Source organism: Streptomyces sp. SID11385 (assembly GCF_010548245.1).
Lineage (GTDB): Bacteria > Actinomycetota > Actinomycetes > Streptomycetales > Streptomycetaceae > Streptomyces.
The window spans coordinates 1-57671 of the sequence record NZ_JAAGLR010001122.1; the positions used below are offsets into that span (position 1 = coordinate 1).

Sequence of the window (57671 nt, forward strand, 5' to 3'; positions counted from 1 at the left end):
CCGGGGCGCCCCGCACCCGTCCTGCGCACCGCCGCCGACCTCGCGCCGTGGGCCGCGACCGTGGACGAGGTCGCCGCCGCGTTCCCGCCCGCGCGCCCGCTGGAGGGCACGGCGCCGACACGGACGCGGCTCCTGGTCGAGGTCCCGGAGAGCGGTGGCCCTGTCCCCGGGAGCGGCGCTCCCGTCCCGTACTTCGTCGATTTCACCTGGGGTTTGCTCCAGACCGCGACCCGCCGGGCCCCGGACCCGAAGGATTCGAACACCGGGCCGGACACTCGCTCGTAAAGGTGATCAATCCCGTTCAAGTTGCCTCGGGCTACCGGTACGACCGATGCTTACGGGGCGCGAGCGACGGGATGCATACCGTGAGCGAGCGCCGGATTTCCCGGAGGACATGTCCCTTTGCGCACCGGGGAGTTCGTGTCCCACGGGCCCTTGATCCACAGGGGCCCGAGAGTCCCGAAGCAGTACCGAAAGAGAAGGCAGCAACACGATGAACTTCCTCACCGACATCCTCGCCGGCCTCGTCCACGTCGTGGGCTGGCTCGTCTGACGTCGGCCACCAGGCACAGCGCGGCGCCGTCTCCCCCGGTCCCACGGGGAGGCGGCGCCGCCGCGTGGTGCGGGTCAGGGCCTCACGTCACGCTCAGCGCGTCGGTCACTTCACGTTCAGCGCGTCCGTGAGCACCTGCGTGGCCGCGCCGCCCCGGTCGTCACGGACCGAGGCCCGCAGCGAGACGGTCCGCGCGTCGCGCGGCACGCTCACCGCGCCCGTCCAGGTGTCACCCTTCTTCGCGAGGTCGACCTGCTGCCACGTCTTCCCGGCGTCGTACGAGACGGAGAGCGCGCCGGTCGTGAGTCTGCCCGTACCGCTCGCGCCCGCCACGTACGCGGCCGACAGCGCGATCGGCAGCCGCTTCCCGGCGCGTACCGTGCCGTCGAGCGCCGTGTCGACGTCGTAGTTCAGGTTGATCATCGGCAGCGTCGTCTCGGTGTCCGCCGGCGTCTGCGCGGAGCGGACCTCCCAGGCGGAGTGGCCCTTGACGCCCGTGCCCCACACCTTCGGGTCGAGTGTCGTGTCGGTGATGATCTTGTAGGTGTGCTCGGCGGGATCGGCGTCCCAGACGTAGGCGCCGGAGCTCGTCGCCTTCGTGACGGTCTCGCCGTCGACCTGGACCTGTGTCGTCTGGGTCAGCGAGTCGTCGTTCCACACGTCGCCGAAGCCCGTGTGGTCGGGGCCCGAGTCGCCCCAGCCCGGGGTGTTGAAGGCGAGGTCGTCGCCCCTGCGGGTCTGGCCCCAGCCGAGCCCCGTGCCGAGGTAGGGGTGCAGGACGGGCTTGAACCAGTCCAGCTTCGTCTTCTTGCCCGCCGGGTAGTCGGCGAGCCCGCCGCGCTCCTCCAGCGAGAGGTTCGCCCCCGCCTGGACCGTCTCGTGCCAGCGCAAATCCTTGCCCGTCGAGACGTAGTCGGTACGGGTGCCGGGGAAGGCGGCCCGCTCCAGGAAGCCCACGCCGATCGGGAAGGCGTCGGCGATCGAGTAGCGGAACTCGCCACCCGACTGGGCCTTCGCCCCGTAGTACGTCGTGTCGACCGTCGCGAGATCCTTGGCGCGCGGGGCGATCGTGAGGTCCTTGTCGGGGATCGCGCCGGGGTGGCCGACCGAGAGGTCGTAGACGTACGGCGTCCGCGGCGTTCCCGTGAGCTTCAGCTTCTCGCCGCTCTTCGCGGCCCGCGCGAGCACCTTCCCGTCGGCGGCGTTCACGGTCGCGACCGGGAAGGAACGGTCGGTGCCCTCGGCGGTGCCGAAGGCGGCCATGAGCCGCCCGGGCGCGTCGTCGGTGACGAGCAGCGCCGCGGCGCCCGCGTCCTCGGCGTACTGCGCGAGATCGGCCGGGGCGACGGTCTTGTCCGCGTGGACGAGGACCGCCCTGCCCTTGACGTCCTTGCCCTCGTACGCGGGGGCCGCGCCGTTGCCCGCGTCGAAGAGCTTCGCGTTCCGCGTGCCGTCGAGGCTGCCGGACCCGGACTGGAGCGTCAGCTCCGAGACCGTCCGGCCCCCCGCCTTGCCGCTGAGCAGCGGCTTCCCGAGCCGCCACACGGTGCGGTACTCGAAGGTGCCGTTCTTCGGCTTCGTGGTGGGCGCGGCGAAGACGCTGTCGTACGTGAGCGGGACCTGCGCCTGCGCGGTGTAGGCCGAGCCGTTCGCGGAGCGCGTCGCCTCCATGGTGAGCTGCCGGGTCTCCGTCGCGCGCGGGAGCTTCGTGCTGATCTCCCGCAGCGTGCGGCCGTCGAGGGTGACCTCGCGGTCGCGGTCGAGGGTGATCTCGGGCGCGGTGAGGTAGCCGAGGCCGAGCGAGTCCGCGCCGTGCGAGCCGCGCACGTCGAGGAAGGTGCTCAGCGCGTAACTCCCGGGCTTGAGACGGAGCTTGACGGTGCCGGACTCGCCGACCGTCTCCGGCAGGGTGTCGGCGCCCTTGCTGAGCGTCTGGAGGGCGAGGTTCGCGGGGGCCGGGGCGCCGTCGCGGTCCTTGACGTGGACCGTGAGCGTGTAGCGCTCCTCCTCCTTGACGAGGCCGAAGGCGGTGTGGGCGAGGAGCTTCCCGTCGGCGTCCTTCGCGAGGACCTGCCCGGAGAGCTGCCCGACCGGGGCGCCCGTGCCGTCGCCCGTGACGGTCGTGTGCGCGCTGCCGTGCGCGGGCACGGTCAGCTCGGTGTCCGCGAGCGTGACGGTCCCCTCGGGCACGTCGCTCGTGGAGAGGCGCACGGTGAGCGGGCTGCCGGAGTCGTTCGTGTAGGTGAGGGTCTTCGTGACCGGCTTGTTGTCCTCGTACGGCCAGGAGTAGAAGCCGAGGTCGGCGCTCCCGGTCGCGGTGAGCGGGCTCGTCGTCGCGTCGGGGACGCTGACGCGCCCGGCGCCGAGGTCGTAGACGGAGGCGTCGAGGGTCTTCGACGTGGACATGAGCGCGTCCTTGAGCCGCGCGGCGTCCCAGTCGGGGTGCTCCTGCGCGAGCAGGGCGGCCACGCCCGCGACGTGCGGCGTCGCCATCGACGTACCGCTCATCGTCGTGTACGCGCCCTCCCCGGCGACGAGCGAGGAGCGCGCCGCGAGGATGTCGACGCCCGGCGCGGAGACGTCGGGCTTGAGCGCGTTGTCGAGGTAGCGCGGGCCCTTGCTCGTGAAGTAGGCGGCCTCGTCGGAGGAGTCGACGGCGCCGATGGTGAGCGCGTCGTCGGCGGCGCCCGGCGAGCCGATCGAGCCCGGCGAGCCGTAGTTCCCGGCGGCGACGACGAAGAGCGCGCCGGTCTCCTCGGTGAGGGTGTTGACGGCCTGGGCCATCGGGTCGGTGCCGTCGCTCGGCTCGCTGGAGCCGAGGCTCATCGAGACGACCTTGGCGTCGAGGTCCTTCGCGGCCCACTCCATGCCCGCGATGATCTGCGACTCGCTGCCCTCGCCCGCGTCGCTGAGGACCTTGCCGATGGCGAGGTCCGCGTCCGGGGCGACGCCCTTCTCGCGGCCGTCCGAGGCCGCGCCGCTGCCGCCCACGGTCGAGGCGGTGTGCGTGCCGTGGCCGTTGCGGTCGGCGACCTCCTGGCCCTCGATGAAGCTCTTGCTCGCGACGACGCGGCCCTTGAGGTCGGGGTGGTCCGCGTCGATGCCCGTGTCGAGCACGGCGACCTTGACGCCCTTGCCCGTGAGCCCGGCCTCCCACGCCTGCGGGGTGCCGATCTGCGCGTTGGACTCGGCCATGTCGGCCTCGACCTTCGCGTCGAGCCACACCTTGCCGACGCCGGTGCCCGCCGCGAAGGAACGCGTGGTCCCCGTCTTCCGCGCGTTCTCGGTGAGGCTCTCCCAGAAGGCCGCGGGCTTCTTCGCCGTCACGGCGGTCGCGCCGATGCTCGGCAGCGCGCGGACGCGGGTGGTTCCGGCCAACGCCGTGGGCGCGGTACGGGACTTCGCCTGCGCGGCCGTCCCGGTGACGATGAGCGGCAGCGGCGCCGGGGCCTTGCCGCCCTTGCCCGCGAGCCCCTGGGCGACCAGCTCGGTGACGTCGAAGAGGCGGGGATCGAGAGTCCCCTGCGCGAGGTACGGCTCCGCCTCGGCCGGGACGACCCTGACGTGCCCGTCGACCTCCTCGGTGCGGACGACGCCGGTCGCCCCGGGGGCGCGGTCCACGGTCACGGTCTGCTTGCCGCCGGGGAGCGGGGCGAGGGTCACCCGGTCGCCGGTCACGAGGGTGACGGTCGCGGTGGCGTGGGCGGTACGGGCCTGGGCGGCGGTACGAGGGGTGGTGTCCGCCGTCGCGGGGCCGGTGGCGTGGGCGAGCGCGGTGCCGGGGAGCAGGGCGAGCGCGAGCCCGGCCGGCAGCAGCCCGGCTCTGCGCCACACAGGCGCGGATCTGGTCATGAAAGCCCTCTCTTCGTCAGCGCGGCCAGGGGGTGGGACGCGCTGCCGAAGAGTGTGAAGTGCGGCCTGTTGCGGATGAGTTGCGGAACGCTGGCGGAAAGCGGCCATGGCACATTGCCGCCAACGGGCAGGTGGGCGACGGCACATGGGTTTCGGCCAATATCGTGCGCGGGTGGCCGTGGGGTGGCGCGGGGGTGACAGCGAGGCCGTACGGGCAGGGGCGTGGGGGGGTACGGGCGGGGGAGCGAGGCCGTAGGTACGTGGCTCCTCCGTGCCTGCGGGCACGCGGCGGCCCGGAGGGCGCGGGAGCCGGACCCGGGCGGCGACGGAAAGATCAGGCCACGTCCGCCGCGTACCGCCGACGCGATCTTGACAGCGGGCCCGCACCCGCCGAGTAAGGGCCCGTCACGCAGTTTGGGCCTTACCCACCCCCTCGTCCGGCGCAAGCCGAGACGCTTCACCCGTTCCGCCGCGACCCGATCGGCGCAGTCCGGCGGGCAGGCGGGGCGGGGGGCGACCACCCTCGTGGGCAGGGGCGCCGACCGGTGGCTCCTTCCGGTCCGTACCTCGGGAGGCAAGGCCGTGACCGTCAGCCTGGAGCAATTGCGCCGCTGCCACATCGCCGTCGATCTGGGCGCCGCCCGGACGCGGGTGTACGTGAAGGGCCAGGGCATCGTGGTCGACGAGCCGAGCGTCGCGGCCGTCAACACGCGGACCGGGGGGCTCATCGCGGTCGGCGCCTTCGCCCAGCAGATGACGGGCCGCACCCCCGGCTACATCCGCGTCGTACGGCCGGTCTCGGGCGGCACGGTGGTCGACGTGGACATGGCGCAGCGGATGCTGCGGCACCTGCTCGGCGACAAGCTGCGCCGGGCGCTGCGCCGCAAGCCCCGGCTGCGCGCCGCCGCGTGCACCCCGCACGAGTCCGACCCGCTCGCGCGCCGCGCGACCGTCGAGACGCTGGTCGGGCTCGGCGCCCGGCGCGTGGAACTGGTGGACACGCTCATCGCGGCGGCGGTCGGCTGCGGGCTGCCGGTGGAGCGGCCCGAGGCGACGATGATCATGGCGTGCGGCGCCGCGACGACGCAGATCGCGGTGCTCTCGCTCGGCGCGATCGTCACCGCGCAGCGGCTCCCGGTCGGCGGCGACGCGATCGACCACGCGATCGTCGCCCACCTGCGCCACCGCCACGACCTGCTGCTGCCCGCGCAGTCGGTACGGCCCCTGCAACTCGCCATCGACGCGGCCGACCCGCACACCGGCACCACCGAGATCCACGGCCGCGACGCGGCCACGGGCCTGGCCCGCTCGGTCACCGTCGACACGGCGGCGCTGCGCGAGGCGATCAGCGCCCCGTTCACGACGATCCTCGACGGCCTCAGCCGCGTCCTGCGCTCCTGTCCGCCCGACCTCGTCGCCGACCTCGCCGAGGGCGGCCTCACCACGGTCGGCGGCAGCGCCCTCCTCCCCGGCCTCGACCGCATGCTCAAGGAGGCCACGGGCATGCCGATCCGCATCGCGGAGAACCCCGGCATGTGCGCGGTCCAGGGCCTGGGCGCGATGCTGGAGGGCAACGTGAGCCCGATGACCCTGAGCCCGCTCGCGGCGCGGTAGACGCGGGGAGCGCCGCGCGCCGGAAGCGCCTCGCCCAGGAAAACGCGGCGGACGCCCGGGCCACGCGCCGACCGTCCCCCTCCGCCGCCCCGCTCGCCACCGTACGGCCCGTCATGGGCCCCGATCCGCCGACGGCCGGGCCCGCGCGGGCGGCCGGCGGAGTCAGCGGACCGGCTGACAGTCCGTTCCCCGGCTCAGTCCTTCGCCCACTTCTTCAGGGCGGCCTTGTCCTCCCAGTTGCCGATGTTCGTGTCGATGGGGTCGGCGGTGTACTGGTGGATGCGCCAGGGGGCCTTGATGCCCGGCTTGCCGGGTTTGCCGTTGTAGTCGGCGATCCACAGGCCGTCCGCCGCGAAGGACGTCGTGTCCCTGTTGAGCCAGAAGTCGCGGTTGCAGTAGAGCAGTACGCGGTGGTTGGAACCGCGCAGCTTCTGCACCGCCTTGAGGAACTGGTCCTTCTCCTTGTTGCTCGCCGCGGTCCCGTCGCCCGTGTACTCCCAGTCGCAGGCGAGCAGGTCGTACGGGACGCTCGCGCACTGCTCGACGAAGTACTCCGCCTGCGCCTGGATGTTGCCCGGCCACAGGAAGTGGTAGAAGCCGACGACGCAGCCGGCGTCCCTCGCCCGCTTCGCCTGCGCCCGCTGACGCGAGTTGGTATAGGTGCGCCCCTCGGTGGCCTTCACGAAGACGAAGGCCATGCCGTCCGCGTCGAACGACTCCTGGTGGCTGCTGACATCGATCCCTTTGACGGCCATGCGTACTCTCCCTGTCGCGGGCCCGCTCTCCTCTGGGCCCGGCGGGCGGCCCTCGGAGACGCCCGCCGGACTGGTTAGCCTGCCCCCGTCCCGGAGGGGCACTCCGGGCAGCCCCCCGGGTTCAGCGATCCGGGCGATCGCTCGCACGCACGGCCGAGATCCCGGCTTCGCACACACCCGAGCCCGCGTACGCCCGCCCCCCGTACGCCCGCCGGCTCCCGTATCCGAGACGAAGGCCACACGCTCGCCCATTGACTAAGGAATACTGAGCGACTTTCCTTTACTGAGTAACTTACGCCCGCCGGATCACCGATCCCCCGCACCAGAAGGCCCCCTTCATGCCGAAGCTCAGCATCGTCATCGCCAGCACCCGCCCCGGCCGCGTCGGCCTGCCCGTCGGCCAGTGGATCGACGCCGTCGCCCGGGAGCACCGCGGCTTCGACGAGGTGGACCTCGTGGACCTGGCCGAGCTGGACCTGCCGTTCATGGACGAGCCGCACCACCCGCGCCTGCGCCAGTACACCCACGACCACACCAAGCGCTGGAGCGCCCGGGTCGAGAGCTCCGACGCCTTCGTCTTCGTCATGCCGGAGTACAACTACGGCTACAACGCCGAGATCAAGAACGCCATCGACTACCTGTGCCTGGAATGGGCGTACAAGCCGGTCGGCCTGGTCAGCTACGGTGGCGTCTCGGCGGGCACCCGTGCCGCCCAGATGATCAAGCAGGTGGTGACGACGCTCAAGATGACCCCCGTCTTCGAAGCGGTCTCGATCCCGTTCGTGCAGCAGTTCCTCAAGGACGGCCGCATCGAGGCGAACGACGTCATGGAGACGAGCGCCAAGGCGATGCTCGACGAGCTGACGCAGGTCAGCGCCGCACTGCTCCCGCTGCGCCGGGGCTGAGTGATGGCCGACGACGAGGTCCACCACGTCTGCACCCGTTTCCACCACGCGATCGAGCTGATCGGCGCGCGCTGGACGGGCGCCATCCTGCGCGCGCTGTTCACCGGGCACCACCAGTACTCGCTCATCAAGCAGGCCGTCCCCGGCCTCAGCGACACGATGCTGGCCCAGCGACTGCGCACCCTGGAGGCCGAGGACCTCGTCGTCCGCCGCGTCCTGCCCGAAACCCCCGTACGGGTCGAGTACGAACTGACCCCCAAGGGCCGCGAACTCGCCCCGGTCCTCGACGCGGTGGTGGCCTGGTCCCACCGCTGGGTCCCGCTGCCGGATACGGATACGGACCCCGATCCGGCGGGCCGGGCGGCCGCCGAGCGCTGAGCAGGAAGGGGACGGCCGGCGGAGCCGGGTGCGGCGTCAGTCTCGGAGCCGGGCCGAGGCCCCGCCTCAAGCGGTAGCGCCACCGTGCGCGTGACGTACCTGCGGCGGGGGCCGGGAGTCACTTCGCCAGGTTCTCCAGGACGGGGACCAGTTCCGCCGGGCTCGGTTCGGCCGTCATCTCGGTGCGGAGGCGCTCCGCCGCCTCCCGGTGACCCGTTTCCTCCAGCAGCGCGCCGACCGCTTCGCCGACAGTCCCGTCCTTGAGGTCGTCCTGGCGCACCTGGAGCCCGGCGCCGGTCGCGGCCAGACGTACGGCGTTGAACTCGCCCTCGGGGATCTTCGTCACGCCGAGTTGGGGCAAGCCGGCCGCGGCGGCGGTGAGGAGCACGCCCGTGCCTCCGGTGTGCACGATGGCCTGGCACCGGGACAGCAGCAAGTTGAGCGGCACCCAGTCCACCAGGCGCACGTTGTCCGGCATCGGGCCGAGGTGGCCTACCTGCTCCGGCACCATCCCACCGACGGTCAGCACCACTTCGGCGCCCTGCCCGGCGATCTCGCGGGTCAGCCGACCGAACATTTCCATGACGCCCTCGCCCAGCTTCTTGTGCTGCGAGGTGCCCCATGTCACACAGATCCGCGGGCGGCCGGACGGCCGGAGGAGCCAGTCGGGTGCTCTGCCGGGACCGTTGTACGGCACGTACCGCATGGCGTGCCGTGGTGAGATCTCCCGCTGGCCGGGCCAGCGCAGGCTGGGAGGGCAGGGGTCGATCCACGCCGTGGGGTCCACCCGGGGCGTCCGGTTCCAGCGCTCGAACAGTTCCAGGTACCCCGGCCGTACGCGGTCCCCCACCCAGTCCTCGATCTCCAGCCTGAGCAGCCGCGCCAGCCCGTAGAGGTGACTGACGGAGGGCACGCCCAGCACTTCGGCCGCGACCGGTCCGGCGAAGGTGACCGGGTCGTGCACGATGACGTCCGGATGCCAGGCGCGGCCGAACGCCACCAGGTCGTCGACCATCGCCTCGCAGACGCTGTACTGCTTGCGCGCCAGGTTGTCGGTCACCCGCCGCCAGGCGTCGAGCTCGGAGGTGTCGGTGCTCTCCTGGCGCGGCCTGAAGTTGCCCTTGGCGAACCAGCTCTCGGCGTCGATGTCGCTCCCGACCGACACCGAGGGCAGACCGGTCCCGTCGATGGCGGCGAGCAGCGACGGGGTGCTGGCGATCCGCACCTCGTGGCCGGCGGCCAGAGCGGACCAGGCCAGCGGCACCATCGGGTACAGGTGTGGTCTGGCCGCGAACGTGGTGAACAGAAAGCGCATCAGGGCAAACCTCCGGTCGGGCACGGGTGTGAGGCATCGCACCACTGTCTCCCGGAGCCGAGCTTGAGCCGCCCTGGAAAGCGGTCCTCCCGTCGGCCCGGCCGCCCGGTCAAGCCCCCGGCAGCAGGTCCGGCAGCGTGCGCGCCACGTCGGCCGGCGACGGAGTGGCCGCGGCGGAGGCCGCGACTCTCCCGGCCGCCTCGCGGAACCGGGGTTCGTCGGCCAGCTCCCGGACCGCGGCGCACAGCACGGCGAGGGCGGCGGGTCCCGGGCCCAGTTCCGAGCGGACGTGGTGGAGTCCGCAGCCGGTGTCCGCGACGGCTGCCCCCACCAGTTGCTGCTCCGGGCGGGTGGACAGCACGAGTTGCGGAGTCCCGGTCGCCGCCGCTTCGAGGAGCGGGGCAGCAGAACCGGGGTGTACGACGACGGCGCGACGGGTGGCCGGTGCGATGGCCGTGCCCGGCTCCGCGGACGTCACCTCGAATCCCTCGGTGGTCAGCGCTCCCGCCAGCTCCCGCAGGGTACCGGCGCCGGGATGACGCCCCTCGGGGACGAGGAGCACCCGGGGGCGGGTACCCGCCCGGAGCGCGGCGGGCGGGAGAAGTCCCGATGCGACGGGCACGGGACGGATGTCCCGCTGTCCGCCCTTTTGCCGCAGGCGGAGGGCGGGTGGACAGGGTTCCAGCTCGATCCCGGGTACGGCGGCCCGGCCTGCCGCGAATCGCTCGAAGAGCGCTGCCACGGACGGGAGTTGTTGTCCCGTCGAACGGTCCACGTCCATCCGTACCGGAAGAACCCTGCCCCAGGAGTGGCCTACCGCCGGTAGACCGAGCCGGGCCGCCAGCACCGGGCCCGCCAGGCTGGAGGCGTCGTGCAGCACCAGGTGCGGTCTCCAGCGTTCACCGAACTCCACCAGGTCGGGCAGCATCGCGGCGGCCGCCGCCACCTGCTTGCCGGCCAGCATGTGCAGGAATTGCCGTTCCCCCTCGTCGAGTACCGAAGGGTCGGACGGCCAGCCGTCCGGCCAGCGTCTGAAGGTGGCGCCGCGCGCGGGAGGCGCGGCGAGGTCCGGGCCGACCGCCACCGCCGCCAGACTCCGGCGGACCGCACCGGCGGCGGCCTCCGGCGGCGCTGCGGCTACGACCTCGTGGCCGGCAGCCCGCAGGGCGAGCGCCAGGGGTACCAGCGCCGGCAGGTGGGCGGTCGCGTTCCAGGTGACCAGCAGCACGCGCATCGTAATCCCTCGTCCTCTCGTCGTCCGCTCGTCCGGTCCCTCGGTCCGTGCGACGCCGGACCTCCGGTCCGTGCGAAGGCTGTGCCGCCCACGCTGTGGGGCACCGCTCGGTTTCCGGTCATGTCCCGCCGGAGGGTCCACGCTCTCTCCAGGTGGGCACGAGTCGCCCCGCACACACTCGTCGGGACCAATGGCGGCCCCGCGCACGGCGCGGACAAGACGAGAGGGTGGATGCGATGTCCGAACACGACGGGAGCGGTCCACCGGCAACGGCCCTGAAACTGCACGCGCTCGCCTACGGCATGGGGATCGCGGCGGCGCTGTCCGCGGCGGTCCGGCTCGGGCTGCCGGACGCGCTGGGCGAGGAACCCGCTTCGGTCGGCGAACTGGCCCGCGCGGTGGAGGCCGACCCGGGGGCGCTGCGGCAGTTGCTGCTCGCTCTGTCGTGCCGGGAGGTCTTCCGCGAGGCCGGCGAGGACCGTTTCGAGCACACCGGAATGTCGCGGTTGCTGCGGGCCGGGGAGCCGGGCGGCAAGCGGGACATGGTGCTGCTGGCCAGCGCACCGTTCGCCTGGGACATCTGGTCGCGGCTGGAGCAGGCCGTGCGCACCGGTGAGAGCGTCTTTCCCGGCCTGTACGGCAAGGGGCTGTTCGCGTACCTGGTCGAGGACGCCCCGGAGCTGGGCGCGCTCTTCAACCGCGCGATGGCCGGTTCCGGAGCCCTCGTCAACAAGGCCGTCGTCACGTCCCTCGACCTCGCTGGGGTGGAGCACGTCGCCGACGTCGGCGGTGGAGCCGGGCGCACCTTGCGGGCCCTGCTCGAACACGACGGCGGTCTGCACGGAACGCTGGTGGACCTGCCCCCGGTCGTCGCCGAGGCGGATCCCGGCCTGCGCGCGAATGGCGCGTTCGCGGACCGCTGCGAGCTCGTGGGATGCGATGTCACCGAGGAGCTTCCCGTCCAGGCCGACCTCTACCTCATCAAGCACGTCGTGCACATGTGGGACGACGACACCGCCCTGCGTGCCCTGCGGACGGTGGCACGGCGGGCGCGGCCCGGCTCCCGCGTGGTGCTCGCCGAACAGTTGCTGGACGCGGGACCCTCGCCCGAAGTGACAACGACGATGGGCCTGTTGATGCTCGTCAGCCAGGGCGGGCGGGAGCGGACCGGTGCCGAGCTGCGGGCGCTGCTGGAGCGCGCCGGCCTGCGCTGTACGGGTATCCGGCCCACCGGTACCCAGGTGCACCTCGTCGAGGCTGTCGTCGAGAAGTGAGCCGGCAGGGCGGTGCGGCCCGGGGGCCTGCCGAGTCGCCCGTCCTGCCTCCGGCGGCACGGCAGGACCCCGCACCCTTCGGTGCGGGGTCCTGCCGTGCCGCCGGTATCCGGCCGGCCCGCGTCGCCCTTCCTCTCAGGCCGAGGCCAGGTGCCGGTTCACGGAGTCGATCAGCAGCTGCGGGGTCGTCTCGGTCGTGATCTCGTCCTCGGGCAGCGCCACATCGAATTCGCGCTCGATGTGCGCCGCGGCCTCCAGGACCGCCAGGGAGTCGTAGCCCAGCGCGCCGAAGGAGGTGTCGAGGAAGTCCTCGGCCGCGGCGGAGTCCTCCTCCGCCCCGCCCACGGAGCGCAGGATCTCTTTCAGGTTCTCAGCACTCAGCGATGTCATGGTCATTCCCTCTCTGCTCGTGCCGCCGCTCGGGGCGGACGCGGATCGGTGGCTTCCTGTCCGGGTGGCTACCGGGCCGGGGCGGCCGGCACCCGGGGCCCGGGGATCTGCACGGGGGCGGCCGCCGCGCGGACCACGACCGCGGAGTTGAACCCTCCATGGCCTCTGGCCAGGACCAAAGCCGTGCGTACGGGCGCGGTGCGCGGCTCCAGGACGAGGTCCAGTCGGTGTTCCGGCGCGGGGCGGGACACGTTCGGCGTCGGTGGAATCCGTCCCGTGTTCAGCGTCAGCAGGGCCGCGGCGACATCCACCGGGCCGGCGCCGGACGACAGTCGGCCGGTGGCGCTCTTCGGCGCGGTCACCGGAACCCCGCGCGGGCCGAAGAGGCCGGTGACGGCCTCCGCTTCGGCGCGGTCCAGTTCGGCCACCCCTGCCGCGTCGGCGAACACCACGTCGATGTCGGCGGGCCGTACGCCCGCATCGGCCAGGGCTCCTTCCGCGGCTCGCCGCAGCCCCGGCGGGCGCCCCGAGCCCGGCCGCGGGTCGAAGGTGGCGGCGTAGCCGGCGATCGTGCCGTAGACCCGCGGGGCGCCGCGGCGCGCGGCCGCCTCGGAGTCCTCGACGATCAATATCGCGCCCCCTTCACCGGCCACCCAGCCGTTGGCGTCCTCGTCGAAGGGCAGGTAGGCCCGGCCGGCGTCGTCGCGCGTGCTCAGCCGCCCGCCCGCGAGGTGGGCCGACCAGCCCCACGGGCAGAGAGAACCCTCCATACCGCCGGTGACCACCATGCGTCCGCCCTTGCGCAATTGGCGCCGTGCCTGGCCGAGGGCGTCGAGACCGCCTGCCTGGTCGGCGACCAGTACGCTGCCGGGGCCGCGCAGGTCGTGCCGGATGGAGATCTGGCCGGTGTTGACGGCATAGAACCACGCGAAGGACTGGTAGGCGCTGACGTACTTCGGCCCTCGGCTCCACAGCCGGTGCAGTTCCCGCTGGCCGAACTCGAATCCGCCGGAGGAACTCGCTGTCACCACGCCCGCGCTGTACTCGGGGAGGTCCTGCGCGGACAGGGCGGCGTCGGCGAGAGCCCAGTCCGAGGCGACCAGGGCCATCCTGGTCATCCGGTCGGTTTGCGGCAGCAGCCGTTGCGGCAGGCGCTTCGCCGGGTCGAAACCGGTGACCTCGCCCGCCAGCCGGGCCGGATAGCCGTCGGCGTCGAAGCTGCTGATGGTGCCGATGCCACTGCGGCCCGCCAGCGTGGCGGACCAGTACTCGGACAGTCCGGCGGCGTTCGGTGTGAGGACACCGATTCCCGTCACCACGGCGCTCATCGGGATGCTCCGTCCACGCGGCCGAGCACGATCGCGCTCTGAAAGCCCCCGAACCCGCTGCCGAGGCTGAGTACGGAGTCCAGCCCGGCCTCCCGGGCTGTGAGCGGTACATGGTCCAGGTCGCACCGGGGATCGGGGTCCGTGAGGTTGGCGGTCGGTGGGATGACGCCGTTCTCGATGGCCAGTGCACAGGCGGCTATCTCGATGGAGCCGATGGCTCCGAGCGAGTGCCCCACCATCGACTTGATGGAACTGACCGGGGTGGTCCGGGCGTGCTCACCGAGGCTCCGCCGGATGGCCGCGGTCTCGTGCCGGTCGTTCTGCACGGTCCCGGAGCCGTGCGCGTTGACGTAGTCGATGTCACCCCGCTCCACCCGGGCTTCGGCCAGCGCCGCGTCGATGGCCTCGGCCAGCTCTCGGCCGTCCGGACGCAGGCCGGTCATGTGGTGGGCGTTGCACCGGGTGGCGAATCCGGTGATCTCCGCGTACACGTGGGCGTCCCGCGCCCGTGCGTCCTCCAGCGTCTCCAGTACGAACACCGCGGAGCCCTCCCCGAGGACGAAGCCGTCCCGGGTGCTGTCGAACGGCCTTGAAGCGTGCTCCGCATCGTCGTTGCGCGCGCTGGTCGCCCTGATCGCGTCGAAACAGGCCACGGTGATCGGTGAGATGGGCGCCTCGGTGGCACCAGCGATCATGATGTCGGCGCTGCCCTCCCGGATCAGGTCCACGGCGTGGCCGACCGCGTCGATGCCCGAGGTGCACCCTGTGGAGACCACCCGTACCGGCCCCTCCGCGCCGAAGCGGACCGCCAGTTCGGCGGCCATCGAGCTGGGCACGAAGTAGTCGTAGGTGGTGGGGAGCACCGAGGTGTGATCGACCTGCCAGTCCCGGCCGCCGTCGCTGGCGACGGCGAACTCCCGTTCCAGGCTGACCGTGCAGCCGACCGCACTGCCCAGGCTGACGCCGAAGCGGTGCGGGTCGAGGGTGTCGGTGCGCAGGCCGGAGTCGGCCACGGCATCGCCGGCGGAGACCAGGGCGAACTGCGCCGCGCGGTCCAGCCGCCGGATCTGTCTCGGGGTGAGCCCCGCGGCCTCCGGATCGAAGTCGCACTCCGCCGCGATCCTGGAGCGGAACGGCGAGGCGTCGAAGCGCTGGATCGGACGCGTCGCGGTGCGCCCGGACGTCAGCAACTCCCAGAATCCCTTCACACCGGGACCGGCGGGCACCACCGTTCCGATGCCCGTGATGACGACCCGTCTGTCCATCACTTCTCCCTTCCGGCCGGCCGCGCGCGGCCCGCCTGGTTGTCGCTGTCGCCCGCCGGTGCCGGGGCAAGAGCCCGGTACAGCTCGACGCAGTCTGCGTACCGGGGCAGCACCCCGGCGCGGGCCGCGTCGGCCACCGTCGGCGCGGCGGCGTCCTTGTCCGACAGGAGCGGCTCCCCCTCCAGTTGCCAGGGCAGGCCGAGGGCAGGATCGAGCGGGTGGATGTCGATCTGCGTGCCCGGCACGTAGGCGGTCGAGCAGACGTAGCTGATGCAGGTGTCCTCGGCCAGTGCCAGGAACCCGTGGAAGAGCCCCTCTGCGACATAGACCGCCGTGCCCGAGGCGGCGTCCAGCACGCTGCTGGTGTACTGGCCGAACGTGGCGGAGCCGAGCCGCAGATCGACCACGATGTCCTGGAGCACGCCGCGCACGCAGCTCACGTACTTGGCCTGTCCCGGGTCCAGGGCGACGCCGTGCAGTCCGCGCAGCGTCCCCCGTGCCGAGACCGAGTAGTTGATCTGCTGCACCGCGAACCGGTGGCCCGCCGCGGCACCGATCTCCTCGCACCGCAGGGACTCGAAGAAGCATCCGCGGGCATCCGTCTTCCGGTCCGGTGTCACTCTGAGGACCCCGGGCAGCCGCGTCCTCGCGATGTGGTGCGTCATCGGCCCGGTGCCCTCACGCGCCGAGCACGTGTCCGGCATACACACCGGCCGCTGTCTCGAACTGCAGAGCCGCGTGGCTGGTGGCCGCGTTCACATCGCGCCAGTACCGCTGCACGGTGCTGCTCTCCTCCTGCCCGCCGGCGCCGGTGCACCGTTGCAGGCGGTCCACCGCGGAGCGCGCGAAATCGGCTGCGACGGCGTGGTCGCGGTGGCTGCGGACGACCAGGTCGGTGGTCCACGGCCCGGACGAGTCCGCCGTCGCGGCAATCCTGCGGAGCAGGAGCGCGGCGGCGTCCACCTCCGCGGAGGACCGGGTCACGGCGAAGCGCGCCCCTGCCTTCTCCCTGACCCGTACGGCTCTCCCCATGACGACCTCGGTCCGGTCCACCATCCGCCGCGACCACGCCGACAGCGCGCCGCTCGCGGCTCCGACAGCGGGGGTGGCCATGGTGAGCCCGTTGACCAGCCGGAAGGGAACCCGGTGGCAGTGCGCCGCCGGCTCTTGCGCCGTTCCCTCCAGCAGGGCCGTCTGGAGAAAGGTGCGGTGCGCGGGCACGAAGACCTTCTCCAGCACCGCCGTACGGCTGCCCGTGCCCCGCATCCCCACCGTGAACCAGGTGTCGTCCACCTGGACGTCTGCGGCCGGGACCGCGAACACCCGCAGGGCCGAGCGCGCCTGGCCGGGGTCCCGGGCGAACAGCAGCACCCAGTCGGCGAAGTCGATGCCGCTGACGAACTTCCAGCGTCCCTCCAGCACCCAGCCGCCCTCGACGGCCTCGGCGGTGCCGCTGGGGACGACTCCGGCGCAGATGATCGCGTCCGCGCCGCTCGACCACACCTCCTGCCGCCCACGCTCCGGCAGGTATCCGGCCAGGCGGGCGTGCGAGGCGAACAACGAGGCGCACCAGGCCGCCGCGGCACACTCCTGTGCCACGGCGAGCACGGCGTCGACGAAGCCGGAGAAGTCACCGCCCTGCCCGCCGTGGTCGCGGGCGACGAAGTGGCCGGGGAATCCGGCCGTCCTGATCGCGTCGACGACGGGGCGGGCCAGCCGGCGCTCGCTGTCGGCCTCCCCGGTGTACTGTGCCGCGGTCTCGGCGACCTCGGCCGCGCGGACGGGCAACGGCGACAAGGACATACTGTGCTGGAGCATGCAAGCCTCCTCGGGCCGGCCTCGCGGACTCAGGGACGTTCGGCGATGAAGACGCGGTGCATCGCCCGGGGACCGGAGTGCGAGCGGACGTCGGTGAACCCCGCGCTCTGAAGCATCCGTTGATAGGTGCCGACCGAGTGCGTCTGCCCGTCGAAGGTCTGCACGAGCATGATCACGGAGAACAGGTAGGGCAGCGGGTTCGTCTCCGGCGTGTCCTCCTCCTCGCGGGTGTGCCCGACGACGGCGATCCTGCCGCCCGGCTTGACCGCCTTCGCCACCCTGCTCAGCAGCTCCGTGGCCTTTTCCTCACGGAAGTGGTGGAGCACGTTGGTCAGCATCACGATGTCGTAGGGGCCGCCCAGGTCGGTCTCGAACATGTCGCCCGGCACGAACGAGGTCCGGTCCAGCAGGCCCAGTCGTTCGGCATTCCGCTCGGTGATCTTCAGTACGTTCGGCCAGTCCAGGCACCACAGCTTCGCCCTGGGCTCGCGCCGGGCGAAGAAGAAGCCGTACGAACCGTGGCTGCACGCCACGTCGAGCACGTCCACCGATTCGCGTCCGGCCGACCACGGCACCAGCTGATCGGCCATCACGTCCGCCGCGCCGTTGTTGAACCAGCTGGTGTGGTGGGCGAAGTCCTCCCAGTAGTCGAACTCCGGGGTGAGGGCGTGCGTTTCGGTGACGGCGCGGCCCGCGCGCACGGCGTCCACCAGGTTCTTCTGCGCGTCCCATTCCCAGTCGCTGGCGCCGATCCGTACGGCACCGCCGATGAACCGGCTGCCCGAACTCACCAGCAGGTCCGCGCCTCCCGCCGGGAGCATGTAGCGCCCCTCCCCGGTGCGCAGCAGACCGATCGCGGCAAGCGCGTCGAGCAGGATGCGCATGCCCCTCGTGTCCGTCCCCAGGCGGTGGGCCACTTCCCGGGCCTCCAGCGGCCCGCTCTCCAGCTCGTCGAAGACCCGTAGCTGCACGGCGGCACGCAGCAGCGCGGTCTTCACGTAGCCGCGCAGGATGTCGTGCAACGCCTTGGGGTCCAGCTGTTCCTCGTCCTGTACGGACATCGTCACCTTCTCCTCCGGGAAACCTCCCGCCCCGGCACGGCAGCCCTGAGGCCACACGATCGACGGGGTGGCATACGGCAGATGCTGGCAACGCCGTCTCGAAGGCCGCTCGAGGCCCGGTGCACATGTGTCCGCATCGCGGTTCAAGTGCCCTTCCAGGGCCCGGATGTTGGGTGTTCGTGCCAGACCGCCGAGCCGTGGAGGAACCCGGAGATGACCGAGACCCCTGTACTGATCTGCGGTGGTGGCCTCGTCGGCCTGTCCACCGCCGTCCTGCTGGCCGGCCGGGGTGTCCGCCCCCTGGTCGTGGAACGCCACCCGGGTACCTCGCTCCTTCCGAAGGGACGGGGGCTGAACGTACGGTCCATGGAGATCTACGGCGCGGCGGGCCTGGCGGGCGCCCTTGCCGCGGCACCGCAATCGGTGCTCACCCGCTGCACCGAGGTGATCCGGGCAAGGGACCTGTGCGCGCCGGTGGAGAGCCGCTCCGCCAGACAGGCCCCCGGCAACCTGGCGGGACTGAGCCCCGCGAAGCCGCTCATGGTGGACCAGAACGTGGTCGAACCCGTCCTTCGGGAGCGCGCCCGACAGCTGGGGGCGCAACTGGAGTTCGGAACCGAACTGCTGGGGCTGGACCAAGACGCTTCCGGGGTGACGGCCCGGCTGCTGGACCGCGACAGCGGCCGGGAGCGTGAGCTGCGCGCACGGTACCTGGTGGCCGCGGACGGGCATCGCTCCCCCGTGCGGGAGGCATTGGGCATCGGGGTGGACCGGATCGGCCGGTCCCGGCAGTTCGTCAACATCCCCTTCCGCGCCGACCTCTCCGGGCTGCTCGCCGGTCACCGGACCGCCCTGGCGTACCTGGGCCGCCCGGTCCCGGACACCATGCTGACCCGGCTGGACAACGAGGAGACCTGGGTGCTGATGGTCCCCTTCGACGGGGCCACCGCCGCCGAGGAGGTATTCACCCGGGAACGCTGCGCACACTCGGTCAGGGCGGCGCTGGGCGCGGACGTGGACGTGGAGCTGCTGTCCCTGAATCCCGGGGAGCCCACGCTCGTCCAGTCCTGGGAGCTGTCCTCCTGGGTCGCGCGCCGCTACCGCGCGGGCCGGGTGCTCCTGGCGGGCGACGCCGCACACGTGATGGCACCGGCCGGCGGGCTCGGTGGCAACACCGGCGTCCAGGACGCGCACAACGTCGCGTGGAAGCTCTCCCTGGTGGTGCGAGGACTCGCCGGCGACGCACTGCTGGACAGCTACGAGCTGGAGCGCAGGCCGGTCGCGCTGGTGACCCGCGACTACTGTGCGCAGCGCCAGGAGAGTCGCACCTCGGGCGACGGTGACCGGTCCATGGCGGTCGACCCCCTCTCCATGAGCCTGGGATACCACCAGTTCTCGGCCGCCGTCCGCGCACCGGGAACATCCGGCGCCATCACGCCGGCATCCGAGCTGTGGGGTGCTCCCGGCACCCGGGTGGCCCACGCGGTGCTGCGCGGCCGGGACGGGGAGATCTCCACCCTGGACCTGTGCGCCGGCGGCTTCTGCCTCCTCGCGGCCGCGGACGGCGAGAAGTGGGTGCGGGCCGCCCGCGCCGCAGCCGAGGAGCGTGGCCTGCCGCTCTCGGCGGGCCGGCTGGACAAGGAGTGGGAGGACATCGGTGGAGTGGCGGCCGCCACGCTGCGCCTGAGCGGCGAACAGGCGCTGTTGCTGCGTCCGGACGGCTACGTGTGCTGGCGCTCCGAGGAGGGGGACGATCCGGGGCGTGCTCTGCCGGAGGTGCTGGACACGGTCCTCGCGCGGGAGGGGCTCGTGACCGCCTCCCACAACGAGCGCAGCGCGTCGGACGTGCGGTAGCGCGCCGTCCACCCGAGGGCCTTCGCGGCAACGGCCGGATCGACCTCCTGCCAGCCGAGCGCGGAGCGCAGCCCCACGCCGGAGCCGGCGTCAGGACCGGCTCCGGCTCCGCCCCGCTCCGGTTCGGCCGGTGCGGGCAGTTCGGCGGGGATGCCGCTGATCGCTATGAGCGCGTGGACGAGCTCGCGGGCGGTGAGCGCGCGCCCGCTTCCGACCGGCACTGCTGCTCCGGGCACCCGGCCGCGCGCTGCGGCGAGGACAGCGTCCGTCATGTCCCGCGCGTCGAAGAAATCGCGTGCGGAGGGCGTCAGTTCGAGCCGGAGCCGCAGCGTGCGGCCCGGCTCGGCAGCGGCCAGCGCGGCGGCGGTCCGGCCCGGCAGGCTCTGCTCGGGGATGCCTGGCCCCAGTACGTTCGCCAGCCGCAGGACCACCGCGTCCACCTGCCCGGCCGCGCCCGTCACCAGCCGGGTCGCCGCCAGCTTGGTGCGCCCGTACGCGGCGGTGGGCCGGCACGGCGTCGTCCCGGTCAGCCGCACGCCCGCCGGGGTGTCCCCGTACTCGTGCACGGTCCCCAGGTGGACGAAACGGGGCCGGGCCTCCAGCGCCGCCAGCGCATCGAGGACGGTACGGACCACCAGGACGTTGGACCGCCGCATCTCCTGCTCGGTGACGCCGCCCCACAGTGCCCCTGCCGCGTTGACGACGAGAGCGGGTGACAGTTCGGCGAACAGACGCGTGAGGGCGTCAGCCGGGACCGCTGCGAGATCGACGCCGATCGTCCGTGCGCCCGGTACCGCCACGTGCCGCCTGGCCAGCGCCACCACGTCGTAGCCGTGTGCCGTCAGTGCCGCGCACAGGTGCCGCCCGACGAAGCCCGTCCCGCCGAGGACGACGGCCCGCCACCGCACCGGTCCGCTCGCCGCGGTGCCCTCCGGCATTCCCGCTCCCCCCATCGCCGTCCCTTCGCCCTCGCCGCCCCGTCTTGCGACCGGGCTGCCCAGCGCCGCACCGTCTTGCGACCGGGCTGCCCAGCGCCGCACCGTCCGTTCAGGCCGAGGCCACGAACTCCTTGATCGTGTCGACCACGTAGTCGATCATCTCGGTCGTCAGCCCCGGGAACACGCCGACCCAGAAGGTGTTCTCGGTGATGAGGTCGCAGTTGGCCAGGTCGCCGCTGATGCGGTGCCGGCGGTTCAGGTAGGCCGGGTGGCGGGTGAGGTTTCCGCCGAAGAAGCGGCGGGTGCCGATCCTGCGTTGCTCCAGGAAGTCCACGAGCGCCCGCCTGCTGAAGGGGGCGTCCGGCTCGACGGTGAGCACGAAACCGAACCAGCTCGGGTCGCTGCCCTCGGTCGGGCGGGGCAGCAGCAGTCCGGGCACGCCCTCCAGTCCCTCGCGCATCCTCGCCCAGTTCCGCCGCCGCAGGGCGCCGAACTCCTCCAGCCTCGCCAGCTGGCTCAGCCCCAGGGACGCCTGGAGATCTGTGGACTTCAGGTTGTACCCGACGTGGGAGAAGATGTACTTGTGGTCGTAGCCGTGTGGCAGCGTGCCGAGCTGGTAGTCGAACCGTTTGAAGCAGGTGTTGTCCTCTCCCGGTTCGCACCAGCAGTCCCGGCCCCAGTCGCGCAGCTGCTCCACGATGCGCGCCAGCGCGAGATTGCCCGTCAGTACGCACCCGCCCTCGCCCATGGTGATGTGGTGGGCCGGATAGAAGCTGGTGGTGGACAGGTCCCCGAACGTGCCGGTCATCCTGCCCTGGTAAGTGGAGCCGACCGCGTCGCAGTTGTCCTCGACGAGGAAGAGGTCGTGCTCTTCCGCGAGTTGTGCGATCTCTGTCGCCCGGTAGGGGTTGCCCAGGGCGTGGGCGATCACGATCGCCCGGGTGCGCGGGGTGATCGCGGCGGCGACCTGGTCCGGGGTCGCGTTGTAGGTGCCCAGCTCCACATCGACGAAGACCGGCGTGAGCCCGTTCTGCACGATGGGGTTGACGGTGGTGGGGAAGCCCGCGGCGACGGTGATGACCTCGTCCCCGGGGCGCAGCCGCCGGTCCTCCAGCTGGTCCGAGGTGAGCGCGGACACCGCCAGCAGATTCGCAGAGGAACCGGAGTTGGTCAGGTGTGCCTTGCGGAGCCCGAAGGTCTTGGCGAACTCCTTCTCGAACCTCCGCGCGCTCGTTCCGGCCGCGATGCGCATCTCCAGCGCCGCCTCGGTCAGGGCGACCCGGTCCTCCTCGGTGAGAACCGCTCCGGAGCTGGGGACCGGGGTGACACCGGGGACGAAACGCTGCCGGTTCTGCTCCTGATGGTACTTGCGCACCTCTTCGAGGATTCGGTCCTTGGTCTCCGGCACGGTTTCTCTCCTTAGCTGGGAAGGGACCTTCGTGGGGCCGGTTCGGCCCCGTCGGGCGGACGGGCTGGACGGGACCGCCCGGACGGGCAGCGGTGACGTTCTCCGTTACCGCTCTGCCGCCGGCCAGCCTGTGCGTGCGCGCTCAAGACGCCCTTGATGCCCGGGTGAGCGCCTTCTGAGGTGCCGGTCACCGGCGTCGGGCCGACTCCCACATGTCCCGGAGCGTTTCGTCCCGTCCCCGGCGCGGGTGCCACCGCAGCAGACGGGCTGCGAGACGGGGGTCGATCTCCTGCCAGTCCGGTCGGCCCCGCTCGCCGGGCCCGGCGGGCCGACGCTCGACGAGGCGCGCGGGCACCCCGCTCGCCTCGATCAGTCCGAGCACCAGCGAGCGCACCTGGACGGCCCGGCCGGAGCCGATGTTGACCACCCGTGCGGTGGCATCGGCCTGCGCGGCCAGGAGCACGGCCACCGCCGCGTCCCGCACGTCGAGGAAGTCCCGACGGTCGCTGAGCGTGAACAGCTCGATGGTGGCGGGCGAGCGGGTGCGGTCGGCCTCGGCGAGCCGCGCGGTCACCCCGCCGAGCATGCTGCGGGGCGGCATGCCGGGTCCGAAGACATTGCCCAGCCGCAGTACGAGTCCGTCCACCCGGCCCTCGCCGGCTGCCCCGAGCACCAGGCGCGAAGCCTGGAGCTTGGTCTCCCCGTAGGGGGAGACGGGCCGGCAGTCGGTGGTCTCGGTAAGGCGGGCACCGGCCGGGATGTCGCCGTATTCGTGGGTGGTGCCGAGATGGATCAGCCGGGGGGCGAAGGGCAGCGGCGCCATCGCTTGGACCAGGCGCTCCACGAGCCGGACGTTGGAATCCACCAGCTGCTGCCGCGCCGGACTGCCCCACACCGCGCCCGCGGCGTTGATTACCGCGGTGGGACGCTCCGCGTCGATCAGCCGGCGCAGTCCGGCAGCGGGCAGGGCGGCCAGGTCCAGCCGCAGGGAGCGGACGCCGGCCGGGCCCGGCCCTCGGGAGATCGCCAGCACCTCGTAGCCCCCGGCGGCGAAGGCCCCGCAGATGTGCCGCCCCAGGTGGCCCGATCCCCCGAGAACGAGCACCCGCGGGCGGCGCCCGGCACGGACCGGGCCTGGCGGCGTCGCTTGCCCGTTCACCGGAGCGCGCACCTGCGGACCTCGTCCACGAGAGCGGCCTGAGCGGCTGTCCCCGCGTCGTCCGCGCCGGACCCGCCACGGGCGACGGCGGCGGCGAACCGCGCCAGGGACTTGGCGTACTGGTCATCCGGGGGCAGCGTGAACTCCTCGGCATGCCCGTGCCGCCGGACCCTGACCACCGCCGCGTGGTGCTCGGTGGGGGCGAAGGCGTGCGGGACCTCGATCGAGCCGGCCGATCCGAGCAGGTGGTAGTCGGCCCGGTAGAAGTGATCCATGCCGAAGACAGCCTGCGCGGTGGCACCATCGGCCGGACGGCACAGCAACGCGGAGCCCGCCACGTCCACTTCGCACCCCTGGGGCCGGCGCAGCACCGCGCCCGCGACCTCCAGGTCGTCCCCGAGGAACAGCCGGGCGACGTGGACCGGGTAGCCTCCGTTGTCGAGGAGCGATCCGCCGCCCAGTTCCGTTCTGTGGCGGAAGTCCCCCGCGGGACGCGGTGGCACCGTGAACGTGCTGCTCAGCGTGCGCAGTTCGCCGATCGTTCCGTCCGCCAGAAGCGTGCGGACGAATGCGTGCTGGGCGTGCTGGGGGAACATGTAGTTCTCCCGCAGCACGAGATCCCCCCGGCGGGCGACTTCGAGCAGTTCCCGGGTTTCCGCCGCCGAGGTGGTGAGGGGTTTCTCCGCCAGTACGTGCTTGCCGTGACTGAGTGCCTGCCAGATCCACCGCGCGTGCAGGCCGCTGGGCAGCGGCACATAGACGGCGTCCACGTCGGGCTGCCGGAGAAGTTCGGCGTAGCCGGTCACCGGGCGTCCGCCGAAGCGGGCGGTCGCGGCGGCGGCCCGCTCCGGCGACCTGCTGGCGATCGCGGTGAGCCGGACCGCCTCGGTCCGCCGCACCGCGGGCAGCACCCGCCGCAACGCCACGTCGGCGCAGCCCAGTACGCCCAGGCGCAAGGGAGCACCGGAGTTGTCGGAGTACGGCATGGGCGAGTTCTCCTCCTGGGACGGGGCCGGACTCACGTCCGGTCGGCGGCAGTCGGCACGGTCATGCCGACGCGGCGCAGCAGGCCGGCCGGGTCCGGGAGTCCGCTGCCGCTCGCGCAGCGGTAGCCGTCCGGGCGGACGAGGGCCCAGTGGCCGGCCGGCAGTCGGAGCCTGCGGGCCAGCAGACCCCGCGGATCGGCCACGTCCAAGGGGGACAGGAGGAGGACGACCGGCGTATCCGGGCAGGCGGCGGCATCGGTGAGCAACTCTTTCAGGGCGCGGCGCGGCACCTCGGGCGCGGGGTTGACCCACAGCATCCACCGAGGTTCGCGCAGCCGTTGGGACAGAGCCTCGGGCTCGGTGGTGTCAGCGGCTGCCCACCCGATCCGCTCGCCCGCTCCGGCGCCACCACCCGCCGCGCTGAGCGCACTGTCCGCGTAACCGCGGGTCAGCCCGGACATACCGCCCATGATGCGGTGTTCGATCCACCGCTTGAGCGGCCGCACCCTGCGCAGCACACCCAGCCCGAGGGGCATCAGCGTGGAGAGGGCCGCGCTCCTGAACGCCACCAGCCTGGTGGCCGCCCGGGTCGAGCCCAGGAGCGCCCTGCCGACCGGCACCCGCTCCTGGCCGTAGGTGTCCAGGAGATCGGGCCCGGAGTGCCCCGAGATCACGGCGGCGAGTTTCCAGCCGAGGTTGTAGGCGTCCTGGATCCCGGTGTTCATGCCCTGGCCGGAGGCCGGGCTGTGCACATGTGCCGCGTCGCCCGCCAGGAAGCAGCGGCCGGCTCGCATCGTGGCGATCATGCGCTGCTGAATAGTGAAAACCGATACCCAGGTAGGTTCTTCGACCCGTACCTGCCGGCCCACGGCACGGGAGATCTTGGCGGCGAAGCGGTCGGCCACCTGCCGGGGGCCGTCGTCGGTGACTTCCGCGGTATCCAGCAGCCGCCACTTGCCGGGGTCCGGGAAAGGGATCAGCATGACGGTGCCCTCGCCCGTGTCCATCCAGTGGATGCTGTCGCGCGGCAGGTCGCTGTCGAGGACCGCGTCCGCGATCAGCCAGGTCTCACTGGAGTCGCCGACCAGCGGCAGCTCCAGTTTCCGGCGGACGGTGCTGTGGCCGCCGTCCGTGCCGACCAGCCATCCGGTCCGGAGTGTCTCCGGCTGCCCGTCCGGGCGCCGCAGCCGCGCGGTGACGCCCGTGTCGTCCTGCTCGAAGCCCACCAGTTCGGTGGACCATTCGACAGCGACCCCCCAAGCGGCCAGCCGGTCCCGCAGCACCTCCTCGGTGATCACCTGGTCGACCATCAGGGTGTAGGGGAAGCGGGTGGGGAGCGCGTCGTAATTGGTGTCGAACCGGATCAGCTGTCTGCCGCGCCGGTGCAGGGTGAAGTGCTCCACCCGCTGCCCTCTCGGCAGCAGTTGGTCCGCCACACCCATCTGGTCCCACACCTCCAGCGTCCTGGCGTGGGTGGCCAGGGCCCGGCTGGTGGTCGCCGGGCCCTGGGCCCGGTCGATCAGTCGTACCCGCACGCCGCGACGGGCCAGTTCATGGGCCGCGGTGAGCCCGGCCGGGCCGGCGCCGGCGACCAGTACCTGCGGGGGCACGGAGCGTGTCACAGGGTCCTCCTCCTCGTGTTCTCGGTACCGGCCGGTTCACTGGCCACGTCTGCGGCGGCGCAACATCTCCGCGCGCAGGTAAGGGCGTTGGACCTTGCCGCCTGCCGAGCGCGGTATCTCCTCGACGACTTCGACGAATTCGAGGTGCTCGTAGCGGGGCGCCTCGGTGTTCGCGAAGGCGACGATCTCGTCGATCTGGCGGTCCTCGAAGCCCGGTTCCGGCACCACGAAGGCAGCGGCCACCGCGCCGGCGAACTTGTCGGGGTAGTCGACGACCACGCACTCGGCCACGGCCGGATGCGCACGCAGCCGCTTCTCGATCGCGCCGGGTGAGACGAGCAAGTTGTCCCGTTTGAAGACGTCCTTGATCCGGTCGATCAGCACCAGCCGGCCGTCCGGCTCCATCCGGCCGACGTCACCGGTGGCGAACCAGCCGTCGGCATCGAGGTGCGAACCGGGCTCCTCACCGACGTAACCGAGCATGACCTGTGGCCCGCGCACCCGTACCTCGCCGCTCCGCCCCGGGGGCTGCGGCGCCCCGCTGTCCAGATCGGTCACCATGCACTCGGTCCGTGCCACCGGGAAGCCGACCGACCCGCGCAGCGGGAGGACGGGTTCGTCGGAGTGGGTCAGCGGCGAGGTCTCGGCCAGTCCGTAGCCCTGGAGGACCGGAACCTCGAAGTGCTTGGTCAGCAGGTCGGCCGCGTCGGCCGGCAGCGCGGATCCGCCGGAGGCGATCACGCGCAGTTCCGGAAGCCGGGTCTCCACCAGCCCGGTATGGGTGGCCAGCCGCATAAGCCAGACCGGCATGCTGTAGTAGTGCGTGGCCCGGTGCTCGCGGGCCAGTCCGATCGCGGTGCCGACATCCGGCACCGGGCACAGCACCTGCACGGCACCGCTGAGGATCGCCGGGTTGAGGTGCATCGGGTGGTACGTGGGCAGGTTGACCAGGCTCACCGTCTCCGGGCCCAGCCGGTGGGCCTGCGCGACCTGGAGGGCGTTCACCGTGATGTTGTGGTGCGAGAGGACGACCGCCTTCGGCATCCCGGTGGTCCCGCTCGTGAAGAGTACACAGGCGGGGTCGGCCGGCGCCCGCTCCGGGAGGATGGCTGGTTCCGCGCCCGGCCGGCCGGGGCCGCGGGCCTCGGAAAGGCCCGTGACGAGCATGCCTGCGGGCAGTTGTCCGCGTACTTGCGCCAGTCGCTCGGCGACCTCGGGAGTCGCCAGGACCAGCGCCGCCTCCACTCGCGACAGGTTGTGTGCCAGCATCGGGCCGGGCAGCAGCGGGTTGAGCGGAGCGATCACGTTGCCGCTGCGCAGCACGGCGTAGTACGCGACGACGTAGTCGATACTGAGCTGTGCGGAGACCCCGACCACGGCGCCGGAGCCGCCCAGCCGGGCGCGCAGCCGGTGGGCCAGCCGCCCGACGGCGTCCTCCAGCCCGGCGAAGGTGACCCGGCCGTCCTGATCGATCACGGCGGTCCGGTGCGGCCACCGGTCGGCCGCCCGAGCAAGCATCCGGTCGGCCGGGGCCTCCAGGTGGTGGACGAGGTCGGGGGGCAGCTCGGGGCCCACGGCCACCAGGGGGCCGGGCTCACCGGCCCCGGCGGCACTCACGCGCTCACTCACCGCCGGCCTCCGCGAACTGCTTGGCCAGCGCGAGCGTCGCCGTACTGTTGCCGCCCAGCGCACGCCGGATGAACGACCGGGCCGAGGCCACCGTCGCTTCCGGTCCGAGAACCGAGGTGATCGCGTCTTCCTTCAAGGTCACGGTGTGCCGCGAGACGGCACGCACCTTCGTGCCCTCGGACCGCAGCGACCACTCCCCGGTGTGCGCGCTCATCAGCGCCGGGACCACCGTCTGCTTGTAGACGATCCGGCTCTCGGGAAAGCAGACCCGCACCGACTCGGTGGTGTGCGTCGAACCGTCCCCGGTCCGGGTGTCCATCGCCATCAGCTGCACGCCGGGGACGTCCTCCCGCAGATCCAGCCGTGACACGTGGGGCAGCCGTCGCGGCCACTCCTCGGCGCGGGCGAGGAAGGTGTACACCTGCTCGGCAGGACCGTTGATCTCCACCTCGTCGGTGAAGGTGAAGGTCAGCTCGTCGTTCCTGTCCGCCTGTTCGGCCAGCGCCTTGACGTTGGCCAGTTCCGCGCGGCTGTTGCGGTCGGTCGCCTCGTGGATCCACTGGATACCGGCAGGATCGTCGTCCACCGCGCTGAACTCGTGCAGCAGCGTCAGCGTGCAGGCGGCCGCGCCGGCCGGCTCGACCACCCACTCGCCCCGCATCGAGGCGACCGGCGGGGCCGACGCCTCCTGGCGGAAGACGATCCTGCGGGCCGCCGGGTCGAGGTCGCGCCGGGAGGTCCAGCTCTTCACCTCCCCGTTGGCCGTGGCCCACATCCGCAGCCGCTCCCAGCCGTCGCCGGAGGCCGTCCGCTCGACGTGGATGTTCGGCGGGAAGCGCAGGGGCCAGGCCGTCGCGTCGGCGAGCAGAGCGTAGACCGTGTCGGCCGGGGCATCCACGGTGACGTCGTGAGTGGTGGCATGAGCGGTGGCGTCAGCGCCTGCTCGGCTCGTGGCTTGGGGCTCTTCGGTGCGCACCGGGACGGTTCCCTTCAACGTGTTCGGCGTGTTCGGCGTGTGCGGCATGTTCTGCGGGTCGAGGTGTTCGCCGTGAGGACGTCAGTAATTGCCCAGTCCGCCGCAGACGTTGAGCGCCTGCGCGGTGATCGAGGCGGCCGTGTCGGTGAGCAGGTAGTCGACCAGCCCGGCGACCTCCTCGGGCGTCGAGTAGCGGCCCAGCGGGATCTTGGCCTCGAACCGGGCGAGCACATCGGCCTCGGCGATTCCCCACTGCTCCGCGTAGCCGGCCCGCACGCGCTGGGCCATCGGGGTCTCCACGTAGCCGGGACAGACGGCGTTGACCGTGATGCCGCTCTGGGCGAGTTCCTTGCCCAGAGCCTTGGTGAAGCCGATCACGCCGTGTTTCGCCGCGGAGTACGGGGCGCCGAGCACGACGCCCTGCTTTCCGCCGGTCGACGCGATGTTGACGATGCGCCCGGTGGGGCACTCGCGCATGCGGCCGGTGGTCAGGACCTCCCGCGTCACCAGGAAGACGCTGTTGAGGTTGGTGTCGATGACGTCGTACCAGAGGTCGTCCGCGATGTCCGCGGTGGTTCCGCCGCCGTTCCGCCCCGCGTTGTTGACCAGGACGCTGATCGGTCCGAACTCCTCCGTCGCGGCCGCCACGAGCGCGGCGACCGAGGAACGGGAGCGGACATCGGCGACCGCACCGGCCACCGGATACCCCTCGGCCCGCAGCTCCTTGACCGTCGAGGCCACCGCCTCCTCGTTCCGGGCACACAGGAAGGTGCGCACCCCCCGCCGTCCGAGCGTCCTGGCCACTGCGAGACCGATTCCGCTGGTGCCGCCGGTGACCAGGGCGACATGACTGGTGCCGTCCATACGTGAGCCCTCCTCCGTGCTGTGTGATCCGCGGGGCCCAGCGTGCCGGGCGCCGCTGGAGCGGCGGCGGAAGGGCGCTGGACCGCTGGGGTGTTCAGCCCGTCTCCAGGCTGCTTCGAGCAGCCGCGGTCAGCCTGGGAGAGCACGAGGCCGGAAACGGAACATCAGGACAGAGGTCTGACATGACGGTTCAGCAGGACCCCCGACTCGGCGCCTTCGCCGCGGACCACCTCGCGATACAGAATTTCTACGCACGTCAGATGCACTGCCTGGACGAGGGACGGGTGGACGACTGGGCGGCCACCTTCACCCCGGACGGCACGTTCGCCGCCAACGCCCACCCCGAGCCGTACACGGGTCGCCCGGCGATCGCCGAGGGAGCGCGCGCGGCGCACCGGGCACTGCGGGAGGCGGGGGTGCGCAGGCGTCACTGGCTCGGCATGCTCGCGGTGGAGCCGCGGGCCGACGGTTCCGTGTTCGCACGTTCCTACGCGCAGATCCTGGAGATCCCCTCGGGCGGCCCGGCCCGGCTGCTGCTGAGCACGACCTGTGAGGACGTCCTCGTCCGCGACGGGGGGTCCTGGCTCGTGCGGGACCGCCAGGTCCGCCGCGACGACCTGACCTGAGCCTGCCGGGCTCGCGCGTCCCGTACCCGAAGTACCGGGGCCCACCTGCCGTTCGCGGCGAGTGGGCCCCGGCGCGTCGGGGCTCCGCGCACTCAGCGGCTGCCGACACGGACCGCGCTGTCCAGTCCTGGGTCGCTGGCCAGTATCGCCTGCTGGACCGCCCGCAGTTCGGTGCACGGCTCCAGTCCCAGCTCGTCGATCAGGAGCTGCCGGCCCTTCTGGTAGATCGACAGCGCCTCGTGCCGGCGTCCGCACCGGTACAGGGCCACCATGTACTGCGCCCGCACGTTCTCGTTGAAGGCGTGTTCGGCGGTCAGGGCGGCGAGTTCGCTGAGCACCCGGTGGTGGAAGCCCTGTCGCAGGTCCGCCTCGATCCGCTGCTCCAGCACGGTGGCCCGCGAGTTCTCCAGCCGCAGCACCTCGGTCTCCAGCAGCGGACCCGCCTGCACATCGACCAGGGCTTCGCCCTGCCACAGGCACAGTGCCCCGCTGAGCAGTTCGGAGGCCCGCTTGTCATGGCCGGCCTGCAGCGCCGCCTCGCCCTCCTCGGTGAAGCGACGGTAGGCGTCGAGGTCCCGGCAGTCCGGCTCCATCCGGAACATGTAGCCGGTGGGACAGGTGGTCAGCACCTGTTTCGCGTCCGGTTCCGCGCCGCCGGCGGCCTGTGTCAGCAGCTTGCGCACCTGGAGGATGTAGGTCTGGAGGGTGGTGAGCGCGCTGCGCGGCGGATGCTCTCCCCACAGCTCCTTCTGGAACGCGTGCGTGGAGACGACCTTGTTGGGGTTCAGCAGAAGCAGTGCCAGCACTTTGCGCGGCTTCGCCGCCGACGGGACGAACGACCTCCCGTTGACCTCTGCGCAGAGCGGGCCGAGAAGACGGATATCCATGGTTCGCCTTTCCTGACGTGCCGGTCCCCGGCCTCCGCGTGACGTGTCCGCGTTTGCGCGAGACGTGCCGGGAGGCGTCGGGGCATGAGTGGGCGCAACACCGGGCGCCGGTTCGGGGAACGAGGTGGCGCGGTGGCAGGGGGGGGACGGTCGGGAAGCCTCGGCGAGGCAGGGGCAGGTGCGGCTCCGGTCCGCGGTGGAGCAAGGGCCGAGGCCGGGTGGGCGTCGCCGCGGCGGAGGCGGCCCGGTCAAGGGCCGGTCGGCAACAGGTCGGTGAGTGTGCCGGCACCGGGCCGAGGGGGCGTGGTCAGCGGTTGATCTCCATCTGCGCCATCATGCCCATCGCCGAGTGTTCGAGCAGGTGGCAGTGGTAGAGGTAGCGCCCGGTGTGGTTGTCGAAGGTGACCTGCAGGCGCACGTCCCCGCCCTTCGGTACGGCCACGGTGTCCTTCCAGCCGGTCTCGTGGCCGTGTACCGGCTTGCCGTTGCGCTCCAGCACCCGGAAGTGCACGCCGTGCAGGTGCATGTTGTGCCGGAAGGGCGTGGCCGTATCCCGGTTCTCGATGTGCCAGGTCTCGGTGTCCCCGAACCTGATCCGCTGGTCGATCCGGTCGGGGTCGAACGTCCGTCCGTCCATGGTCACCCCGCCGCTCTCCAGGTCGAAATCCATGACGACCTTCCGGTTCACCGTGGGGGTGCGCAGCGGCGGCAGCACGGACAGTTTTGACGGTACGCGGCTGAAGTCGGCCGTCCTGGCGCCGACGTCGAAGCGCATCACCGAGCGGGTGGCCGCGTCGGCCTCCTCGTCCACGTTCTCCAGGACCACGGCCGTGCCCGGGGCGAACGCGGCGAAGTCCACGACCACCTCGGCCCGTTCGCCGGGCGAGAGCAGGACGGTCCCGGCGGGGACCGGGGCGGCCAGCAGACCGCCGTCGGAGGCGATCTGCACCAGTGGGTCGCCGGTGCTCAGGCGGAGGGCGAAGTGCCGTCCGTTCGAGCAGTTCATCAGGCGCAGCCGGTACCTGCGTCCGGACACCCGGAAGTAGGGTTGCGGTCGTCCGTTGACCAGGACGACGTTCCGGTCGGCCACCTCGTCGATCAGGCTGAACCCGAGCCGTCCCTCGGTGTCGAGGCGTACGTCGCGGAGCATCAGCGTCACGTCCTGGGGGCCGTGCGGCAGGCCGAGCAGCGATTCCAGCGGATCATGGACAAGGTAGGCGCCCGCCAGTCCGCGGTAGACCGATTCGGCCTCGCTCATGTGGGCGTGGTCGTGGTACCAGAGCGTGGCGGCGGGCTGGGAGTTGACGTACCGGTACTCCCGGCTCGCCCCCGGTTCGATGGTGTCCATCGGGTAGCCGTCCTGGTCGGCGGGCACGTGGCCACCGTGCAGATGCGTGGCGATGGGCAGGGACAGCGCGTTGGTGTACCGGATCGCGGTCTCCCGTCCGCGGAGTGCCCTGATGGTGGGGCCGGGAAAGGACCCGCCATAGGTCAGCACGGGGGTGTCCACCCCGGGAAGGATCTCTGCCGTCGCCTCTTGGACGGTGACCTCGTAGTGGTCCGCCGTCGGCGTCCGGCGCACCGGCCGCAGCAACGGTGGCACGGACAGCGGGACGGAGAAGGGGGCGGGCGCGGATGACGGCGAAGGGCTTGCCGCCGCGCGCGTACCGCTCGGCAGCACCCCGCAGGCCGCCGTTCCGGCTGCCGCGCCCAGCTTGATCAGGTTCCGTCGGTTCAGCGTCATCGCTTTCACACACCTTGTGAGGTCGTGGTCAGTCGCTCAGGTCCTGCTCGGTCAGCCCGCCGTCCCGGGCCAGTCGCTCCAGCCGGTGCACCACCCGGCCCAGCGGGGGACGCTGCGCGTTCTCCTGCTCCAGCGCGGCCGCCGCCGCCCGCGGTTCCGGGTCACCGACGATCCGGGCGACCGCGCGGTGGATGTCCTCGGCGGTGGCCTCGAGTCCCGCGAGCGCCACGCCGGAACCGCCCCGGGAGAACCTGCGACCGATCTCGACGCCGTCGTCCGTCAGGCCCAATGCCAGCTGGGGGACGCCCAGCCCGGTCATCATCGGGTTGACGCTGCCCTGGTGGATCAGGGCGTCACAGCCGGGCAGCAGCAGACGCAGCGGGAAATCCCGCAGCACGCGCACCGATCCGGGCATCGGGCCGAGCGCCTCGGCCTGCTCCGCACTCGCGGTGAGCAGCAGCTCCGCACCGGTCGCCAGCACCGCGTCCACCGCGTGCCGCAGCACGGGTGCCTCGGTGCCGAAGATGTTCCGCGCCGAGTTGCTCCACACCAGGCACACCCGGGTACGAGGCGCGGGTTCCAGCAGCCACGGTTCCTGGTGGCCGGGCCCGTTGTAGGGCACGTAGCGGACGGGCAGCGTCAGCGCGTTCCCGTGCGGCGGCGCGATGCTCCCCGGCGTCGGGTCGATGGTGTACTCCACGGCGCCGCGGCCCGCGCCGGCGGGACCCGGGGCGGACTGGCCCGGCGGGGTGGTCCCCAGGGGTGCGACGCCATGGCGCTCGAAGGCGCCGGTGGGGTCCGCCAGGGCCGCCTCCTGGCTGCCGAACATCCCCGGGGAGTGGAAAACGGCCGGCACACCCGCCACTCTGGCGGCCAGCACTCCCTCCGGCGTCATGAGGTCGTGCACCACCAGATCGGGACGCCAGACGCGAGCGAAAGCCGCCGCCGCGTCGCAGTTGCGGCCCAGCACCGCGTGGTGCGCGGCTCTGATCCGGGGTTCCTGCACCGCCACGTCGAACTCGGCGAGGGACTTCACCGGCGCGCCCGTGAGCGGGTGCAGCGGCGGCGGGCCGGTGAACGTCCCGGGACTGCGCACCGCCTCGGCGTACCGGGCGAGCCGCTCCAGCCGCATGGTGTCGAAGTCCTCCAGCACCGGTGCCGGCACCAGGCCCGCACCGCCCAGAGCGCCCGCCTGAGACGGCGGACAGGCCACCCGCACCTCGTGACCGGCCGCCTGGAGTGCCCAACCGAGCGGTATCAGGCTGAAGTAGACGCCCTTCCAGCCCGTCACCGTGAACAGCACACGCATCTCGTCTCCGTCCGACCGCTCCCACGTGTGCCAGGGAGGCTACGAGTGGCCGGTAGAGCCGCGTTGGAGCGGGGACTTGAGGGATTCTCGAATGCGCGGTCCGACCCTGGTCCCCGTACACCAGAGCGGGAGGAGAGCGCGAATGCCGGACAGGGACCGTCGTCGACGCGTGTTGTTCGCCGCGTCGGACTGGCCGGGGCACCACTTCTGCATGGTGCCTCTGGCCTGGGCCATGCAGGCAGCCGGCCACGACGTGGCAGTGGCCTGCCCGCCGGGGCGGGCGGCCTCGCTCCAGGCGGCCGGGCTGATCCCGGCACCGGTCCTCTCCGCCGTCGACATGGTGACGACGGCGCGGATGTTCACGTATCTCGCCGCCGTCAACGGCGAGCAGCCGGGGACGATGCCGCTGCACCCCTACACCGGCCGGCCCGTGCGCGGGCTCGCCGAGTTCGATGTCGTCGCGGAGCTGCCGGCCTTCCAGGAACGCTCCCACGAGATGCTGCGCCGCAGCTTCGACGGCATGGTCGCCTTCGCCCGTGCCTGGCGGCCGGACCTCGTGCTGCACGATCTGACCGCGCCGGAGGGCGCACTCGCCGCGGAACTGCTGCACGTGCCCTCGGTCTACCACCCGCCGGGGCTGTTCGGCACCGCTGAGACGGAACCGGGGGTGGACCTCGGGGACGGGGACCCCTCGGGTTCCTTCCCGCGCTACGGGCTCCCTCGCTGGAACACCGGCCACGTGCGCTACGTCGTGGATCCCTCACCGGCCACGATCCGCCCGCCGCACACGGACGCCCTGTTCATGGGCGTCCGCTACATCCCCTACAACGGCGCCGGCGGGATTCCCGAGGACCTCTCCCGGCCGTCCGATCGGCCCCGGGTCTGCGTGCTGTGGGGCCGGTCCGCCGCCTTCGACGACACGGGCCTCCCGGCGCTGCGCTCGGCTCTGGAGGCCGTACTCGACCAGGGTGCCGAGGTGCTGCTCGCCACGAGCGGCGAGCAGCACGACGTCGCGGCGAGGCTGCCCCCGCGGATCCGCGTCGTGCACGACCTGCCGCTCCGGCTGCTGCTCGCCCACAGCCGCGCGCTGATCCATCACGGCAGCGTCAACGCCCTGCTCACGGCGGCCGCGCTGGGTGTTCCCCAGCTCGCCCTGCCACGTACCGCGGACACCGAGGTCGTCAGCGCGCGAATGACGGCCACCGGTGCCGTCAGATCGCTGCCGGTCCGAAAGGCGGATCCCGGCGAAGTGGGCGCGGCCGTGGCGGAACTGCTGGCTGACGGGCCGCACCGGCAGGCGGCCGGGGAGCTGCGCACGGTGATCGCCGCCCAGCCCAGCCCCGCCGAACTGGTGCGCCCGCTGGAGCTGTTGGCCGCACGGGGCGGGCTGGACAAGGCTGGTCTCGACGCGGCGCGGGGAAACTCACCGCGGTGAGGCGAGCTCTCCCGCGGGCGCCGATGCCCACCGGGCGCAGACCTCCGCCGGCGTCGGCATCGCGTCCCGTTCGGCCCGCACGGCGGCGACGGCCGCGCGGTAGCGGCCGTCGCCGAGCACCGAGAGCAGGGCGTCCCGTACGGCGCCGCCGTCGGCCTCCGGGTCGACGACGACACCCGCGCCCGCCTGTTCCACCCGGTAGGCGATCTCCGTGTGCGGTGGCGACTGCGGCAGGATCACCTGCGGAACACCGGCGTGCACGGCCGTCATGGCCGTTCCCGCGCCGCCGTGGTGGATCACGGCGTCGCAGCTCGGCAACAGCTGGTGGAAGGGCGGGGACTCGGCGAAGCGGGCTCCTCCCGGAAGACCGGCCGCGAGGTCCCGCTGGTCCGCGGTCCCCGCCAGCACGACCTCGATGTCCAGGCCGGCCAACGGCCCCACGAACGCGCGCATCGCGTCGGCGGCGGTCTCCTTGTCGAAGCCACCGAGTGCCAGCCCGCTCGTCACGCAGACACGGGGCCGCTGCGAACGCGTGCGGAGCCACGGCGGCAGCGCACCCGACCCGTTGTAGGGCACGTAGCGCATCGGGATCTCCGTCTGTCCGAGGGACGCCGGAACCGTCATGGCCGGTGGGGCCAGCTGGATCATGCGATCCGAGCAGGGCCTCGGGGGGAGGCCGAAACGTGCGAAGAGCGCGGTGTACTCCGGGCGCAAGCCGCCGGTGCGGCCCGTCCGTTCGGTGTGGGCCATGGTCGCCACCTCCCACCCGTGCGACACGTGCGGCACGCCGACCGCCGCGGCGGCGACCGGCCCGGCGTGGCAGAGGACATCGCACACCACCACGTCCGGACGCCAGTGGCGGGCGAAGGCGACCAGGTCCTCCACCATGCCCGCGGCCTTGTGCAGTTGCTTGCCCGCGGTGAATTCCAGTACGGCGCTCTGCGTCTCGTCCAGCAGCTCGGGCCGGGATGTCCAGCCCGCGGGCCACGGCCGGTCGCTGCCCCAGTCGCGGGAGAAGCGCGGCGGCCCCTTGCGCACCGCCTCGGTGGCGTCGCCGACCGGAACGGCCGGCAGTCCGGTCCGGTGGACGGCCGGCAGGCAGTAGGGCGGGGCGGCGACCACGACCTCCATGCCCGCTGCCCGGCAGGCCCAGGCGGTGGGCACCATGGGGAAGAGGTGTCCCGCGGCGGACCAGGTCGCGAACAGCGCCCGCCGGGGGCGACCGGCTGCCGGACGTCCGCGCTCACCGGCCACCGGACACCTCCAGTACCTGGCCGCTGATGTTCCCGTTGGCGCCCGAGCCGAGGAACAGCACGGCCGCCGCCACATCGCCGGGCTCGCTGAGGCGGCCGGTCGCCGTCCGCGCGCGTTCGCCCTCCCGCAGAGCGGCCGGCAGTTGCTGCCGGACGCCCTCCGTGCGGGTCAGTCCGGGCGCCACCACGTTGACCAGGACACCCTCCTTCCCGGCCTCCCAGGCCAGGCTGCGGGCGAAGCCGTGCAGGCCCGACTTGACGGCCGCATAGGTCTCCTGACCGCGGCGACCGTGTCCGACGATGTGCGAGGAGAGGTAGACGACGCGTCCCCACCGCCGGCCGCGCATGTCCGGCAGCACGGCCTGGGTCAGGGCCATGGTGGCGATGAGATTGTCGGTGATCGTCGCCTGCCATTCGGCGGCGGCCACCTGCTCGAAGCTCTGTCCGGCAGGGCGTCTGCCGGTGCGGTGGTAGGCGTTGGCCACCAGGACGTCGACACCGCCCCAGCGCTGCCGCACCTCGTCCAGGGCGGCCCGCGCCGAGTCGGGCTCGTCGAGGGCGTAGCGGACCGCCATGGCCCGCTCGGAGCCGAGTCCGGCGGCCGCGCGCTCGGCGGCTTCCTCGTCGTTGCGGTAGGTGAGGGCCACCCGGGCCCCCTCCGCCGCGAATGCCTCCGCGACCGCGGCTCCGATCCCCCGGGTTCCCCCGGTGACCAGCACCACTCGGTCGTTGAGTGCGGAATCCATGGGCGCCTCCGGTGCTCTCGTCGGGCCGTACCGGGGGGTACGGCTCAGGAGGCGGAAGCCTCCTCGCTCGGGGCATCGTCCGCGGGCGCGCTGGAGCACCGCTCGTGCGGCGTTCGACCGGGCGGGCGGCCAGGGGACCGGGCGGTCAGCCGGGAGTCCAGCCGGATTCCAGCACCTCGTCCTACGTTCTCCGCAGGCCCGGCCGGGCCTGGACACGAGGACGGGAGAATGAGATGCCGCACGAGGATTCCCCGGGAGCAGCGGAGGAGTTCGGTTCACTGCTCTTCTCGGTGCTGTCGTTCCGGGTGTACGCCACCGCCGTACGCCTGGGCATCCCCGAAGCCATCGGCGAGGAGGTGCGTACGGGCGCCGAGATCGCCGCGGCGACCGGGACCGACGAGCCGGCCCTGCAGCGACTGCTGCGGGCACTGGCCGGCCAGCGGCTGGTGGAGTCCCGGGGCGAGGACGCCTGGGCGCTGACCGGCTCGGGCCGTCAGCTCCTGCCCGGTGTACCGGGGTCGGCACGCGACATGGTGCTGTTCTACGGCGATCCGCTGACCTGGCAGACCTTCGGCGCGCTCGAAGCGACGGTGCGCACCGGACGGACCGCGTTCACCGAGGTGACGGGCTCCGCCTTCTTCGACCACTTCGCCGCCGACGACGTGTACGCCCGCAGGTACCACGCGGCCATGCGCGCGGGTTCGCAGATGCTCGCCCCGCTGGTCGTGCACGGCTACACCTGGGACAAGGCCGCCACCATCGTGGACGTGGGCGGCGGCGACGGCACCACGCTCGCCGCCGTGCTGGCGGCCCATCCCACCGCGCGCGGCACGCTGTTCGACACGGCGGAGGCCCTGCGGGACAGCACCGGTGTCCTGGAGGCGGCCGGCGTGGCGGACCGCGTGGAGCTGGTGACGGGCGACTTCCGCACCTCTGTGCCGGAGGGCGGCGACCTGTACCTGCTCAAGAACGTGCTGCACGAGTGGGACGACGAGGACTGCGTGCACGTGCTGCGTTCCTGCGCGGCGGCCGCCGCTCCGGGAGGCAGCGTCGTCGTCGTGGCCTCGCTGCTGCCGGACGCGGAGGAGCGGATGGACCCGGCCGCCACGATGTATGCGGTCGTCAGCGACATCCAGCTCATGTGCCTGAGCGGCAAGGAGCGGAGCCGGTCCGGTTACCGGGAACTGTTCGAGCGGGCCGGCCTGACGCTGTCCGAGGTACGGCCGCTGCCCTTCCTGCCCAATTACCACGTGCTGGTGGCGACCGCGGCCTGAGCCCGTGGGGCGTCGGCCGCGGGGCCGGGGTCAGTCAGTGCAGGGCGTGCAGCAGTGCGATCAGCGTCCGGGCCTGCATGTTCAGGTAGTAGCTGTGCTCCAGCAGCCGCTGCACCTGCGCCACTGTGACCCAGGTGAACGCGGGGGGCACGTCGAGCGGGAAGTCCTCACCGACATCGATGACCAGGTACCGGTTCTCCGCGTCCAGGAAGCGGGCCCCCTCCTCGCACATCCTCACCTCGCAACGGACCCGGTCCCCGGGCATCGCGAGGGCCGCGTCCAGGAAGTGCGGCCGCGGCCACCCGGGGCGGCCCTCGTGGTTGCTGGGTGTGCACTGCACCGTCGGGCGGAACTCGGCGACGTCCAGCGATCCCGCCTCCACCCGGGCTTCGAGCAGGACGTGCAGTACGCCGTCGATGCTGCGGGTGAAGAGCGCGGACAGACCACCGGGCACGGGGGCCAGGAGCGGCTGCGTCCAGTGGGCGACCTCCCTGCTGCGCGCCGTCACCTCGGCGCCGACGACGGCGAAGTAACGGCCGTCCGGACGGGATATCTCCTCGTCCAGCCGCTGCCATCCGGCTACTTCGGACAGCGGAACGGTGCGCTGTCCCACCTCGTGCAGGGCCTTGACGGCGGTCAGCCGGCTGATGACCTCGGGCAGCCGGTGCCGGCTGGCGGCCTGTTCGTCCAGGGACTTCAGCAGCGCCGCCCGGAAACGCGACTGCCGGTGGCCGGCTTCCCCTTCTTCCGGCGCCCGCTCCGGCAGGCAGGCCAGGACCGAGCAGGTCTCCATGCTCAGCAGGTGGTCGCGGGACATCAGGCGTCGCAGCTGCCCCAGCGTGAGCCAGCAGAAGTCACCTCCGGACGGGATGTCGGCGGTGGACTCGACCACCAGGTGCCGGTTGCGCTTGCGCAGGAACCACGCGCTGCGCTCGGACTGGAGGTTGTCCAGGAGCACCTGCTCGGGAGGGGGGGCGAGGAAGTACTCGACATAGGGGATGGACCGCCCGTTGTGGACGCCGGTGTAGTTGCTGCGGGTGGCCTGGACCGTGGGCGAGATCCGAACCGCTCCCGGGTTGCCCGGTTCCGCCTTGGCCTGCACCAGGAAGTGCAGGACGCCGGCCAGCTCGCGGACCACGAAGCCGAGGATGCCGATCTCGCGCTGGACCAGGACGGGCTGCTCCCACGGCGGGCTGTCCCCGTCCGGCTGGACGCGCAGGCCCTCGACCGAGAAGAAGCGGCCGCTGCGGTGTGTCAGCGCCCCGGTGTCCGGGTCGAATCCCCAGCCCGACATCCGGGAGAAGGGGATGCGGGTCACCACGAAACCGGCCCGTCGGCGCTTTTGCGCGAACCACTGCTCGAAGCGGTGGTTGGGGGTCACGGTGCTGTCCGTCGTCCGCGCGGAGAGGGCGAACCGCCGGGCGGCCTCCTCCCGGCTCGCCGTTTCCGGGGCGGAACTGCGCATCGGGTGCCTCCCAGTCGTCTGCACGTGCCGGAAGGATCGGGTACGCGGTTCCAGTACCGCTCGAATCCGGCACGACCCCGGTCGCCCCCGGTCCCGGCCCCGGCCCGGGGAGGTCCGTCCGTGCTGTGGCCGCGGTGGTACCGGCGGTAGGCTGCCGGGGTGGGTACGACAGTCGGGCACGGTGTTCAGCTGGGCGTTCTGGGACCCCCCGTGGCACGTGACAGTGAAGGGGAACCCGTCACTGTGCCGGGCCGGAGGCTCGGTGCGCTGGCGCTCGTCCTGGTTCTGGCCCGCGGCCGCGAGGTCTCCCGGGACAGGCTGGTGGCGGCGCTGTGGGACGAGCGGACCCCGGCAAACCCCGCGAACGCCGTGCAGGCGCTGGTCTCCCGGCTGCGCCGGGCCGCCCCCGGAGTGACGGTCCGCTCCGGGCCCACCGGTTACAGCCTGCGGGCCGAGCCCGGGGCGGTGGACGCCTGGCTGTTCGAGGAGCTGTGCCGCAGGGGCCGGGCCGAGCTGCCTGGCGATCCCGCCCGTGCGGCGGAGTTGCTGCGGGAGGCGCTGGCGCTGTGGCGGGGCGATCCGCCCATTGGCGCGGCAGCGGCCCGCGCCGGTATGACCCGGCTGGAGGAGCTGCGCCGCGCCGCGCTCGCCGACCGCGTCACCGCCGACCTGTCCCGTGGCGAGAGTCACGCACTGCTCCCGGAGCTGGAGCAGCTGACGGTCGCCGAGCCGACGTGTGAGCAGTGGTACGTCCTGCTCATGCGCGCCCTGCGGGCGTGCGGCCGGCAGGGCGAGGCGCTCCGGGTCTACGCCAGGGCCCGCACTGTTCTCGCGGAGGAGCTGGGCGCGGACCCGTCCGCGGAACTCCGCCGCGCCCATCTCGCCGTGCTCCGCGACACCGCGGGAAACGAGGGGGCCGAGAGAAGCGGCGGGAGGGGCGCCGCCGACGGGGCCGGCGGGAGCGGCAGCAGTGGGGCGCAGGACCGCCCGGCGGGCGCTTCCCCGCCTCGCACCGCCCCTCCCCCTGATGACCTGCCGCCCCCGGGCAACCTGCCGCTCCGCCTGACCCCGCTGCTCGGCAGGGAGCAGGAGCGCGAGTTGCTGACGGGCCTGCTGGAGGAGGCCAGGCTGGTGACCCTGGTGGGGCCGGGCGGAGTGGGCAAGACACGGTTGTCCATCGAGATCGCGGAAGAGGTGGCCGGCCGCTTCGGCGACGGCGCCTGGTTCGTGGACCTGTCCGGTCTCTCCGACTCCACCCAGCTCGCGGGTGCTGTGCTCGGCACGGTCGGCGCCCAGGGCCCCACCGTGCTCCAGGCAGCGGAACGGACCCCGTCCGGCGCACCCGCCGAACGTCTCGCGGCGGCCATCGGGCGGCGCCGGCTGCTGCTGGTGCTCGACAACTGCGAGCACCAGCTCGACGCGGTCGCCGAGCTGGTGGAGGGCGTTCTCACGTCCTGCCCCGGTGCGCACGTGCTTGCCACCAGCCGGGAACCGCTGGCGGTCGCCGGGGAGCGGCTGGTCCCGCTGGAGCCGCTGCGCTGCCCGCCGCCCGGCGCGTGCGGCCCCGCGCTGTTCGAGAACGCCGCGGTGCGGCTGTTCACCGACCGCGCCGTCACCGTGCGGCCCTCCTTCGCGCTCACGGAGTCCGACGCGTCCGGCGTGGCCCGTATCTGCCGGGTGCTGGACGGGCTGCCGCTCGCCATCGAGCTGGCCGCTTCCCGGCTGCGGGCCCTGTCGATCGCGCAGATCGCGGAACGGCTGGAGGACCGCTTCCGGCTGCTGGTCGGGGGGCGCAGGGCTCAGCCGGCCCGGCACCGGACCTTGGAGGCGGTGGTGTCCTGGAGCTGGGACCTGCTGGACGCCGACGAGCGCGAACTGGCCATGCTGCTGGCCGCCTTCACCGGCGGTGCCACCCTGGAAACGGTGGAGAGCCTGTGGGCGGCGCTGCACCCGCCTGGCGAAGCCGTCCGGGACGTGCTCGACCTGCTCACCGCGCTGGTGGACAAGTCCTTGGTGAGCACGGGGGAGGCCGAGTCCGGGGTGCGTTACCGGATGCTCGGCACGATCCAGGAGTACCTGCGGGGCAAACTGGCCGCGTCGGGCGGGGAGAGCAGAGTCCGCCGGGCGCACGCCGAGCACTTCCTCGCGTTCGCCGAGTCCTCGGCGCCCGAGTTGCTCCGCGCCGGCCAGGTCCGGCGGCTGGCACGGCTCAACGACGAACATCAGAACATGCTCTCCGCGCTCGCCTGGCGGATCGACGGGGGCGAGGCGGACGCCTCGGTCCGGATGGTGGCCGCACTCGGCTGGTACTGGTTCCTGTGCGGCCACCACGTGGAGGCGGCGAGCTGGGCCGAGCGCGCCCTCGCCGTCCCCGGGGCACCCGGCGGTATGGCACGGGCGCTGGTGACTGTGATGTCGGCGCTGACGCCCGCCGCTGGTCCTGAGGGCGCGGCCATGATCCTGGACCGGGTGCGGCGCGGCATGGCCTTGGCCGCGCAGGCCCGCCGGGACGGAGAGCCCGAGCGGCTGGAGCTGTCCGTCATCGCGGGAGTGTTCGAGGGCGACCCGGTCGCCATGCTGGAGTCGACGCGTCGGCTGACCGCCGCCCGCGACCCTTGGGTCCGCGCCTGTGGTCACCTCAACTCCGGCCATCTTCACGCGACATGGGGTCAGGCCGAGCAGGCCGAGGGGCATTTCACCTCGGCGCTCGCGGAGAGCCGCTCGATCGGGGAGCGGTGGGGCCAGGTCCAGGCGCTCAGCGGTCTGGCCAAGATCGCGGGTGGCCGGGGCGACACCGCCGCCGCGGTGCGGCGGCTGCACGAGGCGTTGCGGCTCGCCGTGGAGCTGGGGGCCCGCCAGGACGAGGCCATGGTGCGCGGCTGGCTGGGCGCGGAGCTGGCGCACAACGGGGACCTCGCGGCCGCCCGGCGGGAACTTGACACCGCCCTGACGGTCGCCCGGCGAGCCGGGGCGGCCCGGATGGCGCCTTTCGTGCGGGTCCGGCTCGCCGACGTGGCACGGTTCCAGGGCGATCTGCAGACGGCTGCCCGGATGCTGGCGGCGGCGTCGGCGGAGTGCCTGGAGGACGCTGTGCCCGACATCGGCCGGCTGGTGCCCGTGCTGTGCGGGCGCGGCCACCTCGACGTCGCCCTGCACCGTACGCCGGAGGCGCGCGAGCAGCACGCCCGCGCTGTCGAGCACGTGCTGTTGCTCAACGACCCCCGGTCGGCGGGCGGCGTGGCCACGCTCGCCGCCGACATCGCACAGGCCGAGGGGGACCCGGAGCACGCGGCGGCTCTGCTGGGCCTCGCCGCCGCGCTCACCGGCGTCCCCGACCACGCCGAGCTGGACCGCACCCGCATCCGGGACCGGTGCCGACAGGCCCTTGGCGAGGCGGCGTTCGCCACCGCTCACCGACGCGGAGCGGCCGCCTGGAAGGATGCCCCGGCCGGGGAACTGGCCGGCGTCCTCGCCCTTGCTTCCTCGGCGCGATCCAGGCCGGACGGACCGTAGCGGCCTCGCCCCGCCCCGCGCGCTGTCAGCGCCGTGTCAGCTGCCGTGGAGCGCTGTCAGCCCCGTCTCAGCCGACCCGGAGAAACTCTCCTCATCCGGTACGGCCCGAGCGTTGAAGGCGGTTTTCCATGACATACGCGGTGCGAGCGGAGGGACTGCGGAAACGCTACGGCGCTGTGACCGCCCTCGACGGTGTCGATCTTGAGGTGTCGCAGGGCACCGTGCTGGGCCTGCTCGGCCCCAACGGGGCGGGCAAGACGACCACCATCCGGATCCTGTCCACCCTGCTGCGCCCGGACTCCGGGAGGGCGTCCGTCGGCGGCTTCGACGTCGTCCGCCAGGCCGACCAGGTGCGCCGGCTGATCGCGCTGACCGGTCAGTACGCGGCCCTGGACGAACACCTGACCGGCGCCGAGAACCTTGAACTCTTCGGCAAGCTGCTGGAACTGGGTAAGCGGGAGGCTCGGCGCCGGGCGGCGGGGCTGCTGGCGGACTTCGGTCTGGAGGAGGCCGCCGACCGCCCGGCGAAGACCTACTCGGGCGGGATGCGCCGCCGCCTCGACCTGGCAGCCGGTCTGGTCGGCCGGCCCAGCGTGCTCTTCCTCGACGAGCCCACCACCGGCCTGGACCCGGAGAGCCGGCTGGCGCTGTGGCAGGCCGTCCGGCGGCTGGTCACCGAGGGGATGACGGTGGTGCTCACCACCCAGTACATGGAGGAGGCGGACCAGCTCGCGGACGACCTCGTCGTGGTCGCGGGCGGCGCCGTCGCGGCCCGTGGCACGGCTGCGGCGCTCAAGGCGAAGGTGGGTGACCGCACCCTCGTCCTACGCCCCGAACGGCCCGGGAAGCTGAACGAGTTGCTGGTGGCGGCCGCGCAGGCGGCGCCCGCCGCTCGCACCGAGGGCGAGGAGCGGGTCGTGATCCCGTCCGCCGACGGCGCCCTGATGAATGCGGTGCTCGACCGGGTCACCGAGGCCGGCCTGACGCTGGACGAGGCGGAGTTCCGCAGGCCCAGCCTGGACGAGGTCTTCCTCGCAGTGGTCGGCCGGACCGTCGGTCAGGCGCAGCAGGACACGGAAGCGACCAGGCGCGACACGGAGCCGGAGGTGGACGCAGCATGAACGCGACAACGGAGGAAACCGGGACGCCCCGCACGAGGCCCGAGGCGCTGCCCCTGCACGCCGAGGCCCGGCGGATGACCCCGGCCCGGCTCGTCCGGCACACCGGGGCGCTGACCTGGCGGCTCCTGGTCCAGCTCAAGCACAACCCGGAACCGCTGTTCCTGCTCGGTGCGCAGCCGATCCTCTTCCTGGTGCTGATCACCTACATCTACGGCGGGCAGTTCGCCGGATCGACCGGCGCCTACCTTCAGTACGCGCTGCCCGGCGTGATGGTCTACAACGCCGTGTTCGCCACGATGAGTTCGGCGCCCTCCCTCTTCGCCGACATCGGCGGCGGCGTCTTCGACCGCTTCCGGAGCATGCCGATCGCCCGTTCCGCCCCGCTGATCGCCCGGGTCCTCGCCGACCTGATGCTGCAGGCCATCGCGCTGGTCTTCCTTCTGGCCGTCGGCTTCGCCATGGGCTTCCGTATCGAGACCGGCGTGCTCCACCTCCTCTGCGGGGTTGTGCTGATCGCGCTGTTCTCCGTCGCGCTGGCCTGGCTCCCGATGCTGTTGGCGCTGAGCATCAAGTCGGGCGACAGCGTCCAGATGATCCTGTTCGTCACGACCTTCCCGCTCAGCTTCATCAGCGGCGCGTTCGCCAGGGTGGACACCATGCCCGGCTGGCTCCAAGCCCTGGTCAAGGTCAACCCGGTGACGTGGCTGGCGCAGGCGGAGCGCGCCCTGCTGACCGGCGGCCCGGTCTTCCGCCCGGTCCTCTACACCCTGGTCTGCGCTGTCCTCCTCGCCGCGGTCTTCGCTCCCCTCGCCGTCCGCGCCTTCCGCCGCCGCGATTGAGCGGGCCGAGGCATCCGGCCACCCGCCGAGGCCCGGCCGCCCGTCCCGTTCGCCGATGAGCCGCCGCCCCGCCGCATCCGGTCCCCTCCCCCGCACCGGGACCGTCCGCGGCGGGGCGGCCGTGTGCGTCACCTCCGTCCGGGTTCAAGCGGTTTCCAGCCAGGGCGCGCGAGTGTCGTCGCCGACAGCGGACGCGGAGGCGGGAAGGGCAGATGACTGGAACCGGAACCGACGCGGGTGCCCCCCGGGGCGACACCGTCCACGGGTTGTTCGCCTCGTGCGCCGAGCGGTGGCCGAGCGCCGTCGCCGTGGTGCACGGGGAGCGCAGGGTCTCCTACGCGGAATTGGAGGCGGCCGCCGAGGATTTCGCGGCCGGGCTGGAGGAGGCCGGGGTAGGGCCCGGGGACCGGGTGCCGGTGCTCATGCCGCGTACCGTCGAGTTCCTCGTCGTGCTGCTCGCGGTACTCAAGCGCGGCGCGGCGTACGCGGCTTTGGACGTGCGCTGGCCGCGGTCGAGGATCGAGGAACTGCTCGCCCGGCTGGACGCCCCGCTGCTGGTGACCTCGGAGGACGGCGGCTGGGCGGTACCGGCCGTCTCCGCGCCGGTGCCGGGCGGGCACGCCGGGCGGCGGACCACCCCGATCGAGGTCCGGGCGGACGACCCCTGCGCCGTGTTCTTCACCTCGGGCTCCTCGGGCCGGCCGAAGGCTGCCGTCTCCCCCCACAGCGGAACGGTCAGGCTGTTCGCGGACTGCGACTTCGCCGATCTGGGCCCCGGCAACGCCATGCCGCAGCTCGCTCCCGTCCCCTGGGACGGCTTCACCCTGGACTGCTGGAGCGTGCTGCTCAACGGCGGGACCTCGGTCTTCGTCGACGAGTTGCTGGTCCCGCGCACCCTGCGCGAACTGATCGCCCGCGAGGGCGTGACGGGGATCTTCCTCACCCGGTCCGTCTTCGACCTGATCATGGACGAGGACGCGGACGCGTTCACCGGTCTGAAGTGGTTGCTCACAGGAGGCGAGGCGGCGTCCTCCGCGACCATGCGCCGCTTCCTGGAACGCCATCCGGGCACCGTGCTGCGCAATGTCTACGGTCCGGTGGAGTGCACCGCACTGGCCACCGAGCGCCGGGTGACCGCCGCCGACTGCGAGGACCCGGGCGGTGTCCCGCTCGGCCGCGCGCTCAACGGCACCTCCGTCCATGTGCTCGACGGCCGCCGTGCGTGCGCTCCTGGCGAGGTCGGGGAGATATGCCTGTCGGGAAGCGGCCTCGTGCACGGGTACCTCGGCGACCCCGACGCCACCGCTGCCGCCTTCGAGGAGCTGGAACTGGACGGCGCGGTGCGCCGGATCTACCGCACCGGGGACCGCGGTCGGCTCTCCGCCCAGGGGGTGCTGCACTTCGCCGGGCGCGCCGACCGGCAGTTCAAGGTGCGGGGCCACCGCATCGAACCGGCCGAGATCGAGCAGGCCGCGCGGCAGGTGGACGGGGTCCGTGAAGCCGTGGCCCTGCCGATTCCCGCGGCTGGTGGCGGACACGTCGGCACCGTGCTGTTCCACACCCGCACCGGGCCGTCCAGGGAGGACGTGAAGGCGGTGCTGGCGCGCCGGCTCCCGTCCCATCTCGTCCCCGACAGGGTGGTCGAACTGGAGTCGATGCCCCAGTTGTCCAACGCCAAGACGGATCTGAGAGCGCTGGCGGAACGGGTGCCGACGCTGTCCGGCAGCGGCACTGCGGCCGGAAGCGGTGGTGCGGGGGCTGGTGCCGACGCCGGGACGGAGCGGGCGGTCGCGGAGGTCTTCGCCGCGGTCCTGGGGCTCGAACAGGTGCCGGTCGACGTCCCGTTCATCGAGCTGGGCGGTGACTCCCTGGGGGTGGCGAGGCTCTGCGCGAGGCTGGACGAGCGGCTCGGCGTGGCCGTTCCCCCTTCGCGGGTCTTCGCCGCGCAGACCGTGTCGCGGCTCGCCGCCTGGCTGGACACGCTGCCCGCGGACACGCCGGAGACCGGAGCGGCGGACGTGCGGCGGGTGCCGCTCCCGACGCACCAGGCCCTTTACCTCTGGGAGGGGGTCCATCCCGACGCCGATGTCGCCTACACCTGCCCGATGGCGTGGGAGATCGACGGGGACCTGGACATCGACGCGCTGACCGCGGCACTGCTGGACGTCCAGGAACGCCACGAAGCCCTGCGCTCCCGGTACCTCCGTGAGGAGGGGCCGGTGGCGGAGGTGCTGTCCGAGGCGCCCGCCCCGGAATTCTATTTGCTGCCTCGGGCGGCGGACGGGAAAAGCGCCAGGGCCGCCTTGGAGGATGTGCTGTTCACCCCGCTCTCCCTCGCCCGGGGCCGCATCTGGCGCTGCGCCGCCGTCCCGCTGCCGGACGGGCGTGGGCACCTGTTCGGCCTCGTCGTGCACCACGTGGCGTTCGACCAGGGGGCGGAGTCGGTGCTGGCCGGCGACCTCGGCACCGCTTACGCGGCCCGGCGAACCGGTGCCGCACCGCACTTCGCCTCGCCTGCCGTGACGCTCGCTGAGCTGGCACAGGAGTACCGGCGGCGGGAGGCCCTCGTCGATCGATCGACGCAACTTGCTTACTGGGACCAGGAGTTGGCCGACCTTCCGGAACTCAATCTGCCGCAGCGGCTGGAGAGCGACGCGGTGGTCGGGCCGCGCGCGTCCCTCGTACGCGAGGTGGACGCGGCCGACCTGGCTCAGTGGGAGGCGGACGCCCGGCGCCGTGGATCGACCCGGCTGGCCTTCCTGGCCACCGCCTTCGGCGAGGTGCTCGCCGCACTGTCCGGTTGCCCGGACTTCGCCGTACTGGTTCCGGTGAGCCGGCGGAACAGCCGCGCCGATGCCACGGTCGCCTGCCGGGTGGACACCATGTGCCTGCGGCTGCGGCTCGCCGGGCAGGAGCCGCTCGAACAGGTCGGCGCTGCCGTCCGCGAGGCCCTCGCCGCTCAGGACGTGCCGTTCACGGAGGCGGCCCGCAGCCTGTTCGCCTCCGGTCGGCATCACACCGTACTCGACCTGCCGGTGCTGATGATCGAGGACGAGCCGCTGCCGCGGCTGTCGCTGGAGAGCTGCCGCACCACCTTCTTCCGGCCGGACAACCCCACCACCATGACCCAACTGGAGCTGCGCGTCTGCCGGGCCGAGGGCGGCGGCCTCCAGGTGGTCTGCACCGTGTGGACCGACCGGTTCACCGCTGATTTCGCCGCCGAGGTGGCCGACCGGTTCATCGGTGTCCTGCGCCGAGGGCCTGCCGCCCTGCGGCGCCCTGAACGACCATGAGAGGGACGCACATGGGAAAAATGGATGGAAGGGTCGTACTCGTCTCCGGCGGAGCCAGGGGGCAAGGGGCCGAGCACGCCCGGCTGCTGGTGGCCGAGGGCGCCCGCGTCGTCCTCGGCGACCTCCTCGACGAGGAGGGCAGGGCGGTCGCCGAGGAACTGGGCGAGCACGCCCGGTTCTGCCACCTCGATGTCCGTCTGCCGCAGGAGTGGGCGCGGGCGGTGGAGACGGCGCGCGAGGCCTTCGGCGCACTCGACGGCCTCGTCAACAACGCCGGTGTGCTGTCCATCGGCTACGCCGCCGAGATGCCGGTCGAGGAGTTCCGGCACACCGTTGAGGTCAACCAGGTCGGGACTTTCCTGGGCATGCAAGCCGTCGTCCCCTCGCTGCGCGCGGCCGGCGGGGGAACCATCGTGAACGTCTCCTCCACGGCGGGACTGTCCGGGGACCGCGGCCTGATCGCCTACAGCGCGAGCAAGTTCGCCGTCAACGGCATGACCAGGGTCGCGGCCATGGAGCTGGGTCCCGACCGGATACGGGTGAACTCCGTGTGCCCGGGGGTCATCGCCAGCGACATGACCGAGGGCTTCCGCTCCGACATGATGAGCGCGCTCGCCGCCCAGCTCCCCCTCGGCCGCTTCGGTTCCGCCGACGAGGTATCCCGTTTGGTGCTCTTCCTCGCCTCGGACGACTCCTCCTACGTCACCGGCACCGAGCTGGTCGCGGACGGTGGCCGGCTCGCCGGAATCCTGCCGCCCCGATGAGCGCACCACACACCCCCGACACCAGGAGAGGTCCCATGCGGGTCCTGATCATGGCAACTCCGGCGCCCAGCCACTTCACCCCGATGGTGCCGCTGGCCTGGGCACTTCGCGCCGCCGGTCACGAAGTGCTGGTCATGGGCCAGCCGGACATCACCGAGCCCGCCGTCACCGCCGGCCTGCCCGCCGTCACCGTGGGAGAGCGCTACGACGCCAACGAAGTGATCGCCTCCAAGCTGGCAGCGGGCAGGCGGCCGAACCAGAGCGGAAGCGCCCAGGCCGGGCCCGCCAACCCACTGCTTCTCGCCCAGCCCTGGCTGATCCACGCCAAGTACCTGACCCAGCAGTACCTCGCGCTCGCCCGGGAGTGGCAGCCGGACCTGATCCTCAGCGACCCGCTGGAGTTCAGCGCGGCCGGTATCGGCGGCATCCTCGGCGTCCCCGTCGTCCATCATCGCTGGGACATCGAACCGCCGGGTGACACCCCGCTGGAGCTGGCGCGCAAGGTACTGGGGGGCCGGATGGCGGCGGCGGGTCTGGACGGCGACATCCCGGATCCCGCACTGGTACTTGACTGCGCTCCCCGCAGCATCCGGGGCGCCTTGCCGGACGCCTCAGCGCCGGACCCGGCGCGCTCGCTGCGCTACGTCCCCTACAACGGCACCGGCACCGTACCCGCCTGGGCCTCCGAGCGGGTCCGGAAGCGGCGGGCGGTGGTCAGCCTCGGCAGCCTGACAGCGGCGCTGAACGGCGTCCCGCTGTTCCGCAGTGTGGTGGACGGGCTGGAGAAGCTTCCGGACACGGAGATCGTCGTCACGCTCCCGGCCCGCCACCGGGAGGCGCTCGGCCCCGTGGGGGCGGACACCCGGGTGGTCGACCCCACTCCGCTCAACCTCTTCCTCGGCTCCTGCGACCTGCTGGTCCACCACGGCGGCACCGGCAGCTCGCTGACGGCCTGCGCCTTCGGTGTACCGCAGGTGGTGCTGCCGCAGATCGGCAACGAGTCGGTGTGGGCGGCCGGTCTCGCCGATGCGGGAGTGGCCCTCGCCGTCGTCGATCCCGACGCCCAGGACGATCCGGGGCGGGTGCACGAGGCCGCGCGAGCCGTGCTCGGCGAACCCGGGTTCGCCGAGCGGGCCCGCGCCGTGGCCGAGGAGATCGCCGCCCTCCCCTCCCCCGCGGACGTGGTGGCCGACCTCGAAGCGCTCCTCGTTCCAGCGGAAGGGAGGTGACCCCGGTGCGCGTTCTTCTGGTGGCGCTGGCCCCGAGCCATCTGCTGTGCATGGTGCCGCTGGCGTGGGCGGCCCGTGCCGCCGGGCACGAGGTCGCCGTCGCCGGCAGGGAGCCGGTCGCCGAGGCCGCCCGGCGAGCCGGTCTGTGCGCCTTCGAGGTGGCCGAGGCCGGTCCGGAAGCCGCCCCGGCCTCCCCTAACCGGGGAGAGGTACGGGCGGAGCCCGCGTTCGCGGGGATGGCCGCGCTGCTGAGGCGGCGCGGGGACGGCGCGGTACCGGGCCGCTCGTGGGTGGCCGGCTCACATCCGTGGGAGCGACGGGTCGTGAGCGTGCTCGACGGGTACCTGGCCGCGGCCCGGAGCTGGCGCACCGACCTGATCCTGTGCGACCCCATCGAGTTCACCGGTCTCGTCGTCGGCGGGATGCTGGACGTCCCCGTCGTGGTACAGCGCTGGGGCGGTCCCGACTCGCTCAGCTCGGAGGCGATCTCGCGGGCCGGCACGGTCCTCGGTGACCTGTGCGTCGAGGCCGGCATCGGCGCGCTCCCGGCCCCGGCCCTGACAGTCGATCCGTGCCCACCCAGCCTCCGTTCGCCCGCTGCCGGGCCCGCGAGCCCCATGCGGTTCGTTCCCTACAACGGGGCGGGGGCACTGCCGGCGTGGAGCCGCGGACGGGACGCGCGTCGCCGGGTCTGCGTCTCCTTCGGCCTGTTCGGCACGCAGGCCGCCGTGCACGGGGACGAGTTCGTACGGGGTGGCGGGCTGGCCGGGCGGTACCGGACACTCGCCGCCGCCCTGGCCCGACGCCCGGACGTGGAAACCGTCTTCTCCGTACCGCAGGAGGTACGGGGCGAGCTGGGAGAGCTGCCGGGCCCGGTACGGGTGGCTCCGTGGATACCGCTCGACGCGGCGCTGCGTGCGGGGGACCTGGTGATCCACCACGGCGGCATCGGCACCGCGATGACCGCGTGCGTCCGCGGCGCGGTGCAACTGCTGATGCCGCCCCCGCACCCGGTGTTCCTGGACTGCGCGACCTCTCTGGCCGCCCGGGGAGTCGGGCGCACGCTGGACGAAACAGAGCAGGAGGACGCGGAGTCGCTCACCCGGACCGTGCACGAGATGCTGGACTCCGCGGCAGAGGAGGAGCAGGCCCGGGAGCTCGCCACGGAGATCGCCGAACAGCCGTCTCCGGCCGAGGTGATCGCCGATGTCCTCGGCTGCCTCTGAGCCGACCGCGGTCGCGCTGTCGCCGACGGGAGCGGGGCACCGGTGCCCGGAGTCCCGCTCTCCCGGCGGATCCGGCTCGACCGGCTCAGGACCCCGCCCCGTCAGTCCGCCTGGATCAGGTATGGGTCGAGAAGACCCGGTACCGTCCGCCCGGCCAGCCGGACGGCGTCGTCCGGTGCGATGTCGACGATCTCGTAGCGCCGTTTGCCGGCCGGTGTCGAAACGACCAGGGTGGCCAGCCCCGCGCGTCGCTGGAAGAACGAACGGCGCATCGAGAAGCCGATGACGGCCTTGCCGGAGAGCATCCAGCGCTCCCGGGTCAGGGAGCCGGACCGGCCCACCAAGTGGCCGTCGACCAGCGCGTGCCCCAGGCCCCGGTACCGGTCGAGGGCGAGCAGCAGGCACAGCGGGAGCGCGGCGGCCGGCAGCGGCCAGGTCCAGAGCGGCACCACTTCGGCGCCCACCAGCACGGCGAAGGCGACGGCGACAAGCAGCCACGGCCCCACCACACGGGTGATACGCCGGAACAGCGCCCGCCGGCCGTGCCCCGCCAGCGCGGCAGTGGCCGGCGCCGGATCACGCAGCACACGGGCGACGACTCCGCCGACATCGCGGGCAGGAGCGGCCGGCACGATCAGGGACGTGCTGCCTCCGGTGTGCAGACCGGTGGCGATCACCGCGGCGCGCGCACCCCCGAGCAGCCTGATGACCAGGTGCTCGGAGAGTTTGACGCCGCTGACCCGACGCTCCTCGATCGTCGTGGTGCGGGTCGTCACCAGGCCGTAGGTGACTCGCAGCGTGTTGCCGGGCGTGCGGGCCAGCCGGAAGTTGGTGAACATGAACAGCGAGACGGCGAAGCCTGCGAGCAGACAGCCCGCGGCGAGTCCGGCGACCGCTTCCGCCACCCCCGTCCACGGGTGCGGACCGCGTAGCCGGGCCAGCACGGAGGGCACCGGGCCCGAGGACATGGGGTCGATGTCGACCTCCGGCAGGAACAGCACCACCATGCCGAAGACCACGATCCCGGCCAGGTTGAACGGGGCGAAGCGCAGCCAGGCGGGACGGCTGCGGACCAGCTCGGTCTCGGCTGCCCCCGTGGCGCCGGGGAAGAGATCGATGTGCAGCCGGGCGGCCTCACCGGCGTCCAGCCCGTCCAGGGTGAGCATCCCGCCGCGGCCGCGTTCGGACTGGCCGGTGCCGATGGTGAGCCTGGCCAGCCCGAGGGCGCGGTGCAGCGCGTGAGCGCTGGAATCGGCCGTGCGCACCCGGTCCAACGGGACCGATGTCCGCTGCCGCAGAACGATGCCCTTGCGCAGTTCGACGCGGGCAGCGGTGAGGCGGTAGGAGGTGGTCAGCCAGCGCAGCGGGCCGAGCAGGATCACCACAGCCGAGACCCCGTAGCTGAAGACATCGCCGTGCCCGGTGTGAACGCCGGCCACCAGCGCGGCCAGCAACGCGGGCAGCGCCCGCACCAGTTCCTGCACCGGGTGCACCAACAGCATCCGGGGACTGAGCCGCCGCCAGCCCGCCTCCTCCGCCGCCTCCGGCTCGTTCGTCCCGGGGGCCCGCTCCCTCTCCGGCTCCTCCTGCACGGATGCTCTCCTCCGGTCGGGGCCGGTCACTGCCGTACCATCCTCACGTGGCGTCGTCGACAGCGAGGCGCGCCTGTTCATGGACGCCCGCGACGACCTGCTCGGCGACCTTGCTGTCGAGTCCGCGCACGACGATCGCCCCGGCGGCCGACGCGGTCGTCACCACCACACTGGCCAGGCCGAGCCACTGCTCCAGCGGGCCCCGCTTCTGATCCACCGTCTGGATGCGGGCGACCGCTGTCACCCGGCGCTCCTGCACCCACCAACCCGTCTGCACATAGAGCGAGTCCGGCTGCACCTCCCAGCGGTGCACCCGGTATCGCCAGGGCGGCATGACCAGAACATGACACGCCCCCAGGAAGGCCGTCAGCACCAACGCCCACCTCAGAAAGGGCAGTACGCCGTCCGGCGAGGCGAACAGGGCGACGACCTCCAGGACAAGCACGACGGTCCAGGTCACCAGCGCCCGGACCCGCCAATAACGCACTGCCCGGTCCGCGACCCTGTTGCGCGGCTCGCGCAACAGGAGGACGGACTCCGGCCGCGGTGTCTTCGGCGTCATCCTGCCTCCCCTGAGCGCTGCCCGGATCAGATGCACAATAGCGTGAGCCCGGGTGCGGCCGGGAAACGAAGAGCGGGTTCACCGGGGCCCGCCCGGGGCGCACGCCTCGTCGCCGAGGCCGTCCCACAGCTCCGGACGCTGCCGGTACCAACCGACGAGATCGGCCAGCCCCTCGTCGAAGGACCACCGAGGTTCGTAGCCGAGCTGCTCCCGGATCTTCGCATCGTCCACGGCGTAGCGCAGGTCGTGGCCCTTGCGGTCCTCGACGGGCCGCACCATGTCCCAGCCCGCGCCGCACAGTTCGAGCAGCTTGGCGGTGACCTCGCGGTTGGTGAGTTCGGTGCCGCCGCCGATGTTGTAGATCTCCCCTGCCGCGCCCTTGGTGAGCACGAGCTGCACGGCGCGGCAGTGGTCGTCCACGTGCAGCCACTCGCGGGTGTTGCGGCCATCGCCGTAGAGCGGGACAGGGCGGCCGGCGAGCAGGCTGGTGATGAAGAGCGGGACGAGCTTCTCGGGGTGCTGGCCCGGTCCGTAGTTGTTGGAGCAGCGGGTGACGCGCACGTCGAGGCCGTGGCTGCGCCAGTAGGCGCGGGCGATCAGGTCGCTGCTCGCTTTGGACGCGGAGTAGGGCGAGTTGGGCAGCAACGGGCGGTGCTCGTCCCAGGACCCGTTGGCGATCGACCCGTACACCTCGTCGGTCGACACATGCACCACGGTGGACACCCCGACCCGTACACAGGTCTCCAGGAGCGCCTGGGTGCCGCCCACGTTGGTGCGGACGAAGTCCGCGGCCCCCTGGAGCGACCGGTCCACGTGGCTCTCCGCGGCGAAGTGGACCACTGCCTCGTGTCCGGGCAGCAGCCGGCCCAGGAGGTCCTGGTCGCACACGTCACCCCGGACGAAGGAGAGCCGCGGCTCGTCGGTGGGCAGGTTGTCCAGATGGCCGGCGTAGGTCAGTTTGTCGAGGACGGTGATCTCGGCGTCCTCGTATCCCGGGTAGGCACCCGCCAGCATGCCGCGCACATAGTGCGAGCCGATGAAGCCGGCTCCGCCTGTCACCAGTACCTTCACGGTGTCACCTCCGCACGGGCGTGGTCGCCGACGATGAGGCGGCACGGCTGTGCGTGATCCGCCACGCTCAGGTCGGCGAAACGGCCGACGATCGACCGGCGAAGGTCGGGAATGCTGTGCGCGGTCACCCCCTCCAGCAGGATCGACTCCGCCACACGGGCGCCGTTGAGTACGCAGTTCTCACCCACCGAGACATCGGGCCCGATGATGCTGTCGGACACCACGCTGCCGGAGCCGATCACCAGCGGGCCCCTCAGCTGTGAGCGACTGACCTTGGCGTCCGCCGCGATGACGACGGAACCTTCGATGGTGGTCTCCTCGTCCACCTCGCCCTCCACCGTCGTCTCCAGCCGGGACAGCAGTTCGCGGTTGCACTCCAAGAGGTCCTCCGGGTTCCCGGTGTCCTTCCAGTAGCCGCGGTAGCGCTGCACGGTGACGGTGCCACCGGCCTCGATGGCGTGCTGGATGGCATCGGTGACCTCCAGCTCCCCGCGCGCGCTGGGGCTGATGGCCGCGACCGAGGCGTGGATGGCCGCGGTGAAGAAGTACACGCCGATGACCGCGAGATTGCTGCGGGGCTCCTGCGGCTTCTCCGTCAGGCGGCCAACGGTGCCGTCCGGGGCGAGTTCCGCCACCCCGTAGGCGCGGGGATCGTCCACCGCGGAGACCAGGACCGTGGCGTCCGGCCGACGCGCGCGGAATTCCTCCGCGTGCTCCTCGATGCCGTCGGCCAACACGTTGTCACCCAGGTACATCACGAAATCCTCGCTACCGAGGAAATCCGTGGCGAGCGCGATGCAATGGGCCAGGCCCAGGGGTTCCTCCTGCCTGATGTACGTGATGTTCAGTCCGAAGCGTCCGCCGTCACCGATGAACTGCGCGATCTGCTCACCGTGATCGCCCACGACGATCCCGACCTCGATTATCCCGCATTCTCGGATGTTCTCCAGACAGTGCTGGAGAACGGATTTATTGGCCACCGGCAGCAGTTGCTTGGCCGTCGAATAGGTGAAGGGCCGCAGTCGCGTCCCTGTTCCGCCTGACAATACAAGCGCCTTCATGCGGCACAGCTTGCAGACGGCGGCTCAAGTCCGGGTCGATGACGGCTCGTGGCATCTCCTCCCCGCCGCCAGCCGCCCCGAATCGCTGCGCCCGGGGCGATTCGGGACGGGTGCGAGCGGGGCTCAAGCGCCTTCGTCCATCGTTCACGGCCATGGGACCGAAGAACAGTACTGCACCGGTGCACGACAGGACGAAGGCGGGGGACAGCGCTTCCCCGGCCGGGCGGCTTTGGGATTCCGCATCGGCGTACGACAGTTCCGTCACATCTCTTGCCGATTTCCACAAGTGGTTCGACCAGCAGCGAACGGAAAGCCACTACGCGGTTGAACGCATTCCCTTGTCGGCGCTCTCCGGCTGGCATTCCGCGCCGGAGAGCGGCGATCTGGTCCACGAGTCCGGCGGCTTCTTCAGCGTTTCCGGGCTCCGGGTCCGCACCGACTTCGGGCGCCTCCGCCAGTGGACCCAGCCGGTGATCGTGCAGCCGGAGATCGGTCTGCTGGGCCTCCTGGTCAAGGAGTTCGACGGCATTCCGCACTTCCTGATGCAGGCCAAGATGGAACCGGGGAACCTGAATCTGGTGCAGCTCTCCCCCACGGTGCAGGCCACACGCAGCAATTTCACGGGCGTGCACCGGGGCCGGGGCGTGTCCTACCTCGAGTACTTCATCGGGCCGCGGCGGGGCACCGTACTGGCCGACTCGCTCCAGTCGGAACAGGGCTGGTGGTTCCTGCACAAGGGCAATCGCAACATGGTCGTGGAGACCGCCGAGGAGGTCCCGCTTCGACCGGGCTTCCGCTGGCTGACGTTGCGACAACTCGGGGAGCTGTTGCGCGAGGACCACCTGGTGAACATGGACTCGCGCACGGTTCTCGCCACGCTTCCGCTCGGCCCTCCCGGCCCGAGGTCGGCCGGCGGGGCGGGCGGCGATGCGCTGCGCCACTCCCTGATGCGCTCGCACACCCCCGGGGAAGCCTCCCTGCACAGTTTCCAGGAGGTGCTGACCCTCCTGACCGAGGCCCGCAGCCGCTACCGCCTGGAGCAGCGGCAGGTGCCGTTGCGGGAAGTGCTCGACGAGGGCCGGTGGCAACGCACGGACTCCGGGATCGCTCGGCCGGACGGCAGGTACTTTTCGGTGGTCGGCGTCGACGTGCACGCCCGCCGTCGCGAAGTAGCGCGCTGGTCACAGCCTTTGATCGCCCCGGTGGCGGGCCTGTCCGGGCTCCTGGTGAAGCGGGTCAACGGCGTGCTGCACGTGTTGCTGCACACCAGGGTGGAGGCGGGCACACTGCGGGTCTGCGAGTTCGCCCCGACCGTGCAGTGCTCTCCGGCCCCGCACGGGCAGGACGCCTCGGCGCATCGGTCTCCGTTCCTGGAGCATCTCCTGTCGGCACCGGCCGATCGGGTGCGGTACGACACCGAACTCTCCGAGGAGGGCGGTCGCTTCCTGCACGCAGCCACCCGCTACCTCATCGTCGAGGCCGG

The 57671-nt window shown here is 72.3% G+C and carries 43 protein-coding genes and 2 pseudogenes (1 of these 45 running past the window's edge); 17 read left to right on the forward strand and 28 right to left on the reverse strand.

The genetic code is table 11. From position 1 onward, the window contains the following. Positions 1-285 (forward strand): annotated as a pseudogene (locus tag G3I42_RS34020) (hypothetical protein); the annotation flags it as partial. Positions 286-658: 373 nt separating this feature from the next. On the opposite strand, the gene G3I42_RS34025 reads toward G3I42_RS34020, so the two are convergent. After that, positions 659-4405 carry a S8 family serine peptidase gene (locus tag G3I42_RS34025; protein WP_164291512.1) on the reverse strand — a complete coding sequence of 1249 codons (3747 nt, stop codon included), beginning with the start codon at positions 4403-4405 and terminating at the stop codon, positions 659-661. A gap of 582 nt (positions 4406-4987) precedes the next feature. Here G3I42_RS34025 and G3I42_RS34030 point away from each other — a divergent pair. After that, complete coding sequence (locus G3I42_RS34030) at positions 4988-6019, forward strand: rod shape-determining protein (protein WP_164291513.1); 1032 nt, start codon at positions 4988-4990, stop codon at positions 6017-6019. A gap of 194 nt (positions 6020-6213) precedes the next feature. Here G3I42_RS34030 and G3I42_RS34035 read toward each other — a convergent pair whose 3' ends face one another. Beyond that, a complete protein-coding gene (locus G3I42_RS34035) occupies positions 6214-6774 on the reverse strand; it encodes a glycoside hydrolase family 25 protein (protein WP_164291514.1) in 561 nt (186 codons plus the stop codon). A 338-nt stretch (positions 6775-7112) separates the two neighbouring features. Between G3I42_RS34035 and G3I42_RS34040 the strand changes: the two genes are divergently transcribed. Beyond that, positions 7113-7679, forward strand: coding sequence for an NAD(P)H-dependent oxidoreductase (locus G3I42_RS34040; protein WP_164291515.1), 567 nt, complete (start codon positions 7113-7115; stop codon positions 7677-7679). A 3-nt stretch (positions 7680-7682) separates the two neighbouring features. After that, a complete protein-coding gene (locus G3I42_RS34045; RefSeq protein ID WP_164291516.1) occupies positions 7683-8057 on the forward strand; it encodes a helix-turn-helix domain-containing protein in 375 nt (124 codons plus the stop codon). A gap of 118 nt (positions 8058-8175) precedes the next feature. Here the strand turns inward: G3I42_RS34045 and G3I42_RS34050 are convergent, their stop codons facing one another. Further along, positions 8176-9372: a nucleotide disphospho-sugar-binding domain-containing protein gene (locus G3I42_RS34050; RefSeq protein WP_164291517.1), complete on the reverse strand. Its 1197-nt coding sequence runs from the start codon at positions 9370-9372 to the stop codon at positions 8176-8178. Positions 9373-9481: 109 nt separating this feature from the next. Then, a complete protein-coding gene (locus tag G3I42_RS34055; protein WP_164291518.1) occupies positions 9482-10606 on the reverse strand; it encodes a nucleotide disphospho-sugar-binding domain-containing protein in 1125 nt (374 codons plus the stop codon). Positions 10607-10842: 236 nt separating this feature from the next. Between G3I42_RS34055 and G3I42_RS34060 the strand changes: the two genes are divergently transcribed. Beyond that, positions 10843-11880, forward strand: a complete 1038-nt coding sequence (locus tag G3I42_RS34060; RefSeq protein ID WP_164291519.1) for a methyltransferase — start codon at positions 10843-10845, stop codon at positions 11878-11880. A 135-nt stretch (positions 11881-12015) separates the two neighbouring features. Here the strand turns inward: G3I42_RS34060 and G3I42_RS34065 are convergent, their stop codons facing one another. The 6 genes from G3I42_RS34065 to G3I42_RS34090 all read right to left on the reverse strand — a co-directional run bounded on the left by G3I42_RS34065 (position 12016) and on the right by G3I42_RS34090 (position 17742). After that, positions 12016-12270, reverse strand: a complete 255-nt coding sequence (locus tag G3I42_RS34065) for an acyl carrier protein (protein WP_164291520.1) — start codon at positions 12268-12270, stop codon at positions 12016-12018. A 68-nt stretch (positions 12271-12338) separates the two neighbouring features. After that, complete coding sequence (locus G3I42_RS34070; RefSeq protein ID WP_164291521.1) at positions 12339-13598, reverse strand: ketosynthase chain-length factor; 1260 nt, start codon at positions 13596-13598, stop codon at positions 12339-12341. Further along, the gene (locus G3I42_RS34075) at positions 13595-14863 is read right to left on the reverse strand and encodes a beta-ketoacyl-[acyl-carrier-protein] synthase family protein (RefSeq protein ID WP_164291522.1); all 1269 of its coding nucleotides are present in this window, start codon (positions 14861-14863) and stop codon (positions 13595-13597) included. The genes G3I42_RS34070 and G3I42_RS34075 overlap by 4 nt, the downstream gene beginning before the upstream one ends. Then, entirely contained in the window at positions 14863-15528 is a 666-nt protein-coding gene (locus G3I42_RS34080; RefSeq protein WP_164291523.1) for a dTDP-4-dehydrorhamnose 3,5-epimerase family protein, read from the reverse strand. The genes G3I42_RS34075 and G3I42_RS34080 overlap by 1 nt, the downstream gene beginning before the upstream one ends. A 13-nt stretch (positions 15529-15541) precedes the next feature. Further along, positions 15542-16681 carry an acyl-CoA dehydrogenase family protein gene (locus tag G3I42_RS34085; protein WP_164291524.1) on the reverse strand — a complete coding sequence of 380 codons (1140 nt, stop codon included), beginning with the start codon at positions 16679-16681 and terminating at the stop codon, positions 15542-15544. A gap of 29 nt (positions 16682-16710) precedes the next feature. After that, complete coding sequence (locus G3I42_RS34090) at positions 16711-17742, reverse strand: methyltransferase (protein ID WP_164291525.1); 1032 nt, start codon at positions 17740-17742, stop codon at positions 16711-16713. Between the two features lie 213 nt (positions 17743-17955). Here G3I42_RS34090 and G3I42_RS34095 point away from each other — a divergent pair, with 213 nt between their 5' ends. After that, positions 17956-19596, forward strand: a complete 1641-nt coding sequence (locus tag G3I42_RS34095) for an FAD-dependent monooxygenase (RefSeq protein WP_164291526.1) — start codon at positions 17956-17958, stop codon at positions 19594-19596. Between the two features lie 164 nt (positions 19597-19760). Here G3I42_RS34095 and G3I42_RS38100 read toward each other — a convergent pair. The 8 genes and pseudogenes from G3I42_RS38100 to G3I42_RS34135 form a co-directional block, all read right to left on the reverse strand. Beyond that, positions 19761-20549: pseudogene (locus G3I42_RS38100) on the reverse strand (NAD-dependent epimerase/dehydratase family protein); the annotation flags it as partial. Between the two features lie 94 nt (positions 20550-20643). Next, on the reverse strand, positions 20644-21942 hold the full coding sequence (rfbH, locus tag G3I42_RS34105) for a lipopolysaccharide biosynthesis protein RfbH (RefSeq protein WP_164291528.1): 1299 nt from the start codon (positions 21940-21942) through the stop codon (positions 20644-20646). Between the two features lie 187 nt (positions 21943-22129). Then, positions 22130-23101 (reverse strand): NAD(P)-dependent oxidoreductase, encoded by a 972-nt coding sequence (locus tag G3I42_RS34110; RefSeq protein WP_164291529.1) that lies wholly within the window; start codon positions 23099-23101, stop codon positions 22130-22132. Then, on the reverse strand, positions 23098-24087 hold the full coding sequence (locus G3I42_RS34115) for a Gfo/Idh/MocA family oxidoreductase (protein ID WP_164291530.1): 990 nt from the start codon (positions 24085-24087) through the stop codon (positions 23098-23100). Before G3I42_RS34115 ends, G3I42_RS34110 begins: the two co-directional genes overlap by 4 nt. A 32-nt stretch (positions 24088-24119) precedes the next feature. Next, a complete protein-coding gene (locus G3I42_RS34120) occupies positions 24120-25709 on the reverse strand; it encodes an FAD-dependent oxidoreductase (protein WP_343244740.1) in 1590 nt (529 codons plus the stop codon). A gap of 36 nt (positions 25710-25745) precedes the next feature. Continuing rightward, positions 25746-27338, reverse strand: a complete 1593-nt coding sequence (locus G3I42_RS34125; RefSeq protein WP_164291531.1) for a class I adenylate-forming enzyme family protein — start codon at positions 27336-27338, stop codon at positions 25746-25748. Continuing rightward, positions 27331-28314, reverse strand: a complete 984-nt coding sequence (locus G3I42_RS34130) for an aromatase/cyclase (RefSeq protein WP_343244741.1) — start codon at positions 28312-28314, stop codon at positions 27331-27333. The genes G3I42_RS34125 and G3I42_RS34130 overlap by 8 nt, the downstream gene beginning before the upstream one ends. An 81-nt stretch (positions 28315-28395) precedes the next feature. Further along, complete coding sequence (locus G3I42_RS34135) at positions 28396-29178, reverse strand: SDR family NAD(P)-dependent oxidoreductase (RefSeq protein ID WP_164291533.1); 783 nt, start codon at positions 29176-29178, stop codon at positions 28396-28398. 182 nt (positions 29179-29360) lie between these two features. Here G3I42_RS34135 and G3I42_RS34140 point away from each other — a divergent pair, with 182 nt between their 5' ends. Beyond that, complete coding sequence (locus tag G3I42_RS34140; protein ID WP_164291534.1) at positions 29361-29804, forward strand: nuclear transport factor 2 family protein; 444 nt, start codon at positions 29361-29363, stop codon at positions 29802-29804. 92 nt (positions 29805-29896) lie between these two features. On the opposite strand, the gene G3I42_RS34145 is transcribed toward G3I42_RS34140, so the two are convergent. The 3 genes from G3I42_RS34145 to G3I42_RS34155 all read right to left on the reverse strand — a co-directional run bounded on the left by G3I42_RS34145 (position 29897) and on the right by G3I42_RS34155 (position 33744). Beyond that, a complete protein-coding gene (locus G3I42_RS34145; RefSeq protein WP_164291535.1) occupies positions 29897-30691 on the reverse strand; it encodes an AfsR/SARP family transcriptional regulator in 795 nt (264 codons plus the stop codon). Between the two features lie 307 nt (positions 30692-30998). Then, positions 30999-32435: a multicopper oxidase family protein gene (locus G3I42_RS34150; protein WP_164291536.1), complete on the reverse strand. Its 1437-nt coding sequence runs from the start codon at positions 32433-32435 to the stop codon at positions 30999-31001. A 28-nt stretch (positions 32436-32463) separates the two neighbouring features. After that, a complete protein-coding gene (locus tag G3I42_RS34155; RefSeq protein ID WP_164291537.1) occupies positions 32464-33744 on the reverse strand; it encodes a nucleotide disphospho-sugar-binding domain-containing protein in 1281 nt (426 codons plus the stop codon). Between the two features lie 142 nt (positions 33745-33886). On the opposite strand from G3I42_RS34155, the gene G3I42_RS34160 reads away from it, so the two are divergent. Continuing rightward, positions 33887-35179 (forward strand): nucleotide disphospho-sugar-binding domain-containing protein, encoded by a 1293-nt coding sequence (locus tag G3I42_RS34160; protein WP_164291538.1) that lies wholly within the window; start codon positions 33887-33889, stop codon positions 35177-35179. Here the strand turns inward: G3I42_RS34160 and G3I42_RS34165 are convergent. After that, a complete protein-coding gene (locus tag G3I42_RS34165; RefSeq protein ID WP_164291539.1) occupies positions 35168-36346 on the reverse strand; it encodes a nucleotide disphospho-sugar-binding domain-containing protein in 1179 nt (392 codons plus the stop codon). The genes G3I42_RS34160 and G3I42_RS34165 overlap by 12 nt on opposite strands. A 76-nt stretch (positions 36347-36422) precedes the next feature. After that, the gene (locus G3I42_RS34170; protein ID WP_164291540.1) at positions 36423-37178 is read right to left on the reverse strand and encodes an SDR family oxidoreductase; all 756 of its coding nucleotides are present in this window, start codon (positions 37176-37178) and stop codon (positions 36423-36425) included. 233 nt (positions 37179-37411) lie between these two features. Between G3I42_RS34170 and G3I42_RS34175 the strand changes: the two genes are divergently transcribed. Continuing rightward, positions 37412-38452: a methyltransferase gene (locus G3I42_RS34175; protein WP_164291541.1), complete on the forward strand. Its 1041-nt coding sequence runs from the start codon at positions 37412-37414 to the stop codon at positions 38450-38452. 34 nt (positions 38453-38486) lie between these two features. Here G3I42_RS34175 and G3I42_RS34180 read toward each other — a convergent pair whose 3' ends face one another. Beyond that, positions 38487-39917 carry an NDP-hexose 2,3-dehydratase family protein gene (locus G3I42_RS34180; protein WP_164291542.1) on the reverse strand — a complete coding sequence of 477 codons (1431 nt, stop codon included), beginning with the start codon at positions 39915-39917 and terminating at the stop codon, positions 38487-38489. A gap of 210 nt (positions 39918-40127) precedes the next feature. Between G3I42_RS34180 and G3I42_RS34185 the strand changes: the two genes are divergently transcribed. The 7 genes from G3I42_RS34185 (at position 40128) to G3I42_RS38105 (ending at position 51902) form a co-directional block, all read left to right on the forward strand. Further along, positions 40128-43430, forward strand: a complete 3303-nt coding sequence (locus G3I42_RS34185) for a BTAD domain-containing putative transcriptional regulator (protein ID WP_164291543.1) — start codon at positions 40128-40130, stop codon at positions 43428-43430. Positions 43431-43558: 128 nt separating this feature from the next. Then, complete coding sequence (locus tag G3I42_RS34190; RefSeq protein ID WP_164291544.1) at positions 43559-44551, forward strand: ATP-binding cassette domain-containing protein; 993 nt, start codon at positions 43559-43561, stop codon at positions 44549-44551. Further along, positions 44548-45390: an ABC transporter permease gene (locus G3I42_RS34195; RefSeq protein WP_203607698.1), complete on the forward strand. Its 843-nt coding sequence runs from the start codon at positions 44548-44550 to the stop codon at positions 45388-45390. The genes G3I42_RS34190 and G3I42_RS34195 overlap by 4 nt, the downstream gene beginning before the upstream one ends. 212 nt (positions 45391-45602) lie before the next feature. After that, the gene (locus tag G3I42_RS34200) at positions 45603-48683 is read left to right on the forward strand and encodes an AMP-binding protein (RefSeq protein ID WP_164291545.1); all 3081 of its coding nucleotides are present in this window, start codon (positions 45603-45605) and stop codon (positions 48681-48683) included. An 11-nt stretch (positions 48684-48694) separates the two neighbouring features. Further along, complete coding sequence (locus tag G3I42_RS34205; protein ID WP_164291546.1) at positions 48695-49447, forward strand: glucose 1-dehydrogenase; 753 nt, start codon at positions 48695-48697, stop codon at positions 49445-49447. Between the two features lie 35 nt (positions 49448-49482). Beyond that, on the forward strand, positions 49483-50676 hold the full coding sequence (locus G3I42_RS34210) for a nucleotide disphospho-sugar-binding domain-containing protein (RefSeq protein ID WP_164291547.1): 1194 nt from the start codon (positions 49483-49485) through the stop codon (positions 50674-50676). Positions 50677-50681: 5 nt separating this feature from the next. Continuing rightward, positions 50682-51902: a nucleotide disphospho-sugar-binding domain-containing protein gene (locus G3I42_RS38105; protein ID WP_164291548.1), complete on the forward strand. Its 1221-nt coding sequence runs from the start codon at positions 50682-50684 to the stop codon at positions 51900-51902. Between the two features lie 101 nt (positions 51903-52003). On the opposite strand, the gene G3I42_RS34220 is transcribed toward G3I42_RS38105, so the two are convergent. The 4 genes from G3I42_RS34220 to G3I42_RS34235 all read right to left on the reverse strand — a co-directional run bounded on the left by G3I42_RS34220 (position 52004) and on the right by G3I42_RS34235 (position 56188). Continuing rightward, a complete protein-coding gene (locus tag G3I42_RS34220) occupies positions 52004-53494 on the reverse strand; it encodes a PH domain-containing protein (protein WP_164291549.1) in 1491 nt (496 codons plus the stop codon). A 43-nt stretch (positions 53495-53537) separates the two neighbouring features. After that, entirely contained in the window at positions 53538-54056 is a 519-nt protein-coding gene (locus G3I42_RS34225) for a PH domain-containing protein (protein ID WP_164291550.1), read from the reverse strand. A gap of 78 nt (positions 54057-54134) precedes the next feature. Next, positions 54135-55127 (reverse strand): dTDP-glucose 4,6-dehydratase, encoded by a 993-nt coding sequence (gene rfbB, locus G3I42_RS34230; protein ID WP_164291551.1) that lies wholly within the window; start codon positions 55125-55127, stop codon positions 54135-54137. After that, entirely contained in the window at positions 55124-56188 is a 1065-nt protein-coding gene (locus tag G3I42_RS34235; protein ID WP_164291552.1) for a glucose-1-phosphate thymidylyltransferase, read from the reverse strand. Before G3I42_RS34235 ends, rfbB begins: the two co-directional genes overlap by 4 nt. Before the next feature lie 152 nt (positions 56189-56340). Here G3I42_RS34235 and G3I42_RS34240 point away from each other — a divergent pair, with 152 nt between their 5' ends. After that, positions 56341-57671, forward strand: the 5' portion of a protein-coding gene (locus G3I42_RS34240) for an NDP-hexose 2,3-dehydratase family protein (RefSeq protein ID WP_164291553.1). Its footprint extends 148 nt past the window's final position; only the first 1331 of its 1479 coding nucleotides appear in the window; its start codon is at positions 56341-56343; the stop codon falls past the right edge of the window.

Excerpts from the sequence above, each read along its gene's own strand:
- G3I42_RS34165 (WP_164291539.1), bottom strand. The coding sequence starts at position 36,346 with ATGGTGCCCACCGCCTGGGCCTGCCGGGCAGCGGGCATGGAGGTCGTG.
- G3I42_RS34085 (WP_164291524.1), bottom strand. The coding sequence starts at position 16,681 with ATGCTCCAGCACAGTATGTCCTTGTCGCCGTTGCCCGTCCGCGCGGCC.
- G3I42_RS34205 (WP_164291546.1), top strand. The coding sequence starts at position 48,695 with ATGGGAAAAATGGATGGAAGGGTCGTACTCGTCTCCGGCGGAGCCAGG.
- G3I42_RS34070 (WP_164291521.1), bottom strand. The coding sequence starts at position 13,598 with ATGAGCGCCGTGGTGACGGGAATCGGTGTCCTCACACCGAACGCCGCC.
- G3I42_RS34180 (WP_164291542.1), bottom strand. The coding sequence starts at position 39,917 with ATGCGCAGTTCCGCCCCGGAAACGGCGAGCCGGGAGGAGGCCGCCCGG.
- G3I42_RS34065 (WP_164291520.1), bottom strand. The coding sequence starts at position 12,270 with ATGACATCGCTGAGTGCTGAGAACCTGAAAGAGATCCTGCGCTCCGTG.
- G3I42_RS34155 (WP_164291537.1), bottom strand. The coding sequence starts at position 33,744 with ATGCGTGTGCTGTTCACGGTGACGGGCTGGAAGGGCGTCTACTTCAGC.
- G3I42_RS34055 (WP_164291518.1), bottom strand. The coding sequence starts at position 10,606 with ATGCGCGTGCTGCTGGTCACCTGGAACGCGACCGCCCACCTGCCGGCG.
- G3I42_RS34210 (WP_164291547.1), top strand. The coding sequence starts at position 49,483 with ATGCGGGTCCTGATCATGGCAACTCCGGCGCCCAGCCACTTCACCCCG.
- G3I42_RS34035 (WP_164291514.1), bottom strand. The coding sequence starts at position 6,774 with ATGGCCGTCAAAGGGATCGATGTCAGCAGCCACCAGGAGTCGTTCGAC.
- G3I42_RS34175 (WP_164291541.1), top strand. The coding sequence starts at position 37,412 with ATGCCGCACGAGGATTCCCCGGGAGCAGCGGAGGAGTTCGGTTCACTG.
- G3I42_RS34075 (WP_164291522.1), bottom strand. The coding sequence starts at position 14,863 with ATGGACAGACGGGTCGTCATCACGGGCATCGGAACGGTGGTGCCCGCC.
- G3I42_RS34170 (WP_164291540.1), bottom strand. The coding sequence starts at position 37,178 with ATGGATTCCGCACTCAACGACCGAGTGGTGCTGGTCACCGGGGGAACC.
- G3I42_RS34140 (WP_164291534.1), top strand. The coding sequence starts at position 29,361 with ATGACGGTTCAGCAGGACCCCCGACTCGGCGCCTTCGCCGCGGACCAC.
- G3I42_RS34150 (WP_164291536.1), bottom strand. The coding sequence starts at position 32,435 with ATGACGCTGAACCGACGGAACCTGATCAAGCTGGGCGCGGCAGCCGGA.
- G3I42_RS34145 (WP_164291535.1), bottom strand. The coding sequence starts at position 30,691 with ATGGATATCCGTCTTCTCGGCCCGCTCTGCGCAGAGGTCAACGGGAGG.
- G3I42_RS34200 (WP_164291545.1), top strand. The coding sequence starts at position 45,603 with ATGACTGGAACCGGAACCGACGCGGGTGCCCCCCGGGGCGACACCGTC.
- G3I42_RS34045 (WP_164291516.1), top strand. The coding sequence starts at position 7,683 with ATGGCCGACGACGAGGTCCACCACGTCTGCACCCGTTTCCACCACGCG.
- G3I42_RS34160 (WP_164291538.1), top strand. The coding sequence starts at position 33,887 with ATGCCGGACAGGGACCGTCGTCGACGCGTGTTGTTCGCCGCGTCGGAC.
- G3I42_RS34025 (WP_164291512.1), bottom strand. The coding sequence starts at position 4,405 with ATGACCAGATCCGCGCCTGTGTGGCGCAGAGCCGGGCTGCTGCCGGCC.
- G3I42_RS34040 (WP_164291515.1), top strand. The coding sequence starts at position 7,113 with ATGCCGAAGCTCAGCATCGTCATCGCCAGCACCCGCCCCGGCCGCGTC.
- G3I42_RS34235 (WP_164291552.1), bottom strand. The coding sequence starts at position 56,188 with ATGAAGGCGCTTGTATTGTCAGGCGGAACAGGGACGCGACTGCGGCCC.
- G3I42_RS34135 (WP_164291533.1), bottom strand. The coding sequence starts at position 29,178 with ATGGACGGCACCAGTCATGTCGCCCTGGTCACCGGCGGCACCAGCGGA.
- G3I42_RS34225 (WP_164291550.1), bottom strand. The coding sequence starts at position 54,056 with ATGACGCCGAAGACACCGCGGCCGGAGTCCGTCCTCCTGTTGCGCGAG.
- G3I42_RS34060 (WP_164291519.1), top strand. The coding sequence starts at position 10,843 with ATGTCCGAACACGACGGGAGCGGTCCACCGGCAACGGCCCTGAAACTG.
- G3I42_RS34080 (WP_164291523.1), bottom strand. The coding sequence starts at position 15,528 with ATGACGCACCACATCGCGAGGACGCGGCTGCCCGGGGTCCTCAGAGTG.
- G3I42_RS34050 (WP_164291517.1), bottom strand. The coding sequence starts at position 9,372 with ATGCGCTTTCTGTTCACCACGTTCGCGGCCAGACCACACCTGTACCCG.
- G3I42_RS34090 (WP_164291525.1), bottom strand. The coding sequence starts at position 17,742 with ATGTCCGTACAGGACGAGGAACAGCTGGACCCCAAGGCGTTGCACGAC.
- G3I42_RS34190 (WP_164291544.1), top strand. The coding sequence starts at position 43,559 with ATGACATACGCGGTGCGAGCGGAGGGACTGCGGAAACGCTACGGCGCT.
- G3I42_RS34195 (WP_203607698.1), top strand. The coding sequence starts at position 44,548 with ATGAACGCGACAACGGAGGAAACCGGGACGCCCCGCACGAGGCCCGAG.
- G3I42_RS34115 (WP_164291530.1), bottom strand. The coding sequence starts at position 24,087 with ATGCCGTACTCCGACAACTCCGGTGCTCCCTTGCGCCTGGGCGTACTG.
- G3I42_RS34095 (WP_164291526.1), top strand. The coding sequence starts at position 17,956 with ATGACCGAGACCCCTGTACTGATCTGCGGTGGTGGCCTCGTCGGCCTG.